General features: G+C 59.7%; 52 protein-coding genes and 2 pseudogenes (2 of these 54 running past the window's edge). 34 read left to right on the top strand and 20 right to left on the bottom strand.

The window, feature by feature from the left end:
- The 5 genes from B0E42_RS18355 to B0E42_RS18335 form a co-directional block, all read right to left on the bottom strand.
- Positions 1–1,702: the 5' portion of a GGDEF domain-containing protein gene (locus B0E42_RS18355; protein WP_077506983.1), read on the bottom strand. It extends 380 nt beyond the left edge of the window; only the first 1,702 of its 2,082 coding nucleotides appear in the window; it begins with the start codon at positions 1,700–1,702; its stop codon lies off the left edge, out of view.
- A complete protein-coding gene (locus B0E42_RS18350) occupies positions 1,699–2,577 on the bottom strand; it encodes an endonuclease/exonuclease/phosphatase family protein (protein ID WP_024617285.1) in 879 nt (292 codons plus the stop codon). The genes B0E42_RS18355 and B0E42_RS18350 overlap by 4 nt, the downstream gene beginning before the upstream one ends.
- Before the next feature lie 15 nt (positions 2,578–2,592).
- A complete protein-coding gene (locus tag B0E42_RS18345) occupies positions 2,593–3,234 on the bottom strand; it encodes a thiol:disulfide interchange protein DsbA/DsbL (protein ID WP_018602751.1) in 642 nt (213 codons plus the stop codon).
- A gap of 198 nt (positions 3,235–3,432) precedes the next feature.
- Positions 3,433–4,044, bottom strand: a complete 612-nt coding sequence (locus tag B0E42_RS18340) for a cytochrome c (RefSeq protein ID WP_014335820.1) — start codon at positions 4,042–4,044, stop codon at positions 3,433–3,435.
- Between the two features lie 46 nt (positions 4,045–4,090).
- Positions 4,091–4,381: a cytochrome c5 family protein gene (locus B0E42_RS18335; RefSeq protein WP_003196231.1), complete on the bottom strand. Its 291-nt coding sequence runs from the start codon at positions 4,379–4,381 to the stop codon at positions 4,091–4,093.
- 191 nt (positions 4,382–4,572) lie between these two features.
- Here B0E42_RS18335 and yihA point away from each other — a divergent pair, with 191 nt between their 5' ends.
- Positions 4,573–5,214 carry a ribosome biogenesis GTP-binding protein YihA/YsxC gene (gene yihA, locus B0E42_RS18330; protein WP_024617286.1) on the top strand — a complete coding sequence of 214 codons (642 nt, stop codon included), beginning with the start codon at positions 4,573–4,575 and terminating at the stop codon, positions 5,212–5,214.
- A 473-nt stretch (positions 5,215–5,687) separates the two neighbouring features.
- On the opposite strand, the gene polA is transcribed toward yihA, so the two are convergent.
- Positions 5,688–8,456 carry a DNA polymerase I gene (polA, locus tag B0E42_RS18325; protein WP_018602769.1) on the bottom strand — a complete coding sequence of 923 codons (2,769 nt, stop codon included), beginning with the start codon at positions 8,454–8,456 and terminating at the stop codon, positions 5,688–5,690.
- A 74-nt stretch (positions 8,457–8,530) separates the two neighbouring features.
- Between polA and B0E42_RS18320 the strand changes: the two genes are divergently transcribed.
- Both B0E42_RS18320 and B0E42_RS18315 read left to right on the top strand, forming a co-directional pair.
- Complete coding sequence (locus B0E42_RS18320) at positions 8,531–8,818, top strand: DUF2782 domain-containing protein (RefSeq protein WP_018602771.1); 288 nt, start codon at positions 8,531–8,533, stop codon at positions 8,816–8,818.
- Between the two features lie 59 nt (positions 8,819–8,877).
- Positions 8,878–9,828 carry a homoserine kinase gene (locus tag B0E42_RS18315; RefSeq protein ID WP_018602772.1) on the top strand — a complete coding sequence of 317 codons (951 nt, stop codon included), beginning with the start codon at positions 8,878–8,880 and terminating at the stop codon, positions 9,826–9,828.
- A gap of 138 nt (positions 9,829–9,966) precedes the next feature.
- Here B0E42_RS18315 and znuA read toward each other — a convergent pair whose 3' ends face one another.
- Positions 9,967–10,896: a zinc ABC transporter substrate-binding protein ZnuA gene (znuA, locus tag B0E42_RS18310; RefSeq protein WP_018602774.1), complete on the bottom strand. Its 930-nt coding sequence runs from the start codon at positions 10,894–10,896 to the stop codon at positions 9,967–9,969.
- 66 nt (positions 10,897–10,962) lie between these two features.
- Between znuA and zur the strand changes: the two genes are divergently transcribed.
- From zur to B0E42_RS18290, 4 genes are read left to right on the top strand one after another with little or no spacing between them, the layout of a single operon-like run.
- A complete protein-coding gene (gene zur / locus B0E42_RS18305) occupies positions 10,963–11,445 on the top strand; it encodes a zinc uptake transcriptional repressor Zur (protein WP_018602776.1) in 483 nt (160 codons plus the stop codon).
- The gene (znuC, locus tag B0E42_RS18300; protein ID WP_018602784.1) at positions 11,445–12,227 is read left to right on the top strand and encodes a zinc ABC transporter ATP-binding protein ZnuC; all 783 of its coding nucleotides are present in this window, start codon (positions 11,445–11,447) and stop codon (positions 12,225–12,227) included. Before zur ends, znuC begins: the two co-directional genes overlap by 1 nt.
- Positions 12,220–13,008: a zinc ABC transporter permease subunit ZnuB gene (znuB, locus tag B0E42_RS18295; RefSeq protein WP_003196213.1), complete on the top strand. Its 789-nt coding sequence runs from the start codon at positions 12,220–12,222 to the stop codon at positions 13,006–13,008. The genes znuC and znuB overlap by 8 nt, the downstream gene beginning before the upstream one ends.
- 37 nt (positions 13,009–13,045) lie before the next feature.
- Positions 13,046–13,759 (top strand): PA5502 family lipoprotein, encoded by a 714-nt coding sequence (locus tag B0E42_RS18290; protein WP_053184772.1) that lies wholly within the window; start codon positions 13,046–13,048, stop codon positions 13,757–13,759.
- 322 nt (positions 13,760–14,081) lie between these two features.
- On the opposite strand, the gene katE is transcribed toward B0E42_RS18290, so the two are convergent.
- Positions 14,082–16,298 (bottom strand): catalase HPII, encoded by a 2,217-nt coding sequence (gene katE, locus B0E42_RS18285; RefSeq protein WP_256578320.1) that lies wholly within the window; start codon positions 16,296–16,298, stop codon positions 14,082–14,084.
- A gap of 187 nt (positions 16,299–16,485) precedes the next feature.
- Between katE and B0E42_RS18280 the strand changes: the two genes are divergently transcribed.
- From B0E42_RS18280 to B0E42_RS18270, 3 genes are all read left to right on the top strand, one after another.
- Positions 16,486–17,493 (top strand): methionine ABC transporter ATP-binding protein, encoded by a 1,008-nt coding sequence (locus B0E42_RS18280; RefSeq protein ID WP_018602793.1) that lies wholly within the window; start codon positions 16,486–16,488, stop codon positions 17,491–17,493.
- Complete coding sequence (locus B0E42_RS18275) at positions 17,493–18,167, top strand: methionine ABC transporter permease (RefSeq protein ID WP_053184762.1); 675 nt, start codon at positions 17,493–17,495, stop codon at positions 18,165–18,167. Before B0E42_RS18280 ends, B0E42_RS18275 begins: the two co-directional genes overlap by 1 nt.
- Before the next feature lie 79 nt (positions 18,168–18,246).
- Positions 18,247–19,020, top strand: coding sequence for a MetQ/NlpA family ABC transporter substrate-binding protein (locus B0E42_RS18270; protein WP_053184759.1), 774 nt, complete (start codon positions 18,247–18,249; stop codon positions 19,018–19,020).
- Between the two features lie 102 nt (positions 19,021–19,122).
- On the opposite strand, the gene B0E42_RS18265 is transcribed toward B0E42_RS18270, so the two are convergent.
- Positions 19,123–19,482 carry a DUF6124 family protein gene (locus B0E42_RS18265; protein ID WP_053184756.1) on the bottom strand — a complete coding sequence of 120 codons (360 nt, stop codon included), beginning with the start codon at positions 19,480–19,482 and terminating at the stop codon, positions 19,123–19,125.
- Positions 19,483–21,113: 1,631 nt separating this feature from the next.
- Here B0E42_RS18265 and B0E42_RS18260 point away from each other — a divergent pair.
- From B0E42_RS18260 to B0E42_RS18245, 4 genes and pseudogenes are all read left to right on the top strand, one after another.
- Positions 21,114–21,488, top strand: coding sequence for a lysozyme inhibitor LprI family protein (locus B0E42_RS18260; RefSeq protein WP_033062452.1), 375 nt, complete (start codon positions 21,114–21,116; stop codon positions 21,486–21,488).
- 244 nt (positions 21,489–21,732) lie between these two features.
- Positions 21,733–22,857: a diguanylate cyclase gene (locus B0E42_RS18255; protein WP_077506981.1), complete on the top strand. Its 1,125-nt coding sequence runs from the start codon at positions 21,733–21,735 to the stop codon at positions 22,855–22,857.
- Positions 22,858–23,282: 425 nt separating this feature from the next.
- Positions 23,283–23,702 (top strand): organic hydroperoxide resistance protein, encoded by a 420-nt coding sequence (locus B0E42_RS18250; protein WP_003196182.1) that lies wholly within the window; start codon positions 23,283–23,285, stop codon positions 23,700–23,702.
- 33 nt (positions 23,703–23,735) lie between these two features.
- A pseudogene (locus B0E42_RS18245) lies at positions 23,736–24,020 on the top strand (hypothetical protein); the annotation flags it as partial.
- Positions 24,021–24,139: 119 nt separating this feature from the next.
- On the opposite strand, the gene B0E42_RS18240 reads toward B0E42_RS18245, so the two are convergent.
- The gene (locus B0E42_RS18240) at positions 24,140–24,928 is read right to left on the bottom strand and encodes an SDR family NAD(P)-dependent oxidoreductase (protein ID WP_077506979.1); all 789 of its coding nucleotides are present in this window, start codon (positions 24,926–24,928) and stop codon (positions 24,140–24,142) included.
- Between the two features lie 280 nt (positions 24,929–25,208).
- Here B0E42_RS18240 and B0E42_RS18235 point away from each other — a divergent pair, with 280 nt between their 5' ends.
- Positions 25,209–25,697: an ATP-binding protein gene (locus tag B0E42_RS18235; RefSeq protein WP_077506978.1), complete on the top strand. Its 489-nt coding sequence runs from the start codon at positions 25,209–25,211 to the stop codon at positions 25,695–25,697.
- The gene (locus B0E42_RS18230) at positions 25,690–26,115 is read left to right on the top strand and encodes a MarR family winged helix-turn-helix transcriptional regulator (RefSeq protein WP_018602820.1); all 426 of its coding nucleotides are present in this window, start codon (positions 25,690–25,692) and stop codon (positions 26,113–26,115) included. The genes B0E42_RS18235 and B0E42_RS18230 overlap by 8 nt, the downstream gene beginning before the upstream one ends.
- Before the next feature lie 254 nt (positions 26,116–26,369).
- Here the strand turns inward: B0E42_RS18230 and B0E42_RS18225 are convergent, their stop codons facing one another.
- From B0E42_RS18225 to B0E42_RS18210, 4 genes are all read right to left on the bottom strand, one after another.
- The gene (locus tag B0E42_RS18225; protein ID WP_014335797.1) at positions 26,370–26,723 is read right to left on the bottom strand and encodes a VOC family protein; all 354 of its coding nucleotides are present in this window, start codon (positions 26,721–26,723) and stop codon (positions 26,370–26,372) included.
- Positions 26,724–26,774: 51 nt separating this feature from the next.
- Complete coding sequence (locus B0E42_RS18220) at positions 26,775–27,824, bottom strand: FAD-binding oxidoreductase (protein ID WP_077506977.1); 1,050 nt, start codon at positions 27,822–27,824, stop codon at positions 26,775–26,777.
- Positions 27,825–28,685: 861 nt separating this feature from the next.
- Positions 28,686–29,573: a lysophospholipid acyltransferase gene (locus B0E42_RS18215; protein ID WP_014335795.1), complete on the bottom strand. Its 888-nt coding sequence runs from the start codon at positions 29,571–29,573 to the stop codon at positions 28,686–28,688.
- A gap of 43 nt (positions 29,574–29,616) precedes the next feature.
- Positions 29,617–30,174, bottom strand: coding sequence for a DNA-3-methyladenine glycosylase I (locus tag B0E42_RS18210; RefSeq protein ID WP_024616794.1), 558 nt, complete (start codon positions 30,172–30,174; stop codon positions 29,617–29,619).
- Between the two features lie 81 nt (positions 30,175–30,255).
- On the opposite strand from B0E42_RS18210, the gene glyQ reads away from it, so the two are divergent.
- The 4 genes from glyQ to B0E42_RS18190 all read left to right on the top strand — a co-directional run bounded on the left by glyQ (position 30,256) and on the right by B0E42_RS18190 (position 34,661).
- Complete coding sequence (gene glyQ, locus B0E42_RS18205; protein WP_003177094.1) at positions 30,256–31,209, top strand: glycine--tRNA ligase subunit alpha; 954 nt, start codon at positions 30,256–30,258, stop codon at positions 31,207–31,209.
- Complete coding sequence (gene glyS, locus B0E42_RS18200) at positions 31,206–33,257, top strand: glycine--tRNA ligase subunit beta (RefSeq protein ID WP_024616795.1); 2,052 nt, start codon at positions 31,206–31,208, stop codon at positions 33,255–33,257. Before glyQ ends, glyS begins: the two co-directional genes overlap by 4 nt.
- A 4-nt stretch (positions 33,258–33,261) precedes the next feature.
- The gene (gmhB, locus tag B0E42_RS18195) at positions 33,262–33,801 is read left to right on the top strand and encodes a D-glycero-beta-D-manno-heptose 1,7-bisphosphate 7-phosphatase (RefSeq protein WP_162843747.1); all 540 of its coding nucleotides are present in this window, start codon (positions 33,262–33,264) and stop codon (positions 33,799–33,801) included.
- A gap of 80 nt (positions 33,802–33,881) precedes the next feature.
- Entirely contained in the window at positions 33,882–34,661 is a 780-nt protein-coding gene (locus B0E42_RS18190) for a 1-acyl-sn-glycerol-3-phosphate acyltransferase (RefSeq protein WP_024616797.1), read from the top strand.
- A gap of 177 nt (positions 34,662–34,838) precedes the next feature.
- Here the strand turns inward: B0E42_RS18190 and B0E42_RS18185 are convergent, their stop codons facing one another.
- A complete protein-coding gene (locus B0E42_RS18185; RefSeq protein ID WP_077506976.1) occupies positions 34,839–36,356 on the bottom strand; it encodes a PAS domain-containing sensor histidine kinase in 1,518 nt (505 codons plus the stop codon).
- 223 nt (positions 36,357–36,579) lie between these two features.
- On the opposite strand from B0E42_RS18185, the gene B0E42_RS18180 reads away from it, so the two are divergent.
- Positions 36,580–37,314, top strand: a complete 735-nt coding sequence (locus B0E42_RS18180) for a response regulator transcription factor (protein ID WP_018613718.1) — start codon at positions 36,580–36,582, stop codon at positions 37,312–37,314.
- 52 nt (positions 37,315–37,366) lie between these two features.
- Here B0E42_RS18180 and gabP read toward each other — a convergent pair.
- The 5 genes and pseudogenes from gabP to dnaA form a co-directional block, all read right to left on the bottom strand.
- Positions 37,367–38,761: pseudogene (gene gabP / locus B0E42_RS18175) on the bottom strand (GABA permease).
- Positions 38,762–39,062: 301 nt separating this feature from the next.
- Positions 39,063–41,480, bottom strand: coding sequence for a DNA topoisomerase (ATP-hydrolyzing) subunit B (gyrB, locus tag B0E42_RS18170; protein ID WP_018613723.1), 2,418 nt, complete (start codon positions 41,478–41,480; stop codon positions 39,063–39,065).
- A gap of 5 nt (positions 41,481–41,485) precedes the next feature.
- The gene (gene recF / locus B0E42_RS18165) at positions 41,486–42,589 is read right to left on the bottom strand and encodes a DNA replication/repair protein RecF (RefSeq protein ID WP_003196148.1); all 1,104 of its coding nucleotides are present in this window, start codon (positions 42,587–42,589) and stop codon (positions 41,486–41,488) included.
- A gap of 26 nt (positions 42,590–42,615) precedes the next feature.
- Positions 42,616–43,719, bottom strand: a complete 1,104-nt coding sequence (gene dnaN, locus B0E42_RS18160; protein ID WP_003196145.1) for a DNA polymerase III subunit beta — start codon at positions 43,717–43,719, stop codon at positions 42,616–42,618.
- A gap of 39 nt (positions 43,720–43,758) precedes the next feature.
- The gene (dnaA, locus tag B0E42_RS18155; RefSeq protein WP_024616799.1) at positions 43,759–45,285 is read right to left on the bottom strand and encodes a chromosomal replication initiator protein DnaA; all 1,527 of its coding nucleotides are present in this window, start codon (positions 45,283–45,285) and stop codon (positions 43,759–43,761) included.
- A gap of 566 nt (positions 45,286–45,851) precedes the next feature.
- On the opposite strand from dnaA, the gene rpmH reads away from it, so the two are divergent.
- The 13 genes from rpmH to B0E42_RS18090 form a co-directional block, all read left to right on the top strand.
- On the top strand, positions 45,852–45,986 hold the full coding sequence (gene rpmH / locus B0E42_RS18150; protein ID WP_003213577.1) for a 50S ribosomal protein L34: 135 nt from the start codon (positions 45,852–45,854) through the stop codon (positions 45,984–45,986).
- A gap of 16 nt (positions 45,987–46,002) precedes the next feature.
- Positions 46,003–46,404 (top strand): ribonuclease P protein component, encoded by a 402-nt coding sequence (rnpA, locus tag B0E42_RS18145; RefSeq protein WP_003207107.1) that lies wholly within the window; start codon positions 46,003–46,005, stop codon positions 46,402–46,404.
- Complete coding sequence (yidD, locus tag B0E42_RS18140) at positions 46,397–46,642, top strand: membrane protein insertion efficiency factor YidD (RefSeq protein WP_010465488.1); 246 nt, start codon at positions 46,397–46,399, stop codon at positions 46,640–46,642. Before rnpA ends, yidD begins: the two co-directional genes overlap by 8 nt.
- 2 nt (positions 46,643–46,644) lie before the next feature.
- The gene (gene yidC / locus B0E42_RS18135) at positions 46,645–48,327 is read left to right on the top strand and encodes a membrane protein insertase YidC (protein ID WP_018613752.1); all 1,683 of its coding nucleotides are present in this window, start codon (positions 46,645–46,647) and stop codon (positions 48,325–48,327) included.
- Between the two features lie 79 nt (positions 48,328–48,406).
- Entirely contained in the window at positions 48,407–49,777 is a 1,371-nt protein-coding gene (gene mnmE / locus B0E42_RS18130) for a tRNA uridine-5-carboxymethylaminomethyl(34) synthesis GTPase MnmE (protein ID WP_053183265.1), read from the top strand.
- A 563-nt stretch (positions 49,778–50,340) separates the two neighbouring features.
- Positions 50,341–52,239: a tRNA uridine-5-carboxymethylaminomethyl(34) synthesis enzyme MnmG gene (gene mnmG, locus B0E42_RS18125; protein ID WP_077506975.1), complete on the top strand. Its 1,899-nt coding sequence runs from the start codon at positions 50,341–50,343 to the stop codon at positions 52,237–52,239.
- 5 nt (positions 52,240–52,244) lie between these two features.
- On the top strand, positions 52,245–52,880 hold the full coding sequence (gene rsmG / locus B0E42_RS18120; protein ID WP_174599585.1) for a 16S rRNA (guanine(527)-N(7))-methyltransferase RsmG: 636 nt from the start codon (positions 52,245–52,247) through the stop codon (positions 52,878–52,880).
- Between the two features lie 18 nt (positions 52,881–52,898).
- On the top strand, positions 52,899–53,696 hold the full coding sequence (locus B0E42_RS18115) for a ParA family protein (protein ID WP_077506974.1): 798 nt from the start codon (positions 52,899–52,901) through the stop codon (positions 53,694–53,696).
- A gap of 9 nt (positions 53,697–53,705) precedes the next feature.
- The gene (locus B0E42_RS18110; RefSeq protein WP_003187197.1) at positions 53,706–54,578 is read left to right on the top strand and encodes a ParB/RepB/Spo0J family partition protein; all 873 of its coding nucleotides are present in this window, start codon (positions 53,706–53,708) and stop codon (positions 54,576–54,578) included.
- Positions 54,579–54,726: 148 nt separating this feature from the next.
- Positions 54,727–55,134 carry a F0F1 ATP synthase subunit I gene (locus B0E42_RS18105; RefSeq protein WP_014340990.1) on the top strand — a complete coding sequence of 136 codons (408 nt, stop codon included), beginning with the start codon at positions 54,727–54,729 and terminating at the stop codon, positions 55,132–55,134.
- Between the two features lie 16 nt (positions 55,135–55,150).
- Entirely contained in the window at positions 55,151–56,020 is an 870-nt protein-coding gene (gene atpB, locus B0E42_RS18100) for a F0F1 ATP synthase subunit A (RefSeq protein WP_018613768.1), read from the top strand.
- Positions 56,021–56,151: 131 nt separating this feature from the next.
- Complete coding sequence (gene atpE / locus B0E42_RS18095; RefSeq protein WP_003097235.1) at positions 56,152–56,409, top strand: F0F1 ATP synthase subunit C; 258 nt, start codon at positions 56,152–56,154, stop codon at positions 56,407–56,409.
- Between the two features lie 58 nt (positions 56,410–56,467).
- Positions 56,468–56,532, top strand: partial view of a F0F1 ATP synthase subunit B gene (locus B0E42_RS18090; RefSeq protein ID WP_003187193.1) — the 5' portion only. 406 nt of this gene lie beyond the right edge of the window; only the first 65 of its 471 coding nucleotides appear in the window; its start codon is at positions 56,468–56,470; its stop codon lies beyond the right edge, outside the window.

Here is a 56,532-nt window from a genome sequence, read left to right as displayed (position 1 = left end):
CCAGCAGCATGCTGTTGCCGTGCCGTTGCCACTGGACGACTTCATGCTCGAGACGTTCGGACCAGGCGGCGCGGTTCGGCAGCCCGGTGAGCGGATCGACCAACGCTTTTTGCCGCTGCTCCTCGAGGTTCTCCCGCACGACCTGGGCGTCCTGCTCCATCAGCGCGACGCGATCGGCCAGGCTTTTCAGGCGAGCCGAGACTTCCTGCTCGCGTTGATCACGTTGCTGGCGGTGTTGGTCCATCGTGCCGAGCAAGCCCTCGAGATGATTCTCGAGCACCTGCTTGAGGCCTTCCAGGTCATCGGCTTGTTGCACGCTGCTTTGCAGGCCGTCCACCTGTTCGCGAATCTGGGTGTCCATTTCCCGGGAGGCCGACAGGTTATCCGCGTGGTCTTCACTGGCGGCCTGCAGGCTGCTCTGGAATGACTCAAGCCGATCGTTGAGGCGCTGCAGGTACGCTTCGAACTCATGCTGGCCGGTGTCGGTGATGGCCAACATCAGTACCGCCAGATCATCGAGGATCGGCAGCAATTCGTACCAGTTCAAGCCATTTCGCAACCGCTCACGCATGGCTTCGGCTTGTGGCCGATGGCGCTCGGGCAAGGTCAGGTCGCCCAACAGGCCCAACAACGTGTCTTCGATATGCTTGGCGACCGAGCTGTACGACGGCTCCGGCGAGTCGGGCAGGGCGTACTGGGCGTCAGCCCCATCGATGGCTTCCAGAGGCTCGGCGGGCTCCGCTGGGGGGAGCGAGGGATCGGGCAGGGCCTGTGCAGGCTCCTCGGGCATCAGTTCGTCGGGATTCTCGAGCGGCGGTGCCGCTACCGGGAGTTCGTCCGCGACCAAGGCTTGCAGCGGCGCAGGCTCGGTGGCTTCGTCCGGTTCGCTGATCGGTTGAACCACTTCGGCTACAGGTGTTGGAGCGGGCGTCGGGTCTGGCTCGATCTTCGGCGCAGTCATGGCAACCGGTTCGGGCGTCATCTCCAACGTGGGTGCTTGCTCCGCGACCGATGGCTGCGGTGCTGGTGCTGGTGCTGGTGCTGGTGCTGGTGCTGGTGCTGGTGCGACAGATTCTGCGTCCGTTGCCGGCGCCACGGCTCTGGGCAAGGCCGTTTCTGACGTCGATGCCACACTGGCCTGGGCAGGCTCGTGGGGCTGGGGCGTCGCTTCCTCATGGCCTTGGCCGCCAAACAGCCGTTGCAGAAGGCCGGGGCGACTCGGTTCGACAGGGGCATCCAGGGCATTGAGTGCCTTGCCTTGCAAGCCGCTCAATTCGCTGAGCAGCAGCGGAATCTCCCGAGCCTGGCCGGCCCGATCCTCCAGTTGCTTGGCAAACTTCTTCAGCGGCCGGCTGACTTCCTTGGGCAGCGGCAGGCTCTGCAACTGGGCAACCAGGGCCGTCAACGCGGCGCTCGTCTGCTCGACCCGGGTCTCGCGGCGCTGCTCGGAATCGAGTACGGCTTTCTCCAGGCGCGGCAGCAGGGCGGCGAGGCCGGCATCCATGTCATCGGTGCGCACCACCTCGCGCATCTCTTTCATGCATTGATCGACAGCCCTGTCAGTGCCCTCAGCGGCCAGGGTGCTGCGCACCAGGCCACGACGCAGCAAGTCGAGCCGAGCCTCCCAACGGCGCTCAAGCTTTTCCTGCTGTTCGATACTCTTGAGGTACTTCTCTCTCCAGCGTTCGGCGTCGTCGCTCATTCATCGGATCCGCGAGGGGCAGGACTCAGCGCGGGGAATGCATCGGCCGTGAGCGAACCTGGCAAACGAATTTCTACCGCGACTGGCAGGTGATCGGAAATGGGTTGGGCCAGCACCTCGACGCGTTCGAGGGTCAGGGTCGGGCTCAACAGGATATGGTCCAGGCAGCGCTGGGGGCGCCAGCTGGGGAATGTCGCTTCCAGTTGTGGCGCAAGCAGACCGAGATCGCGCAGGGGCGACGTCTGCAGCAAATCGCTGGCATGGGTGTTCATGTCGCCCATCAGCACCTGGTGTTTGTAGCCGCCGATCAACTCGCGAATGTACGCCAGCTGCATCGTCCGGGTACGCGCCCCGAGCGCCAGGTGCATCATGACCACGACCAGCGCCTCGGGACCTTCGCCGAAACGCGCGAGGATCGCCCCGCGGCCCTTCGGCCCGGGCAGCGGATGGTCTTCGATCGCCCACGGGCGCAAGCGACTCAACACACCATTGCTGTGCTGGCCGAGGCGTCCAAGGTTGCGATTGAGTTGCTGGTACCAGTAGGGAAAGGCGCCCAATTGGGCCAGGTGTTCCACCTGATTGACGTAGCCTGAGCGCAAGCTCCCGCCGTCGGCCTCTTGCAGCGCCACCAGGTCGAAGTCCTTGAGCAGGTCGCCGATTTTCTGCAGGTTACCGGCACGCCCGGTGTGCGGCAGCAAATGTTGCCAGCCGCGGGTCAGGTAATGCCGGTAGCGCTCGGTGCTGATGCCCACCTGGATATTGAAGCTGAGCAGCCGCAAGCGGCTATCGCCAGGCAGGCCCGTGGACGTGACATGATGCTCGTTGACCCGCGGTTCATGCAGGCCAACGATGCGTTCGGTGCTCCAGCGGGCCATGGGCGGAGGCCGCGCTTAGTTGGCAGCAGCCTTGGTGGCCGCTCGCTCTTTGGCGATCAGCTGGTCGGCCAGTTGCAGCGCTTCATTTGCGCCACCGGCAGAACCGATATCAAAGCGATACTTGCCGTTGACGATCATGGTCGGTACGCCCGTGATCTCGTATTTCTTCGCCAGCTCGCGGGCCTTCTTGATCTGGCCCTGGATGGCGAAGGAATCGAAGGTGGCGAGGAACTTGTCCTTATCGACGCCCTGGGTGGCGAGGAAGTCCGCCATCTCATCTTTCTTGACCAGCTTCTTGCCTTCTTTCTGGATCGCGTTGAATACCGCCGCGTGAACCTTGTGCTCGACGCCCATGGCTTCGAGGGTCAGGAACATCTGGCCGTGGGCGTCCCATGGGCCACCGAACATGGCAGGGATGCGCACGAAGTTAACGTCCGAAGGCAGTTTCTCGACCCATGGGTTGATGACCGGCTCGAAAGCGTAGCAATGCGGGCAGCCGTACCAGAACAGCTCCACGACTTCGATCTTGCCAGGTGCCGCCACCGGAACGGGGTTGGTCAATTCGACATAGGGGGCGGCGGGCTTTTCAGCCGCTTGGGCAGTCACGCCGAACAGGCTGGCGGCGACGAGCGCGGCGCTGATGATCAGATTACGCATGCTTTACTCCTGGACAATGAGGGGGCCTCGCGAGACCTGTTTCTAAGACAGGCCGTGGCGGGTTCAAGTTCTCTAGTGTAACGGCAGCGGCCACAAAAAAGGGCGGCCAAAGCCACCCTTTTGATGCTCGCATCGACAGATTAATCGAGCGTTAACGTTGCAAGCGGTGTATCCCCTTGCAACGCCCGCCCAACGGCCTTAGTGCAGGCCCTGGATGTAGCTCGAGACTGCCGCGATATCTTCGTCACTCAGCTTCTTGGCGATGCTCTGCATCGGCTTGGTGTCGCCATCATTGGTCCGGCCGCCTTCTTCCTTGCGGAAGTCGGTCAGTTGCTTGCCGACGTACTGGGCATGCTGGCCGCCCAGGTGAGGGAAGCCGGCCGCGGCGTTGCCCTTGCCGTCAGGCGAATGGCAACCGGTGCAGGATGGCAGGCCCTTGGCCAGGTCACCCCCACGGAACAGCGCTTCACCCCGGGCCACGAGTTTCGGATCGGCGGCGCCGACGCTGCCTTTCTGGCTGGCGAAATACGCCGAGATATCCGCCAGGTCCTGATCGCTCAGGTTGGTCAGCAGGCCGGTCATTTCCAGCACCGTGCGCTTGCCGGACTTGATGTCTTGCAGTTGCTTGTTCAGGTAACGCTCGCCCTGGCCCGCCAGTTTCGGAAAGTTGGGCGCCATGCTATTGCCATCCGGGCCGTGGCAGGCTCCGCATACGGCCGCCTTCGCCTGACCGGCAGCGGCATCGCCAGCGGCGTGGGCTACGCCGGATATCCCCAAGGTCAACAGCAGACTCACGATCAGTTTGTTCATCAGCTAATCCAACTACGGCTAAGGGTTAAAGAGTTATGGACCGGGTTCACTCGCTCATCCACTGGATGATGGCTCGGTAATCCTCGGCACTGCAGTCCATGCACAAACCACGCGGCGGCATCGCCTTGAAACCCTGGGTCACGTGTTGCACCAGCGTCTCCATACCTTTCGCCAACCTCGGCGTCCAAGCTTCCTGATCACCCTTGCGGGGCGCCATGGGGAGTTGGCCGGAATGACAGGCACCACAAACACGGTTGTACACAGCTTCCGGATCCTGTGTAGCCTGAGCGCTGTAAAGCGGCATCAAGACACCGGCAGCTAGCAGCCATTTCGTCATAAAACGACCTTTTCAGGGTTGGGAACGAGCTGCGTTCTAATGCGCAATTTCGGTCGGTCGCTCCCGTGAACTTCATCCTACGCTGGGACAAAGCGCACACAAAATCTGCGGCATTATATACTGGCGTCACTGAAACGGAAACGACACAGCTTGCCGCGTCCATTCCCGACGCCGCCCACATCGGAAATCCCATGCAACTGAAGAACCCCATTCTCGGCCTGTGCCAACAGTCCACCTTCATGCTCAGCGCCGCCAAAGTCGATCAATGCCCAGACGACGAAGGCTTCGAAGTGGCTTTTGCCGGGCGCTCCAATGCCGGCAAATCCAGCGCGCTGAACACCTTGACCCATGCGAGCCTGGCACGCACCTCGAAAACCCCGGGCCGCACGCAGCTCTTGAACTTCTTCAAGCTAGACGATGAACGGCGTTTGGTCGACCTGCCCGGCTACGGCTACGCCAAGGTACCGATCCCGCTCAAGCAACACTGGCAACGCCACTTGGAAGCCTACCTGGGCAGCCGCGAGAGTTTGAAAGGCCTGATCCTGATGATGGACATCCGCCATCCGATGACCGACTTCGACCTGTTGATGCTCGATTGGGCGGTCGCCAGCGGCATGCCGATGCACATCCTGTTGACCAAGGCCGACAAGCTCACCTACGGCGCGGCCAAAAATACCCTGCTCAAAGTGCAGTCGGAAATTCGCAAAGGCTGGGGCGACGCGATCACCATCCAGCTGTTCTCCGCGCCCAAGCGCATGGGCCTGGAAGACGCCTACACGGTGCTGGCCGACTGGATGGAATTGGCGGACAAGGGCAGCGAAGAGGCCGAGTAAGCCAAATCGCAGGCAAAAAAAACCCCGGACTTCTTATGGGGAGGGGGAAGTTCGGGGTCCAAGTTCCGGACCGCTAGGGCGGGGTCCAGATATCTGCCAACACTTAACACAACATAGGAGCATTGAAGGGCTTCACCAGCCATTCAAAATCTCTGAGTGGCAATTCATGGGTTTAGTTCAGATTATTTTTGGAAATAACCGTAGGAATTTTCCGAGCTAATGAGGCCGCACCTGGGTTTTCGGTGACTCAATGGGGCATGGGGTGTCTGGGCTGACGCCATCGCGAGCAAGCTCGCTCCCACAGTGGGTCGGTGTTGAACTCGATATCCGGCTCGACACAAAACCCGTGTGGGAGCGAGCTTGCTCGCGATGACAATCTTCCATTCCCCGCAGCTCTACCAGCCAACACCAGCCCCTGTGGCGAGGGAGCAAGCTCCCTCGCCACAAAAGCCCGAAGCCTCAGGACGAAAGGATCAGTGCGCCTCGTCCCAGTTATTACCCACGCCCACTTCCACCAGCAGCGGCACGTCCAGGGTGGCGGCGGCGCTCATGTGCTGGCGGATTTCCTCACGGACTTGATCGACCAGGTCTTCACGCACTTCCAGCACCAGTTCGTCGTGTACCTGCAGGATGACCTTCGCATCCAGCCCGGACGCCGTCAGCCAGCGATCCACAGCCACCATGGCTTTCTTGATGATGTCGGCCGCCGTGCCCTGCATCGGCGCGTTGATGGCGGTGCGCTCGGCGCCTTTGCGCAGGGCCGGGTTTTTCGCGTTGATGTCGGGCAGGTACAGCCGGCGACCGAAAATGGTTTCGACAAAACCTTGCTCGGCCGCCTGGGCGCGGGTGCGCTCCATGTACGCCAGCACACCCGGGTAGCGGGCGAAGTAGCGGTCGATATAAGCCTGGGACTGTTTGCGATCGACGCCGATCTGCTTGGCCAGGCCGAACGCGCTCATGCCGTAGATCAAGCCGAAGTTGATCGCCTTGGCGCTGCGGCGCTGGTCCAGGGTGACGGCTTCCAGCTCAACGCCGAAAACCTCGGCCGCGGTGGCCCGGTGCACGTCCAGGTTATGGCGAAACGCATAGAGCAAGCCTTCGTCCTTGGCCAGGTGCGCCATGATCCGCAGTTCGATCTGCGAGTAGTCCGCCGCCAGCAGCTTGTAGCCTTTCGGCGCGACGAACGCCTGGCGGATGCGTCGGCCTTCGGCCGTGCGGATCGGAATGTTCTGCAGGTTCGGATCGATGGACGACAGGCGCCCGGTCGCGGCGACGGCTTGCTGATAATTGGTATGGACGCGGCCCGTGCGGCTGTTGATCTGTTCCGGCAGGCGATCGGTGTAGGTGCTCTTGAGCTTGCTCAGCGAGCGGTACTGCATCAGCACCTTGGGCAGCGGGTAATCCTGCTCCGCCAGCTCGGCGAGCACCGCTTCGGCGGTAGACGCCTGGCCCTTGGCGGTTTTGCTGAGCACCGGCAAGCCGAGCTTTTCGTACAGGATCACGCCCAATTGCTTCGGCGAGCCCAGGTTGAATTCCTCGCCGGCGATGGCAAACGCCTCACGCTCCAGCGCCACCAGTTTCTCGCCCAACTCGACACTTTGTACGCCCAGCAGGTTGGCATCGACCAGCGCACCCTGGCGCTCGATGCGCGCCAGGACCGGCATCAGCGGCATTTCGATGTCGTTGAGCACCGTGCCCAGGCTTGGCGTGGCGGCCAGCTTTTCCTGCAGTGCCTGATGCAGGCGGAAGGTCACGTCGGCGTCTTCGGCGGCGTAAGGACCCGCCAGTTCCAGGGATATCTGGTCGAAGGTCAGCTGCTTGACCCCTTTGCCCGCGATGTCCTGGAAATCGGTCTTGCTCTGGCCCAGGTACTTGAGCGCCAGACTGTCCATGTCGTGGCGGGTCGCGGTGGAGTCCAGCACGTAGGATTCAAGCATGGTGTCGAAGGCGACGCCCTGGACCAGGATGCCGTTGTTCTGATCGCCACCGATGGCGCAGTTGGCCAGGATGTTGGTTTCGAACTTGGCGTGCTGGCCGACCTTGAGCTTGTTCGGGTTTTCCAGCAGCGGCTTGAGTGCCTTGAGCACTGTGTCGCGGTCCAGTTGCTCCGGCACGCCCATGTAGGAATGGGTCAGCGGGATGTAGGCCGCCTCGAAAGGGGCCACGGCGAACGACAAGCCGACGAGTTGCGAATGCTGGGCATCGCCGCCATTGGTTTCGGTGACGAAGGCAAACAGCGGTGCTTTGTCCAGTTTGGCCAGCCACGCGTCGAAGCGCGCCTGATCGAGGATGACCTCGTACTTGGCCTCGGCAGCGCCGGGCTGTTCTTCGGCAACGTCGACGATCTCCTGGCCGGCACGCTTGGCGTCCCGCTGGTTGTCTTCGAACCAGCTCTTGAACTCCAGCAGCGTGTACAGCTCAGCCAGTTTCTCGTGATCGGGCGTGCCCATTTGCAAGTCGTCGAGGCCGACATCCAGCGGTACGTCGGTCTTGATGGTCGCCAGCTCGTAGGAAAGCAACGCCATTTCCTTGTGCTCTTCGAGCTTGGCGGCCAGGGTCTTGGCGCCACGGATCGGCAAGGTGGCGACGATGTCCAGTTGCGCATACAGCTCGGTCAGGCCGCCATTGACGCCCACCAGCAGGCCGGAAGCGGTCTTCGGTCCGATCCCCGGAACGCCTGGGATGTTGTCGGACGAATCGCCCATCAATGCCAGGTAATCGATGATCTGCTCGGGAGCGACGCCAAACTTCTCCTTCACGCCAGCCACGTCCAGGGCGCTACCGGTCATGGTATTGACCAAGGTAATGTGCCCGTCGACCAATTGCGCCATGTCCTTGTCGCCGGTGGAGATCACCACCGGACGGTCGGCCGCCGCGCTGCTGCGGGCCAGGGTGCCAATCACGTCATCGGCTTCGACGTTGTCCACGCACAGCAGCGGGAACCCCAGGGCCTTGACGCTGGCATGCAGCGGCTCGATCTGCACGCGCATGTCGTCGGGCATGCTCGGGCGGTTGGCCTTGTATTCGGCGTACAGCTCATCGCGAAACGTCCCACCCTTGGCGTCGAAGACCACGGCGAACGGACTGTCCGGATACTGCTTGCGCAGGCTCTTGAGCATGTTCAGCACGCCCTTGACCGCACCGGTCGGCAGGCCCTTGGACGTGGTCAGCGGTGGCAGCGCATGAAAGGCGCGGTACAGATAAGAAGAACCGTCCACCAGGACGAGGGGAGCTTGGCTCATGAGCAGGATCAACCTTTTCGGCGGGTCCGGGGCTAGAATAGCGGGACCGTTGACGACAAAGGGACAAGGTTATCATGCGTACACTCAATCGCCTGTTACTGGCTGGCTTGTTTGCAATCACCCCGCTGGCCGTCATGGCGGCGGACGACGCACCTTCGGCAGACCCGGACGTCACCATCCGCACCGAAGGCGATAAAACCATTCAGGAGTATCGGCAAAACGGATTTTTGTACGCGATCAAGGTCACGCCCAAGAATGGCAAGCCTTATTTCCTGGTGCGTGCCGACGGTACCGATGCAAACTTCATCCGCTCGGACCAGCCGGATATGCTGATCCCTTCGTGGAAAATCTTTGAGTGGTAGTACCACTCTGCACTTCAACCGGCGCCCGCTGAAGGGCGCCCGTACTGGCAGTTTTAACCATGTCTGTGTTCACGCCCCTGGCTCGGCCCGAGCTGGAAACCTTTCTCGCCCCTTATGGGCTTGGCCGCCTGCTTGATTTCCAGGGGATCGCCGCCGGCAGCGAAAACACCAATTTCTTTATCAGCCTGGAGCAGGGCGAATTCGTCCTGACCCTGGTCGAGCGCGGTCCGGTGCAGGAAATGCCGTTCTTCATCGAACTGCTGGACGTGCTGCATGACGCCGACCTGCCGGTGCCTTACGCCTTGCGCACCACCGACGGCGTCGCGCTGCGGGAACTGGCGGGCAAGCCGGCGCTGTTGCAACCGCGCCTGGCCGGCAAGCACATCAAGCAGGCCAACGCCCAGCACTGCGCCCAGGTCGGCGAGTTGCTGGCGCATCTGCACTTGGCTACCCGCGACAACATGATCAAGCGCAAGACCGATCGCGGCCTGGACTGGATGCAGGAGGAGGGCGCCCAGCTGCTTTCGCACCTCGACGCCGAACCGCGTCGGCTGCTCGAGGCGGCGCTGGATGAAATCTCGTTGCAGAAGGTCGGCATCCTGGCGCTGCCGCGCGCCAACATCCACGCCGATCTGTTCCGCGACAATGCGATGTTCGAAGGCACGCACCTGACCGGGCTGATCGACTTCTACAACGCCTGCTCCGGGCCGATGCTGTATGACGTCGCCATTGCCTTGAACGACTGGTGCTCGGACGACGACGGCGTGCTCGATGGCGCCAGGGCGCGGGCGCTGTTGGGTGCCTATGCGGCACTGCGACCGTTTACCGCCGCCGAGGCGCAACTGTGGCCGACCATGCTGCGCGTGGCGTGCGTGCGGTTCTGGCTGTCGCGGTTGATCGCCGCTGAATCCTTTGCCGGGCAGGATGTGTTGATCCACGATCCGATGGAGTTCCAGCAGCGCTTGGCGCAGCGGCAGACGGTTCACACAGTGTTGCCTTTCGCCCTCTAAACAGCATCGCGGGCAAGCCTTGCTCCCACAGCAGTAAGCGACTTTTCCTGTGGGAGCAAGGCTTGCCCGCGATGAAGGCGATGAAATCTTTCAGAAATCGAATCGCCTATGTCGCGAGCAAGCTTTGCTCCCACAGGGCTATAGCGACTCCAGGCACCCCGCCAGATCATTGCCCAATTTCTCCAACAACTGCTCATACCCCTGCGCCGTCGCCGGGGTATAGCCGCCCAGCGCATCGAGCTCCGCCAACTTCACCGGCAACCCGGCCACCAGGGTTTCGGCCAGGCGCGGGCGCAGGGGCGGTTCGCTGAAGACGCAGGTCTTGCCCACCGCCTGCAAGCGCGTGCGCATCGCCGCCACATGCTGGGCACCGGGCTGGACTTCGGCGGCCACGGCGAACACCCCGGCGTGCTTGAGGCCGTAGTGGTCTTCGAAATAGTCGAACGCCTCGTGGAACACAAAATACGGCTTGCCTGCGACCCCGGCCAGACGCGCCTTGAGGCGTGCGTCCAAGGCATCGAGACGCTGGTTGAAGCCCTTGAGGTTGCTTTGATAGCGGGCCGCATTGGCCGGATCCGCCGCACTCAGGTCAGCCGCCATCTTGGCGGCGATCACCCGCGCATTGAGCGGCGAGAGCCACAGGTGGGCATCCACGGTGCCGGGGCGATGGTCGTGATCGTGTTCATCGGCGTCATGGTCATCATCTTCGTGGGACGCGCTGTCCTGGGCGAAGTGACGCAACTTGAGCCCGGGCAAATCCTGGATGGCGACGGAGGGCTGCTTGCGACCGTTGAGCACCCGCGGCAGAAAGCCTTCCATATCGGGGCCGATCCAATACAGCAGGTCCACCGACTGCACCTTGCGTACATCCGATGGCCGCAACGCATAGTGATGCGGCGAAGCCCCTGGCGGCAGCAACACCTCTGGAACGGCCACGCCGTCCTGCACGGCGGCGGCAATCAGTTGCAACGGCTTGATGCTGGTGAGCACCTTGACGTCGGCCTGGGCCGAGCTGATCAGTAGAAAACTTGCGACAAAAGCGACAAAGAGCGAAAAAAATCGGGACACGATGACCACTCGTAGAGGCGAGAACGGGTAACATAATAACGTCTCTCACTAAACTCGTCGCTGCCCATGCCTATTACCCCCCTTGCCAGTCGCCCCCACGATCACTCCCACTGCGTGCACAGCGCGCTGTCCGAGGCCGACGCCATCTGCGCGCGCCAAGGGTTGCGCCTGACCGCCCTGCGTCGGCGCGTGCTGGAATTGGTCTGGCAAAGCCACAAGCCACTGGGCGCCTACGACATCCTCGCGGTGCTCAGCGAGCAGGACGGCCGCCGTGCCGCGCCGCCAACGGTCTACCGGGCGCTGGATTTCCTCTTGGAAAACGGCCTGGTGCATCGCATTTCGTCGCTGAACGCCTTCGTCGGCTGCAACCACCCGGAGCACGCCCACCAAGGCCAGTTCCTGATCTGCCGCGAATGCCACGCCGCCATCGAGCTGGAACAGAAGTCCATCAGCGATGCCATCATCGCCAGCGCCAAGGACGTCGGCTTCGTGGTCGACACCCAGACCGTCGAAGTGGTCGGTCTCTGCTCCGGCTGCCAGGGGGCCTGATGAGCAATGCGTTGATCCGCCTCGAACAGGTGGCCGTGACGTTCGCCGGGCAGAGCGTGCTGGACAACATCCACCTGAGCGTCGAGCCGGGGCAGATCGTGACCTTGATCGGCCCCAACGGCGCCGGCAAGACCACCCTGGTGCGCGCCGTGCTGGGTTTACTCAAGCCCGACAGCGGCAGTGTCTGGCGCAAGCCCAGGTTGCGCGTCGGCTACATGCCGCAAAAACTCCACGTCGACCCGACGCTGCCACTGTCGGTGCTGCGCTTCCTGCGCCTGGTGCCAGGCGTGGACCGCGCACGCGCCTTGGCCGCACTCAAAGAAGTCGGCGCCGAACAGGTGATCGACAGCCCGGTGCAAAGCGTGTCCGGTGGCGAGATGCAGCGCGTATTGCTCGCTCGCGCCCTGCTGCGTGAGCCTGAGCTGCTGGTGCTCGACGAGCCGGTGCAAGGGGTCGATGTGGCGGGGCAGGCCGAGCTGTACAGCCTGATCACGCGCCTGCGCGACCGCCACGGCTGCGGCGTGCTGATGGTCTCCCACGACTTGCACCTGGTGATGAGCACCACCGACCAGGTGGTCTGCCTCAATCGCCATGTCTGCTGTTCCGGGCATCCCGAGCAAGTCAGTGGCGATCCGGCCTTCGTCGAGCTGTTCGGAAAAAACGCACAAAGCCTGGCGATTTATCACCACCACCATGACCACGCCCATGACCTGCATGGTTCGGTGGTCAGTGCCCCTTCTGCTTCCAATCATGTTCATGGAGATGGCTGCAAGCATGGCTGATTTTCTGTTGTACGCCCTGCTCGCAGGCTTGGCACTCGCCCTGGTAGCCGGCCCCCTGGGTTCGTTCGTGGTCTGGCGGCGCATGGCCTATTTCGGCGACACCTTGTCCCACGCAGCGTTGCTCGGCGTGGCCTTGGGGTTTCTGCTGGACGTCAGCCCGGCGGTGGCGGTGACCGTTGGCTGCCTGTTGCTGGCGGTGGTGCTGGTGACCTTGCAACACCGCCAACCGCTGGCGTCCGACACGCTGCTGGGTATTTTGGCGCCGAGCACCCTGTCCCTCGGGCTGGTGGTACTAAGCTTCATGCATGACGTGCGGATTGACCTGATGGCCTATCTGTTCGGCGACCTGTTGGCGATCAGTCCGACGGACCTGTCGTGGATCCTCGGCGGTAGCGCCGCGGTGCTGCTGTTGCTGGTGGCGCTCTGGCGGCCCTTGCTGGCCGTCACCGTGCACGAGGAACTGGCCCGGGTCGAAGGCCTGCCCGTACTGGGCTTGCGGCTGGCGCTGATGCTGCTGATTGCGGTGGTCATCGCGGTGGCGATGAAAATCGTCGGGGTGTTGCTGATTACTTCATTGCTGATCATCCCGGCGGCTGCGGCACAGCGTCACGCCCGCTCACCCGAGCAGATGGCCCTGGGCGCGAGCCTGCTGGGCATGCTCGCAGTGTGTGGCGGCCTGGCACTTTCCTGGTTCAAGGACACCCCGGCCGGCCCGTCGATCGTGGTCAGCGCCGCCGCGCTGTTTCTGCTGAGTTTTGTCCTGCCTCGTCGAGGGGTGTAGACTTGCTCGCTTTTTGCGCAAATAGAGAGTCGCAGGAATGAAGCCGTTCGCCTCCCGTTATCTGCTCCTTGTCGCATTTTCCCTGCTGCTGGGCGCCTGCCAGAGTACACCGCCGGTCATCCAGGCCCCCGATACGCGGGGCCCGGCCATCGCGCAGCTCGAGCAAAGCCTTGCCAGCAATGAGCTGGCCACCGCCGAAGACCAGTTGGCCGCCTTGCAAGCCCAGTCGCCCGAAGACCGGTCGCTGGAACCCTATCAGCGGCAACTGGCCGAGGCGTATTTGCGCCGCAGCCAGATCGACCTGCAAAAAGGCGATGTAAACGCCGCCGCCACCGCCCTGAGCCGTGCCCGAGCGTTGATGCCCAAGGCCCCGGCCCTCACTGGCGAGGTCAACAGCGCCATTGCCGAAGCGCGCAAGGCCGACCTGGAAAAAGCCGAGGCCGACCTCAAGGCCGCCGAAGCCAAACCGGTCGCCAAAGTGATCGACCCGAGCGCCCCCAGCACCACGGTTGCGCTCAACCTCGCCGATATACAGCAAATGCGTCGACAACTGGATGCCATCGCCGCCGACGTGGTGAATTATCAGTGTGACGTCAGCATCCAGGCGCCGCGTACTGATGATTATCCTTGGTTGGCGACGTTGCTGAGCAAGCGGGTCAAGAAACTTGATCCGGGGTTTGATTTGAAACTGCAGAAGCAGATTTTGCGCAGTGTGTCGGCGCAGATGGTGCTGACACCTCGCAAACCCTAAAAGCATCGCGGGCAAGCCTTGCTCCCACAGGGCAATTCCCATAGGTCAATGTGTTCTCTGTGAGATCTGACCCTGTGAGAATTGACCCTGTGAGAGCTAACACCTGTGAGAGTTGATCCTGTGAGAGCTAACACCTGTGAGAGTTGATCCTGTGAGAGCTAACACCTGTGAGAGTTGATCCTGTGAGAGTTGATCCTGTGAGAGCTAACACCTGTGAGAGTTGATCCTGTGAGAGCTAACACCTGTGAGAGTTGATCCTGTGGAGCTGATCTGTGGGAGCAAGGCTTGCCCGCGATAGCGCCCTACCAGACAACAAATCTCTTTAGGCCGGAACCGCCTTGGCCTTTGGCTCCCGCGCCCAAACCCGATGCTGAGCAATCGCGTCAAAAAACGCCTTGAACTTGCTGGCATCCACATCCGCAATCAACCCCGCATCCACCTCCAGCTTCAACTCCACCAACAACTGCCGGGCCTCACCATGAAGCCCAATGGCTTTCAGATGCTTGTAGGCCTCCAGCACGTAATGCAACGCCACGCCGTCGCGACTCAAGGCCTTGATCGACTCCGCCCCACCCGGCACGAACACCGCGTCAAAGGCAATCGACGGCAACCCTTCCATGGACGCATCCACCGCCAGCGTTTTCCCATTGGCCGTGGTCACCGGTGCGGAGGTCGGCCCCAGCACTTTGGCGTGGGCGCCCTCGGTCTTCAGGGCTTTCTTGAGCGCATCGATGATCGCGCCATCGACACCGTTAGCCACCAACACTGCCACTTTTCGCGTCTTGATGTCGCCGGACAGCAGGTTCGCCTGGCTCAAGGCCGGAGATTGCTCCAACGATGGCGTTGGCACATCGACGGTGCCAGCGGTGGGCGCCGGCAACCCGAGGTTTTTCGCCACTCGCCCGGCCAGCTCCAGGTCGATATTGGCGAGGATCTCATTGACCTGCCGCGCCCGGATGAACTCACGCTCCACCTTGCCCAGCTCGAAGCTGTAGGCAGCAATGATGTGCTCCTGCTCATGAGGGCTCATGCTCTTATAGAACAACCGCGCCTGGGAGAAATGATCACCGAACGAATCGCTGCGTTGGCGGATCTTGTAGGCGTCGATGCGCTCTGGGTAACTTTCGAAGCCGCCATCTTCCGGGCCGGGCAGGGTTTCCTTCGGCCAGCCGCCGTCGATGGAGTTCGGCTCGTAGGACGCACGCCCCTTGTCGATGGTGGTGCGGTGCATCGCATCGCGCTGGCCGTTGTGTACCGGCGTGATCGCCCGGTTGATCGGCAGCTCATGAAAATTCGGCCCACCGAGTCGGCTGATCTGCGTATCGGTGTAGGAAAACAGCCGCCCTTGCAGCAACGGGTCGTTGGAAAAATCGATGCCCGGCACGATATGCCCGGGGCAGAACGCAACTTGCTCGACCTCGGCGAAGAAATTGTCCGGGTTGCGGTTCAGCACCATCTTGCCCAAGGGCGTGATGGGCACCAGCTCCTCAGGGATGATCTTGGTCGGGTCGAGCAGGTCGAAGTCGAATTTGTGCTCGTCTTCCTCGGCGACAACCTGCACGCCGAATTCCCATTCCGGGTAGTCGCCCATCTCGATCGATTCCCAGAGATCGCGACGGTGGTAGTCCGTATCTTTACCCGCCAGTTTCTGGGCTTCGTCCCACACCAACGAGCAGGTGCCGACGGTAGGGCGCCAGTGGAATTTGACGAAGCTGCTTTTGCCTTCGGCGTTGATCATGCGGAAGGTGTGCACACCAAAACCCTGCATCGCACGTAGGCTTTTTGGAATGGCCCGGTCAGACATTGCCCAGATCACCATGTGAGCCGATTCCGGCACCAGCGAGACAAAATCCCAGAACGTGTCGTGGGCCGAGCCGCCTGTAGGAATTTCGTTATGGGGCTCGGGTTTTACCGCGTGGACAAAGTCCGGAAACTTCACCGCGTCCTGAATGAAAAACACCGGCATGTTGTTGCCCACCAGGTCGAAGTTGCCTTCGTCGGTGAAGAACTTCACCGCAAAGCCACGCACGTCCCGCACGGTGTCGCCGGAGCCGCGTGGGCCTTGCACAGTGGAAAAACGCACGAACACCGGGGTTTTCTTGCTCGGATCTTGTAGGAAACCGGCCTTGGTCAATGCCGAATGCGCGTCATAGCTCTGAAAATAACCATGGGCGCCGGTCCCACGGGCGTGGACGATGCGTTCCGGGATACGCTCATGGTCAAAGTGCGTGATTTTTTCACGCATGATGAAGTCTTCCAGCAACGAAGGGCCGCGGGGGCCGGCGCGCAGGGTGTTCTGGTTATCGGCGATCTTCACGCCCTGGTTGGTACGCAACGCCTGTTCGGTGGCGTCGGAGCGAAACTGTTCCAGGCTCTCGAGCTTGGCGTTGGTGTTGCCGCGATCCAGCGTGTCGGTCCCGGCCAGTTGGCTCTTGTTGACCGTGGGCTTTTTGGTACTCATCAGACATGACTCCTCTTTGCAATCCCCGCCATGGCCGGGACTCTTGAGTTCGATACCGCAGGTTCGGCACCTGGGCATTTTCGAGTGGCCTAATGAGTGACCGACGCCGTTTGGCCGTGTTCCTTTTTTATGGCCTTTGATCGCGTTATTGCCAAATGACAGGTCTGATCGCAAATAAATGCTAAGAACCTCTATACGGACAGGCTAAAATGCGCGCCCGGCTAACCGCTGATCCTTTTCCAACGCGCCCCACAAGGTTCGCTACGTGATCGAGTTTCAAGACGTCCATAAAACCTACCGAGTCGCCGGTAGGGATATCCCCGCCCTGCATCCGACCAGTCTGACGATTGAGAACGGTCAGGTCTTCGGCCTGATTGGCCATTCCGGTGCGGGAAAAAGTACCCTGCTGCGCCTGATCAATCGCCTGGAAGATTCCACGGGCGGCAAGATCATCGTCGACGGCGAGGAAGTCACCGCCCTGGACGCCAGCGGCCTGCGCCGCTTCCGCCAGCAAGTCGGGATGATTTTCCAGCACTTCAACCTGCTGGCGTCCAAGACCGTGGCCGACAACGTGGCGCTGCCACTGACGCTGGCCGGCGAATTGTCCCGCAGCGAAATCGACCAGCGCGTCGCCGAGTTGCTGGCGCGGGTGGGCCTGTCCGACCACGCCCGCAAATACCCGGCGCAACTGTCCGGCGGCCAGAAGCAGCGCGTCGGCATCGCCCGCGCCCTGGCGACCAAACCCAAGATCCTGCTGTGCGACGAGGCCACCAGCGCCCTCGACCCACAGACCACCGCCTCGGTGCTGCAACTGCTGGCGGAGATCAACCGCGAACTGAAGCTGACCATCGTGCTGATCACCCATGAAATGGACGTGATCCGCCGCGTTTGCGATCAAGTGGCCGTGATGGACGCCGGCGTGATCGTCGAGCAAGGCCCGGTGGCCCAAGTGTTCCTGCACCCCAAGCACCCGACTACCAAGCGTTTCGTCCAGGAAGACGAGCAGATCGACGAAAGCGAACAGCGCGACGATTTCGCTCACGTCCCCGGGCGCATCGTGCGTCTGACGTTCCAGGGCGACGCGACCTACGCGCCGTTGCTCGGCACCATCGCCCGGGAAACCGGCGTGGACTACAGCATCCTGGCCGGTCGTATCGACCGCATCAAAGACACCCCCTACGGGCAACTGACCCTCGCCATCACCGGCGGTGACATGGAGGCGGCGTTTGCCCGCTTCACCGCGGCCGATGTCCACATGGAGGTGCTGCGCTAATGGAACTGTTGAATTCGTTCTTCTCCAACATCGACTGGCTGGAAATCTGGCTGGCGACGGGCGACACCTTCCTGATGCTGTTCGGTTCGCTGCTGTTCACCGTGCTGCTCGGCTTGCCCCTGGGCGTGTTGCTGTTCCTGTGCAGCCCGCGCCAGTTGCTCGAAGCCCGCGGCGTTTATGCGCTGCTGTCGCTGATCGTGAACATCCTGCGTTCGCTGCCGTTCATCATCCTGTTGATCGTGATGATCCCGTTCACGGTATTGATTACTGGCACCTCGTTGGGCGTAGCCGGAGCGATCCCGCCACTGGTGGTCGGAGCCACACCGTTCTTCGCCCGCCTGGTGGAAACCGCCCTGCGCGAAGTCGACCGCGGCATCATCGAAGCGACCCAAGCCATGGGCGCAACGACGCGGCAGATCATCGTCAACGCCTTGCTGCCGGAAGCCCGCCCAGGCATTTTTGCAGCGATTACGGTGACAGCGATTACGCTGGTGTCCTACACGGCCATGGCCGGGGTGGTCGGCGCCGGTGGTTTGGGCGACTTGGCAATCCGCTTCGGCTACCAACGCTTCCAGACCGACGTCATGGTGGTCACGGTGGTGTTGCTGCTGGTGCTGGTGCAGGCCCTGCAAACCGTGGGCGACAAGTTGGTTGTGCATTTCTCTAGAAAATAAGGCCTCGCGGCCAATAAACCATGAGCCGGCCATTCGCTGGCAGGCGCCAAGAGCAGGCGCCTCAAAAGGAGTTAGCTGAATGAAGAAACTACTGGTTGCCTTCGCTGCCGCCGCAGCGTTTTCCGCCCACGCCGCCGACACCCTGACCGTCGCGGCCACCCCGGTCCCGCACGCGGAAATCCTCGAATTCGTCAAACCGGCATTGGCCAAAGAAGGCGTGGACCTCAAGGTCAAAGTCTTCACCGACTACATCCAGCCGAACGTACAAGTTGCGGAAAAGCGCCTGGACGCCAACTTCTTCCAGCACCAGCCGTACCTGGATGAGTTCAACAAGGCCAAGGGCACGCACCTGGTGAGCGTGGCCGGTGTGCACCTGGAACCACTGGGCGCGTACTCCAGCAAGTACAAGGCACTGACAGAACTGCCGGGCGGCGCCAACGTGGTGATCCCGAATGACGCTACCAACGGCGGTCGTGCGCTGTTGTTGCTGGCTAAGGCTGGGGTGATCAAGTTGAAGGATTCGAACAACATCCTGTCGACTACCAAGGACATCACCGAGAACCCGAAGGATTTGAAATTCCGTGAGCTGGAAGCGGCGACCATTCCGCGGGTGCTGACCCAGGTGGACCTGGCGTTGATCAATACCAACTATGCGTTGGAGGCGAAGCTTGATCCTTCCAAGGATGCGTTGGTGATTGAAGGGAGTGATTCGCCTTATGTGAACATCCTGGTGGCCCGTCCGGACGACAAGGACAGTGCGGCGATGAAGAAGCTGGTGGCTGCGTTGCACAGCCCGGAAGTGAAGGCTTTTATTCTTGAGAAGTACAAAGGCGCGGTTTTGCCGGCGTTTTGATCTGATCGGGTGGTGAAAAAAACGGGGCTGCGTGGGAATGCAGGCCCGTTTTTTTATGCTCGGAAATGTGCGGCGTCACGGAAAGGCCCGCAAGATCACGGGCTAACGCGGATCAACGTTATCCAACACCCGATTCGCCAGCAATGAACTCAATTCGATCAATTGCTGGATGCCGAGAAGGATGTGACGACGCGGACCTTCCAGGTCGAAAGCCAGGTTGCTGACCATCGCGTCGGCTGCCGCCAGGGTTTCGCTTAGGTTGGCGAGGAGGGATTCGTTGTCGGCGTTTTTTGCGACGGTGAAAAGTTGGCCCGGTTGGGACCCATTTTCGGACTTTTCCGGTTTTGGTAGCAGGTAGTAATCCAAGGCGCGATTGGTGGCTTCGTCGTGTTTCTTGGCTTTGGATTTGGTTCGCGGGGAAGCTTGGTCCGCCTCTGGCGGATTCGGTGTAGGTTTAATCATGTGCTTAAGTCCTATAGGTGAAGCCGCAACCCTCTAGCTACTAAACAAGGGGTGGCAGCTGTACGCAGGTTAGTAGACCGGGGACTTAGCAAGCCGGCGCGCCCGAGAGCGCCCTGCGCACAACCGCCATCAAATACAGGCATGGAGATACCTGACTGATAGAGCTTTGCACCTTACTAAATACCTCGGGCTACTAAACCCGACCACTGATGGGCAGTGGCAGGGAAACGATAGAACCCAGGGACAAGGCGCACAAGCGGGCGGATTCTGGCGTAGTTGTAGGCAATGGCGCAAGGATGTGTAGCTTGAGGGAAGGACCACGCCAGCGGAATAAACAGGGCTTATTTTGGCCCGTAAATTGGGGCTAGACGGGTTTGCGGTTAGGGTTTGAAGTGGATGATGCGGCTTAGTCTGTAGGCATTTTTCGGGGAGGGTGGGGGGCTGCTTTGCTGCCCAGCGGGAGCAAGCTCTCATGGAACAAATTGCAACCATGTGATTTTTAAGGCTGGAAATACATGTCGATCGTTCCCACGCTCCTGCGTGGGAATGTCGCCAGGGACGCTCCGCGTTCCGCTTCTGGAAGGTGACGCAGAGCGTCACGGGATGCATTCCCACGCAGAGCGTGGGAACGATCAAAAACGCAAGCACTTGATTTTCTATAACAAATTCCAGGTCAAGGCTGCACGGTAGCGAGAATGTTCAATTTCCACTGAAAATGTGGTTGCCCAGAATCCATGGCCAACTATCAGACCGCCTTCGCGAGCAGGCTCGCTCCCACAATTGGACCGAAGTACGACCGGAAGAGCCAGGTCGGCTACTAGGCCGCCTCGGCGTGGACGTTGATCTCGGCGCCCCGTTAACCACGATGGCCGAACGCAGGCATTGCGCAGTGGGCACCTCGGCATGGATGCCGAGGTAGCCGCGCTGGGCCATGGATGGCCCTTCGCGGCGGCCCACGGAGCAATGCCGGAGTGAGGGCATGCCGAGCCTAAGCGAGGCACCAAGTGGTGGGGCAAAGCGCTTTTGGTTACTTTTGGCGCTCTTCCAAAAGTGACCCGCCGTCAGGGCGGAACCCTAAGTGGCCGTTACCGCAGCGATGGATATGTACTCGGCCATAATCCTGGCCAGCTGTCAGACTGACTTCGTGAGCAAGCTCCTACCCAAAAACTCAGATATCTGATCTTCTAAATAGATTCCAAGGCGCAGGTTACACAGTGGCGAAAGGGTTCACTCTCCTATACGTGGTCACAGCATGCTATGCCAACAACGACTCCACGCCGATACCGTGTGGGCCGCTCTCTCTCTCGGGTGCGAACACGCCAGTGATCACTGCGGCCTCTGTCCTGCGCGCACCTCCTATCTGAGGCCGAATAATTGTTTGCTGCGCGACAGCGCAGCGTCGAAGACGCGGCGGGGGCTCCCTCGACACATTTGACCGGCTTGGGGATTCGGCGAGGGCGGCGGGAACGACCCAGCCTTTTTCAGCAATCACTTGCTCCCGAACCCCTATCAGCATTTGCCCATTGTTCGGGCCGAATGAACCCTAGGATCTGCTTCATTGTTCTACAACCCCCATGATAAATTCCCGCCGCGACCTCTAATGAATAGAGGGCATTCAGGGAGTGAAATGAATGATCAAGTCTTTGTTGGTTGGGGCATTGCTGGCAATGGCATCAGCATCGGCATCTGCGATGAGTTGCGATAACCCTAGAAACGCCTATGACAGAACCTATTGCGCGTCGCTGAAAATGGTCCAGTCGGATCAGGACATCAATGATCAATACAAGAAGACGATGAGTGCGCTGAACCCGGATCAAAAGAAAAAAGTGAAAGCCGCTCAAATCCAGTGGATCAAAAATCGTGACAGCGCCTGTTCCAACGATGGCCTGCTCTACCTGGACTGTGCCAACGAGAAGACCGAGGCACGTATCGTCATACTCAAAGCTGTCGAGCGCGAGTGCCGTGCTGCCGGTTGCGACGACGCCAAGCTGTCGCAAGTCGAGTAACCCGTAAACAACTTGCCCTCGCTGAAAAACCCGACGTAACGCGTCGGGTTTTTCTTTGGCGGGTTCACCCGCTACCACGGCTCGACGCTTCGCAGCCCAGCGGGAGCAAGCTCCCTCGCCACAGGGGGGTTGTGTTCCTGCATAGCGTTTGGGGATAAATCCCCTCGTCACAGTAATTCAGTTGTTTACGGTAATGGCAGGGTGCCACAATCGTTTTTTGTCGCGTCATAACCAGGTGGTTCAAATGGATGGCCCAAGATTGCGCAATGGCCAGGATTTTGTAATAGCCGAGCAGGTGCGCACTGACCGATTGCAGCAACTGTTTCGCCAATCCGTTTCTGCGGTTTTTGGTAGTTACCTGGCTGCCATCATGCTGAGTTGGCTGTGTTGGGATCGTTTTGAGCACGGCGCTATTTTTTGGTGGATGGTCATCCTGACCGCATCGACGCTGTTGCGTATCGCGATGTTCATTACCTATTTCCGCAGCGACGAAAGTCAGCGCACGCCTCAACAGTGGGAGCGCAAATACTGGGTCACGCTGGTGCTATCCGCCAGCATCTGGGGCGGCGGGGCGTTCGTTCTCATGCCGGCGGACGATCTGTTGTCACAGGCGTTGGTCATGCTCTTTACGGTCGGCATGTCCGTCAGCGCGGTGTCCTGCTACTCGGCTTACCGCGATATGACACTGGTCTCCATTGGCGTGGTGTTGTTGCCGTGCACGATCTGGCTGCTGTTTCAACCGTCCCCGATTCAAGTCGGCATGGCCCTTTCGATTCTGGTGTTCACGGCATTTGCGGCCCGCGCCACGCACAAAATGTCCCAGGCACTGGAAATCGCCTTTCGACTCACCCGTGAAATGGAACAGGCCAACAGCATTTCAACCCGCGCCGCTCAAACCGATGAACTGACCGGCCTGAAGAGTCGACGGGCGTTTTTCGAGCATGCCCAGCAGCTTTACAACGAATGTAAGGCCAAGCGGCAAGGCTTGTGCGCGGTCATGTTGGACATGGATCACTTCAAGCACATCAACGACACCTACGGCCATCAGGTCGGCGATCAGGTTTTGCGCCAGATGGGAGCGGTCATCAGTTCGTCGTTTCGGGCAACGGATATCCACGGTCGGCTCGGTGGTGAAGAGTTCGCCATTCTGCTCCCGGACACGTCCATTGGGGTTGCCACCCAGATTGCAGAACTGCTCGTCGATACGATTGCAGGTTTGATGATCGAGCCTGTCCACTGCATATCAGCCAGCCTCGGCGTGGCATCGACGGAGGCCTGCAACAAGGATCTTCACAGCTTGATGAACGATGCGGATAAAGCCCTGTATCGGGCGAAGGCGCTGGGGCGTAATCGAGTGGCTGTTGCTTAGTCGGGTTGGCTTTGCATCATCAGTCGGAATTTGATCGTTCCCACGCTCTGCGTCACTTTCCCAAAGCGGAACGCGGAGCGTCCCAGGCGGCATTCCCACGCAGAGCGTGGGGACGATCGAAACCCATCATTCTGCTTATGAATTTCCCTCTCTTTGAAGCCCTGCAATTGCGCTGTTCCTGCTGATCCCCTCTAGCACCTCCTTCCCCTTGGCTCACCTCGCGGCTCACGCGGGGCTGGCGACATTGCCAATGTCTAAAAATAAATTTCCTTTTATATCAATATGTTAATTCGTAATCGATAAATTTTTCAAAATTTATCTTGCGCGCAAATTATTCATCCGTTAACTTTATCGCAACTGGTTAGCGCGCAAATATTTAGCGCAAACCAATCTCGATCAAACCCATCAGCAATAGAGGAAACACCATGAACGTTCTCTACACCGCAGTCGCAACCTCCACCGGTGGCCGTGATGGCCGTGCTGTTTCCAGCGACAAGATTCTCGACGTGAAACTGGCCACTCCAAAAGCCTTGGGCGGTGCCGGTGGTGAAGCCACCAACCCTGAGCAGTTGTTCGCTGCCGGCTACTCCGCCTGCTTCATTGGCGCATTGAAGTTTGTCGCCAGCCAAAGCAAACGCAGCATTCCTGCTGACGCTTCGATCACGGCACATGTCGGTATCGGCCAGATCCCTGGCGGTTTTGGCCTGGACATCGACCTGCACATCAACCTGCCAGGTCTGGATCAAGCCGATGCTCAAGCGCTGGTCGACGCCGCTCACCAGGTTTGCCCGTACTCCAACGCGACACGCGGCAACGTCGACGTCCGTTTGCACGTCACCGTCTAACTCACTTCATCTACGAATAAAAAGGATCAGGACATGAAAACGCTCAACAAAACTCTCATCGGCTCGCTTCTGGCACTGTCCCTCGGCAATGCGTTCGCGACTTCCTTCGTTCAACCTACGTTCGCTGAGGGTGGTTCGGATCGCCTGATCGAAAGCCGTGTGGCCGAAGGCGGCTCCGATCGACTCATCGAAAACCGCGTAGCTGAAGGCGGCTCGGATCGCCTGATGGAAAACCGCGTGACCGAAGGCGGCTCGGATCGCCTGATGGAAAACCGCATCGCTGAAGGTGGCTCGGATCGGCTGCAAAACAGAGTGAGCTGAACAATCCCTTCACCGCTCCGAAAACCGGTCGAATCAACCCATGTTGCTTCCAAAAGAAAAAACGCCGCTTATCTCTCATGAGGAAGCGGCGTTTTTTTGCAACATGTCCCAGGATCCTAAACGATGCTATCCACCACCCCACCATCAACACGAAGCGCCGCTCCGGTGGTGGCCGAGGCCTGTTCCGAGCTGGCGTAGATGATCATGTTGGCGACTTCCTCGACGCGTGCCGCGCGCTGGATGATCGAGGTGCTGCGGTGCTGGTTGACGAAATCTGCCGCGACCTTTTCCAGGCTGTCCCCGGTGCGCTCGACGTCTGCCTGCAGCATCTGGGCAACGCCTTCGGAAAGCGTCGGCCCAGGCAGCACCGAGTTCACCGTCACGCCGGTGCCGGCGAGGCGTTTGGCCAGGCCGCGAGCGATTGAGAGTTGGGCGGTTTTGGTGAAGCCGTAGTGGATCATGTCGGCGGGAATGTTCACGCCCGATTCCGACGAGACAAACACAATCCGCCCCCAGCCGCGCTCGACCATGCCCGGGGCGTAGGCCCTGGAAACACGCACGCCGGACATCACGTTGGTTTCGAAGAAGCGCTGCCATTCGCTGTCCGGCGTTTCGAAGAAGTCTTCCAGTTTGAAAATGCCCAGGTTGTTGATGACGATATCGAAGCGTGGGTATTTGGCGATCAGTGCCTGGCAGCCCGGCGCGTTGCTGAGATCGCCCACAAAGCCGTCGGCCCTTGAGGCGAGGTCGCCCAAGCGTTGCAACGCGTCCTCCACGCTGCTCTCGCTGCGACCGTTGATGACCACGTGGGCGCCGGATTCGAGGAAGCCTTTGGCTGTGGCAAAACCGATACCGCTGGTGGAGCCGGTGACTAAGACGTGGCGTCCGGTGAAGTCGATTTTCATGGCAGGGACTCCTTGATTAATGGACCTGGGGGACTGTGCGATATTCCTGGCTGGACGGTGGTTCGGCGGGTTTAGGGGGCGGTTGTCGAGGGGCTGGAATGGTCATTCACCCAGCGTTTTCGATATCGCAGGGGGGTAATCATGGACGCGGTTGAGGGTTTTCGCCTCTTTGTGAGCATTGCTGAGACAGATGGTCTGAAAATACTAATCGCCAGGCTTGACGCGCCCACTTAATTTCCAGATGCTGTAGTAGTCAAGTATCTGGAAGGCAGGCGTTGAAATGAATTCTGTGCATATTGTTTTTGGTCCTCTTGGCGCGGGCAAGTCGACGCTAGCTCGAAAGCTGAGCGCCAAATTGACCGGCGTCCGCTTCTCTATCGATGAATGGATGTTCAGGCTTTATGGCCCAGATTTACCCCAGCCTATGAACTTGGCGTGGGTTTTAACGCGCGTACAGCGGTGTGAGGCGCAGATGTGGGAGATGTGTTTACAGGTCCTGGATTCGGGTCGCGACGTTGTGCTTGATCAAGGCTTCATGACCGAAGCTGATCGCACGCGAGTTCGTCTGTTGGCCGGCCAATCCGGATATCAGGTGTCCAGCTATTTCATCTACGCAGATCTCCAACTGCGGCGCGAGCGGGTCATGCGCCGGAACACTGAAAAAGGAGAGACCTATGCCTTTGAGGTGACGGGTCCCATGTTCGATGCCATGGAGGCGCGATTTGAACGTCCCTCCCCAAAAGAGCTGGAGCAGTGCTGCCATGTCTGACAACAAACCTAATTCAGATGCCGCCAACGGCTCAATGCTTGATCTATGTATTCGCCTGTCACGCGCATACACCTCGGCATCGCGGCGCGTTGACGCCAAGCTCTCCGCCGTTCATGGCCTGAGCTTCAGCGACTTCATGATCCTGTATCACCTAAAACATGCGCACAACTCGCGACTGCGGCGCGCTGATCTGGCTGAGTGCATGGGGCTGACTGCATCGGCAGTCACCAAATCCCTGCTACCACTTGAAAAAATAGGCTTGGTTTCTCGCCAAAGCGACCCACGAGATGCGCGTGTGGGATACGCCTGTTTAACCCCAACTGGCTATCAAGTTTTTGCCGATGCAGAGGTCTCTGCCGAGATCGCTTGCCAGGGCGTCTACGAGGCGTTGCTGGGGGAGTGGAGCAAGCGCGATTAGTTGTTTGTGGGTGGGGAGAAGGGTGGCGGTGGGGGAATAAACAGAGCGTTGTGTTGCCCTGGGACTCGGAGCAGGACTTACTTCTGCTCAGCGGATAGGCGTAGTAAAGCGGTTGATGCGGTTTGTCTGTAGGAATGATGGGGGCTGCTTCAGCCCAGCGGGAGCAAGCTCCCTCGCCACAATGGATGACCTCGCCCCATTTTGCTTAGTTGAACCGACATGGAGAGGGAGGCTTGTTTGCGTTCAATCAGCTATCAGGAAGCCGACCACACCGCCAGCTCATAGCCATCCGGATCGATAAAGTGGAAACGTCGGCCACCCGGGAACGCGAACACTTCACGGCTGATGGTCGCTCCTGTGGCCTTGAGCCTGAGTTGGGTGGCCTCAAGGTCATCCGCGTACAAGATGATCAACGGGCCGCCCGGGCGCACCGGTTCACCGGTCGTGAAGCCACCGGTCAGGCGACCGTCGCTGAATTCGGTATAGGTCGGGCCGTAGTCGACGAAGCTCCAGCCGAATACACCACCATAGAAGGCTTTGCTTCGGGCGATGTCGTTGACATTGAACTCGATGTTATCGATCTGGCGGTCTTTACCTCGAATGCCCATTGTCGCTTCCTTGGCTGATTTTGGAATAGGCGAGCTTAGGCCATTCAATCCTCAATGCGCTTGGAAAAATCGATCCGGACGGCAGGGGGCGAGGGCGGAGGACGCCTCGTTGTCGATGATTTCTTCAGCGGCAAGCCGACCCACAATCGCCGCCAGGGTAACGCCGGGGTGCATGACGCACACGTATACGCCGCCAACCTGCGGAAGATAACCAATGATGGGGATGTCATCGGCAGGCATTGGTCTGTATCCGACACGAGCCGATTGCAGATCCAGGGAGACAACGCCGTGGAGTTCGCTTTTGATGGCGTTGGCGGTGCGCAGCGCGATCTCCGATGGTTGGTTTTCCAAGGCGTCGTCCAGGTAGTCTTCGGCCGCCAACAACGCCCCCTCCGGGGTTTGCCTCACTTCCATTTCAGGGCTGGAGATGAGGGTGCGCACCAGGTTGGGTGGCGAGCTGTAGCGGATGAAAATTGCCGGGGAGGCGTCTATGGGCAGGCAGACTTCAAGCAGGTTGGTCAGCTTCGTGATGCCTGTACCGGCTGCCAATACGACGATATCGGCTTCGATGACGCCCGCGGCGGTTTCAACGCCCCGCACACTGGACCCCTGAGTTTTAAAACCGAGAACCGGCGTTTGAGTGAGCACTTTCGCGCCATTCGCTTGAGCACCGGCGATCAGCGCATGGGTTGCTGCTACGGCGTCCAGTGCTCCTTCATCGGCTGCATACGAAGCCTGTTGAGGAGGGCTCTTGAGGTTTGGCTCAAGTTCACGGATCTGTGATTGGGATATTCGGCTTGCCGACGCTTTTGAACTCGGGCCGTAAGATAGGGCGCCAGTCCATTGGATTTTCAGGTCGGGCAGCTGTGTTTCGAGTCGGCGGTATTCCTGGATGGCAGCACCGCGCAATGGCGCAATGGGATCGGGTTCGCCATGGGAGGTGTTGATCCAGGCGAATGAGCTGCCGGTCACGCCTGACGCGATGCCTTCGGCCTCGACTACCGTGACTTTCGCGCCTTGGGTCGCCAGATGGTAGGCCAGGGATGCGCCTACGATGCCGGCACCGATGACGATGACGCGTTTGCCTGGAGCGCTATCCATTCGGCCTCCGTTGGGTTTGCCTGGGGGAATACGTTAGCCCGGTCGGGGCTGCTGCGCAGCCCAGCGGGAGCAAGCTCCCTCGCCACTGGAGGGTCGGGTCAGTTAGTTAGGCGGCGGCTGTCAGGGCGCTATCGCGAGCAAGCTCGCTCCCACAGGGGTTGGGGATGGATGCGATGTCTGTGAGCAAACCCGAAAAAACTGTGGGAGCTGAGCTTGCTCGCGATAACGGTGGATCTGCCTGCATCGATGTTGAATGTGCCGCCGCCATCGCGAGCAAGCTCGGCTCCCACAGGGATTGGGGATGGATGCGATGTCTGTGAGCAAACCCGAAAAAACTGTGGGAGCTGAGCTTGCTCGCGATAACGGTGGATCTGCTTGCATCGATGTTGAATGTGCCGCCGCCATCGCGAGCAAGCTCGGCTCCCACAGGGATTGGGGATGGATGCGATGTCTGTGAGCAAACCCGAAAAAACTGTGGGAGCTGAGCTTGCTCGCGATGGCGGTGGGTCTGCTTGCATCGATGTTGAATGTGCCGCCGCCATCGCGAGCAAGCTCGGCCACAGGGGTTGGGGATGGATGCGATGTCTGTGAACAGACCCGAAAAAACTGTGGGAGCTGAGCTTGCTCGCGATGGCGGTGGATCTGCTTGCATCGATGTTGAATGTGTCGCCGCCATCGCGAGCAAGCTCGGCTCACACAGGGGTTGGGGATGGATGCGATGTCTGTGAGCAAACCCGAAAAAAACTGTGGGAGCTGAGCTTGCTCGCGATAGCGGTGGGCCTGCTTGCATCGATGTTGAATGTGCCGCCGCCATCGCGAGCAGGCTCGGCTCCCACAGGGATTGGGGATGGCAACAGGCCTTCAGTACCACCGTGCCTCACCCGGCGGGCGTTTCTTGAAGCGTTTCATGCTCCACATGTATTGGCTCGGGTAGGCCCGCACGTAGCGTTCCACCACTTGGCTCATGGCGGCGCACGAAGTTTCGGTGTCGGTGCTGTACATCGCCTCCGGGGCGGCTTCGAGGATGACTTTGTAGCCCGAGCCGTCCGGCAGGCGCAGGGCGTGGAGGAAGACGCCAACCGCTTTGCCGCCAGCGAGCATGTTGGGTACGAACTTGCTGGTCAGGGCCTGGGTGGCGAAGAAGGGCACAAAGATGCCGGCGGATTCAGACGGCTCCGGGTCGGCGGGGATGCCCACCTGGCCGCCTTTGCGCACTTCCTTGATGACGCTGAGGATGCCTTCCTTGGTCGACGCCGCGACTTTATTGCCCAACTGCACGCGTTGCTTTTGCAGCAATTCATCCACCGCCTTGAGCTTGGGCGGACGGTAGAAAATGATCGGTTTGCACTGGCTGCAATAGAAGTGGTTGAGCACTTCCCAGTTGCCCAGGTGGCTGGTGATGCCCACCACGCCTTTGCCGGAGGCCAGCGCTTCTTTCAGCACCTCCAGGCCTTCGACTTCGCGCACCAGCTCGATGGAGCGTTGGGCCGGCCAGATCCAGGCACAGGCGCTTTCGGTCAGGGATTTGCCGATGTCCTTGAGACTCTGGCCCACCAGGCGTTCGCGCTCGGCCGGGTCCATCTCGGGAAAACATTTGGCGAGGTTGATCCGCACCACGTCGCGGGAACGGTTGGGAAATTTCCACATGAGCCAGCCAATGGCCGAGCCCACCGCCTGCACCGCGCCCCAGGGCAGCAGCGCAAACAACCGCAGAGCGCCAACCAGCAAGGCGCCTTTCAACTTATCCACAGGTCACTCCTGAATGTATGGGCCGTGTTGCGAGCCGGCTATTCTAACCGCCGTTTACCAACTCGGCGTAGCGGTCGCAGTCTAGGGTGTGGTCCATGACCATGCCCGAGGCCTGCATCAAGGCATAGCAAATGGTCGGGCCGACGAAGGTGAACCCGGCTTTTTTCAAGCCTTTGCTCATCGCCAGTGCCTCGGGCGTGATGGCCGGCACTTCGGTGCGGTCCTTGAAATGATTGATGATGGGTTTGTCGCCCACGAACGACCAGAGGAACGCCACCGGGTCTTCCAGCGCCAGCCAGGCCTGGGCATTGCGGCGGGCGGCCTTGAGCTTTAGGCGGTTGCGGATGATGCCGGGGTCGAGCATCAGTTCATCGATTTCGGCGTCGCTCATCTGCGCTACCCGCTGCACATCGAAGCCGTACAGCACCTCCCGGTAGCGCTCGCGTTTGCGCAAAACGGTGATCCAGGACAACCCGGCCTGGAACCCTTCGAGCAAAAGCAACTCGAACAAACCCTGCGCATCGCGCAGCGGCGTGCCCCACTCCTGATCGTGATATGCCATGTACAAAGGATCTTCGGAACACCAAAAGCAGCGTGGCATAAGGCTCCAGGGGGCGTGCGCACGAACGAATCGGGTATACTCCCGCTCTTTAAATCGCAGCCCAAGAAACAGGTGAATTTCGTGAGCCAGCCTACGCCAGCCGTGCGTACCTTCCAAGACTTGATCCTCGCCCTCCAGCAATACTGGGCCGAGCAAGGTTGCGTGGTACTTCAGCCCTACGATATGGAAGTAGGCGCCGGCACTTTCCACACCGCCACGTTTCTGCGTGCCATCGGCCCGGAAACCTGGAACGCCGCTTATGTGCAGCCCAGCCGCCGCCCGACTGACGGCCGCTACGGCGAAAACCCGAACCGTCTGCAGCACTACTACCAGTTCCAGGTCGTGCTGAAGCCGAACCCGGAAAACTTCCAGGAGCTGTACCTGGGCTCGCTCAAGCACGTGGGCCTCGACCCGCTGGTTCACGACATTCGCTTCGTCGAAGACAACTGGGAATCGCCAACCCTGGGCGCCTGGGGCCTGGGCTGGGAAGTCTGGCTCAACGGCATGGAGGTGACCCAGTTCACCTACTTCCAGCAGGCGGGCGGCATCGAGTGCTACCCGGTCACCGGCGAAATCACCTACGGCCTGGAACGCCTGGCCATGTACCTGCAGGGTGTGGACTCGGTCTACGACCTGGTGTGGGCCGACGGCCCGTTCGGCAAAGTGACCTACGGCGACGTGTTCCACCAGAACGAAGTGGAACAGTCGACCTACAACTTCGAACACGCCAACGTCGAGAAGCTGTTCGAACTGTTCGATTTCTACGAAAGCGAAGCCAAGCGCCTGATCGAGCTGGACCAGCCGCTGCCGTTGCCGAGCTATGAAATGGTGTTGAAGGCGTCCCATACCTTCAACCTGCTGGATGCACGCCGGGCGATTTCCGTGACCGCGCGCCAGCAATACATCCTGCGTGTACGCACCCTGGCGCGTTCCGTTGCGCAAGCCTACCTGCTGGCCCGTGCCAAGCTGGGCTTCCCGATGGCGACCCCGGACCTGCGTGATGAAGTGTTGGCTAAGCTGGAGGCTGCACAATGAGTGCTCAAGATTTTCTGGTTGAACTGGGCACCGAAGAACTGCCACCCAAAGCCCTGAACACCCTGGCCGATGCGTTCCTGGCCGGTATCGACAAAGGCCTGCAAGCCGCCGGCCTGGGCTACGAAGCCAAACAGGTGTACGCCGCGCCGCGCCGCCTGGCCGTGCTGATCACCGCCCTGGCGACCCAGCAGCCAGACCGCAGCATCAACCTCGACGGCCCGCCACGCCAGGCCGCGTTCGATGCCGACGGCAACCCGACCCAAGCTGCCCTGGGCTTCGCCAAGAAGTGCGGCGTGGACCTGAGCGAAATCGACCAGAGCGGCCCGAAGCTGCGCTACAGCCAGAGCATCAAGGGCAAGCCGACTGCCAGCCTGTTGCCGACCATCGTCGAAGACTCCCTCAATGACTTGCCGATCCCCAAGCGCATGCGCTGGGCCGCGCGCAAGGAAGAGTTCGTGCGTCCGACCCAATGGCTGGTGATGTTGCTCGGTGACCAGGTCATCGATTGCACGATCCTGGCCCAGAAGGCCGGTCGCGATTCCCGCGGTCACCGCTTCCATCATCCACAGAGCGTGCGCATCACCTCGCCGGCCAACTACCTGGCCGACCTGCGTGCCGCCTACGTGCTGGCCGACGCCAACGAGCGCCGCGAGTTGATCAGCAAACGCACCGAAGAGCTGGCCACCCTGCAGGAAGGCACCGCCATCGTGCCGGCCAGCCTGCTGGACGAAGTGACCGCGTTGGTGGAATGGCCGGTGCCGCTGGTGTGCTCGTTCGAGGAACGTTTCCTTGAAGTGCCGCAGGAAGCGCTGATCACCACCATGCAGGACAACCAGAAGTACTTCTGCCTGCTGGACGCCGAAGGCAAGTTGCTGCCGCGCTTCATCACGGTCGCCAACATCGAAAGCAAGGACCCGCAGCAGATCATCGCCGGTAACGAAAAAGTCGTTCGCCCGCGCCTGACCGATGCCGAGTTCTTCTTCAAGCAAGACAAGAAGCAGCCGCTGGAAAGCTTCAACGAGCGCCTGCGCAACGTGGTGTTCCAGGAAAAACTCGGCAGCGTCTACGACAAGGCCGAGCGCGTGTCGAAACTGGCAGCGTTCATCGCCCCACGCATCGGCGGCGACGCCCAGCGCGCGGCCCGTGCCGGCATCCTGTCCAAGTGCGACCTGTCCACCGAAATGGTCGGTGAGTTCCCGGAGATGCAAGGCGTCGCCGGTTACTACTACGCCCTCAACGATGGCGAGCCGCAAGACGTGGCCCTGGCACTGAACGAGCAGTACATGCCCCGCGGTGCCGGCGCCGAACTGCCGACCACCCTGACCGGTGCGGCCGTGGCGATCGCTGACAAGCTCGACACCCTGGTCGGCATCTTCGGTATCGGCATGCTGCCCACCGGCAGCAAAGACCCATATGCCTTGCGTCGTGCGGCGCTGGGCGTGTTGCGGATCCTGATCGACAAGCAGCTGGACCTGGACCTGAACGACGCCGTGGCGTTCGCCGTCAATGCGTTCGGCAGCAAGGTCAAGGCTGCCGGCCTGGCCGATGCGGTGCTGGAGTTCATCTTCGACCGCCTGCGGGCGCGTTATGAAGACGAAGGTGTCGAGGTCGCGACCTACCTGTCGGTGCGTGCCCTGAAACCAGGTTCGGCCCTGGACTTCGACCAGCGTGTACAAGCGGTGCAGGCGTTCCGCAAATTGCCGGAAGCGGCAGCGCTGGCGTCGGTGAACAAGCGCGTGTCGAACCTGCTGAGCAAGGCCGAGCCCTCCGTCAAAGCCGTTGAAGCACGTTACTTTGATAATGCCGCCGAGTTTTCGCTCAACTCGGCGATTCAACAGGCGTATGCGTCGGTGCAACCGCTCATGGAAAAACGCGATTATGCCGAGGCCCTGGCGCGCCTGGCGGCCCTGCGCGAGCCGGTCGATGCGTTCTTTGAAGCCGTGATGGTGAATGCGGACAACGAAGACGTTCGCAAGAATCGTTATGCATTGCTGGCACGCCTGCGCAGCCTGTTCCTCAATATTGCCGATATTTCCGTGCTGGGTTGAGGAGCTGCTGTTGAAACTGCTGATTCTCGATCGGGACGGGGTGATCAATCACGACTCCGACGCTTACATCAAATCGGTGGAGGAGTGGTTGCCACTGCCCGGTTCGATCGAAGCCATCGCGCAGTTGAGCAAGGCCGGCTGGACGGTGGCGGTTGCCACCAACCAGTCGGGCATTGCCCGCGGTTACTATGACCTCGCCGTCCTGGACGCCATGCATGAGCGCTTGCGCGCCCTGGTGGCGGAGCAGGGCGGGGAAGTCGGGCTGATCGTCTATTGCCCGCACGGGCCGGACGAAGGTTGCGATTGCCGCAAGCCCAAGCCGGGCATGTTGAAAACCATTGCCGCGCATTACGGCGTGGCGCTGGCGGGTGTGTGGTTCGTCGGCGACAGCCTCGGTGACCTGGAGGCGGCCAAGGCCGTCGATTGTCAGCCAGTTTTGGTAAAGACCGGGAAAGGCGAAAAGACTCTGGGCAAGACCCTACCGGTGGGCACCTTGATTTTTGACGACTTGGCGGCGATTGCCGCTGAACTTATCCACAATTAGAGCTCCCACGACAACCTGATCAAGGATTGTTCGGGAAGCGCTTGAACAGGCGGGCATTGCCCGCAACGGTAAATGCCGCTATGTCGATATTGCAGGCCATCAGAGCCTTTCTCTTTTACCTGCTGTTGGGCACCAGTTCCTTGCTGTGGTGCTCCTTGAGTTTCTTTATCGCGCCTTTCTTGCCGTTCAAGGCGCGCTACCGTTTCATCAATGTGTACTGGTGCCGCTGCGCACTGTGGTTGAGCAAGGTGTTCCTGGGCATCAGCTATGAAGTCAAAGGTGCCGAAAACGTGCCTGACCGGCCCTGCGTGATCCAGTCCAACCACCAGAGTACCTGGGAGACGTTCTTTCTCTCGGCCTATTTCGAGCCATTGAGCCAGGTTCTCAAGCGTGAACTGCTGTTCGTACCGTTCTTTGGCTGGGCCATGGCGATGCTGCGCCCGATCGCCATCGATCGCGACAATCCCAAGGTGGCCCTCAAACAGGTCGCGAAGAAGGGCGACGAACTGCTCAAGGATAACGTTTGGGTGCTGATCTTCCCCGAGGGCACCCGTGTTCCTTATGGAACCGTCGGCAAATTCTCCCGCAGCGGTTCGGCATTGGCCGTGAACGCCGATCTGCCCGTGCTGCCGATTGCACACAATGCCGGCAAATTCTGGCCCAAGGCTGGCTGGATCAGGACACCAGGCGTCATCACTGTGGTGATCGGCGCGCCGATGTATGCCGAAGGCACTGGACCCCGCGCCATCGCCGAGCTCAATGACCGTGTACAAGCCTGGAATGAACAGACACAACGGGAAATGGGCTCGCTGCCTCCGACCCCGACAACACCGGCTGCCACCGACCAGCTCGCTGTTTGAGATCTGTGGATAACCTGTGTACCGTTTTTTCTAAATCCGTTGCTTTTATGCTGTAGGTCTATGTTTTTTATACATATTTCCTAAACACATAAAACCCGCCTTCAGGTGCATAAGTTTTTTATAGCACCAAAAGATCGCAGCCTTCGGCAGCTCCTACAGCCTAAGGCTGCGATCTTTTCAATCTTCCATTAACGGGAAACGCAGGCTGAACGTCGTGCCTTTACCCACCACGCTACGGCACTCGATTTTCCCCTCGTGATGGTCAACCACGGCCTTGACCATCGACAGCCCCAAGCCAATTCCATCGACCCCGTGAGCCGAGGAAAACCGTCGGTACTGACTGAACAGGTCGGGTAGTTCTTCGGCGCTGATGCCTTTGCCCTGGTCGGCGACATTGCAGATCAACCAGCCCGGGGTGCAATGGACCTGCAGCGAAATGCAGGCGTCGGGCGCACTGTACTTGATGGCGTTTTCCAGCAGATTGAACAGGGCACGGGTCAGCAACGGTTGATCCGCCCTCAGCATCGCCTCTTCATCCTCTATTTCATGAATCAACTGGATGCGTTTTGCCTGGGCGATGGGCAGCGCCTGGTCGAGCACATCCAGCACCAGCATGGCGAACAGCGTCGGCTGGAATTGATACGCCTCGGATTCGGCCTTGGCCAATTGCACGAAGCCCTCGGTCAGGTCCAGGGCGCGACGTACCTGGCGCTCGATCTGGTCGAACAGCGGATTATCACCTCCTCCCTGGTACCGCTGCACATCGAGCAGCGCAAGGATCGCCGAGTGCGGGGCGCGCAAATCATGGGAGAGGAAACGCAGCATGACGCTGCGCTGTTCTTCAGCCTCACGTTCGGCACTCAGGTCCGTGAGGCTCAACAACCAGCCAATCGGCGCATCGCCATCAACCGGCAATAACGCCGCCCGTTCCAGACGCAAGCTGCGCTCGCGAATGTCGCGAAACTCCACCAAGGGCAATGTGGATAACCGATGATGCGCCCCATGCTCCAACCCTGGATAACCCAATTGCCCGAGATGCTCCAGCACGTCGCCGCCCGCCAGACCATGGCCGAACAGCTCGCGCGCCTTGCGATTGCCAAGCAACAGTTTGCCCTGGGGATCACTGATCATGGTCGCCACCGGCAGGTACTCCAGGCCGTCGGCAATGAAGCGCCGGGTGTCGCGGGTGCGACTCATGGCTTGTTCCAGGGCCATGATCTGGCCCTGCAAACGGTCGCTGCCGGTGTAGGAGGCGCGGCGACGTTCCGGGAAGACCTTGGGTTCCGCGTCCAGGCGGGCCAGCTCCCAGCCGAAATAGGCCAGCACCACGCTCAGGCGCCGCCAATTCCAGATCAGGTAGCCGAACATGATGCCCAGCACACTTGCCATGGGCGACCACCACCAGCCTCGCGCGCCCAGCACGGCACTGATCAACAGGGCCAGGCTCATGCCGCCCACTGTTGTCCACAGGGCCAGGCGCGGGCGCAACAGCAACAGGCCCAATACACAGGCCACCAGACACACCGACAACAACACAGCGCCTGGATGGTTACCCGTCGATTGGCTGCTCAATGACAGCAAGGCCGTCAGCGGCAACAACAACAAACTTATCCACAACCACTCCCGCACCAACTGACGAAACAACTGCTGGACCTGGGTTGGCTCACGACTTTCACGGCGACGCTGGTTACTCATAGGCCTCCTGGCCAACCTCAAGGACTGGGGATTTCTTTACGGGCTTGCAAAGCCCATGACTATAACGGGACTCGATGGGTGATGCGCTGCTGCCTTTCCCTCTGTGCCGCGAGCCGGTATTGTCGCAGCCAGCGACAGGACAATGACAACGAATCAGCCACCGGCTGCGTTTCATTGCCACCTGAAGATGTCCGTTACTCTCGAGATCAAGGAATCGCATTCCATGCGTGTCGCCATACTGGACGATGAACCGGCCGAGCTGCGCCGGGTAGAACAGACCCTGCAACAAATCCCCGGCAGGGGCGAGCAAGCCTGGACCCTGCACAGCTTTGAGCGAGGCGAGGACTTGTTGCGGCAACTGCGCCGGGAAACCTTCGACCTGTTGATCCTCGACTGGCAACTGCCGGACATCAGCGGGCTTTCATTGCTGCGCTGGACCCGCGAGCACATGGATTCGCCACCGGCCGCCATCATGCTGACCAGCCGCGACGGCGAGCACGACATCGTCCAGGCCCTCAACGCCGGTGCCGACGACTATGTGAGCAAACCCTTTCGGCCCAACGAGCTCAAGGCCCGGGTCACCGCTGTGCTGCGCCGTCACAACCTGCAACGCGCGCCCGCCAGCGACGTGCTGGTGTTCAACGACCTGGCGTTCGACGACGCCGAGCTGACCATTACCCGCGCCGGCATACCCATCAGCCTGACCGAGCGAGAATACCGCCTGGCCCGGTGCCTGTTCGCCAACCTGGGCCGGCCACTGTCTCGGGAGTATTTCTACGAACGCTTCTGGACCCACGAGGAAATGACCTCGTCCCGCCCGCTCGATACCCACATCTATCGCCTGCGCAACAAGCTCGGGCTGACGGCGGATCGGGGTTGGCAATTACTGACGATTTATGGGTATGGGTATCGGTTGGAGAATGTGGCGGCGGGAAGTGAGGCGTCTGTCGCGAGTTAGGTATTTGATTACATCCGTGGCGAGGGGATTTATCCCCTCGCCACAATGGATATCAGCCGATCGTCTGTACCAGGCTTCCTGCCTTTGCGATCCGGCGGCGCTGTATCAGCAATCCGGACACCACCACCAAAACACTCAGCAGCCCCGTCGCCAGGATCTCTACACGATGGGCTTCCTGGAACAGCATGATGGTCAAGGCCCCGACGATGAAGACAATCACCGCGTAAGTCAGGCCGGGGAACAGCCACATGCTGAAGGCGACTTTTTCACCACGCGCCATGCGTTGCTTGCGCATGCGCAGCTGCGAAACCGCGATGACCAGATACACCAGCAATGCAATGGCACCGGAGCTGGCCAGCAGGAAATCAAACACCGCAGCCGGCGCCACGTAGTTGGCGAATACCGCCAAAAAGGCCGCACCGGTCGACAGCATCACCGCCCAGTAAGGTGTACCGCTCTTGTTGGTGCGCTGGGAAACGGCCGGCGCATCACCACGCTTGCCCAACGAGAACATCATCCGTGAAGCCGTATACAGCGCCGAGTTCAGGCAGCTCGTGACCGCTACCAGGACGACGATATCGACGATCAGTTTGGCATTGGGGATGCCCATGCGCTCCAGCACCGTCTGGTAGGAACCGACGCTGGCCAGGAGCGGATCGTTCCACGGCACCAGGGCGACAACGATGAAGATGGACACAAGATAGAACAAGCCAATCCGCCAAATGACCGAGTTGGTCGCCTTGGAAATCTGCTGGCCAGGGTTCTTCGATTCGGCCGCCGCGATGGTCACGATCTCGGTGCCCATGAACGAAAACATGGTGGTCAGGATTGCCCCCAACACCGCGCCCATACCGTTGGGCAGGAAGCCCTAGGTGTCGAACAGGTGTGAAACACCGCTGACCTGGCTGGTGGGCAGCACGCCGAAGATCGCCATCACACCCAGGCCAATGAAGCCGATGATCGCCACCACCTTGACCAGGGCGAACCAGAATTCAAATTCCCCGTAATTCTTCACGCTGAACAGGTTGGTGACCGTCAACAGCAGGGTAATGACCAGCGTGAAGGCCCAGATTGCAACGTCCGGGAACCACGCATGAAGAATCGTTGCGGCAGCGTTGGCCTCCAGCGGAATCACCAGAACCCAGAACCACCAGTAGAGCCAGCCGATGGTGAAACCGGCCCAATGCCCAATCGCACGATCAGCATACGTCGAGAAGGAGCCAGTGTCCGGCGACGCCACCGCCATTTCGCCCAGCATCCGCATCACCAGCACCACCAGGGCACCCGCGGCAGCGTAAGCCAGCAGCACGGCTGGACCGGCCGCGGCGATAGCGTGGCCGGAGCCAACGAAAAGGCCAGCGCCGATGACGCCGGCGATGGATAGCATCGTCACATGCCGGGGTTTGAGCCCTTGCTCCAGATGATTGGAAGTTTGCGTACCGCTCATTGAGACTACCCTTGGTATTGGATTTATTCGTGTCACCTCGTACCCATCGCTCCCCTGTCAATTTAAAGAAACGATGTGTAATTTATTTAACACGCAAGTTCTGCGCCAGAAAATCTGAGGCCCCGTTATCCGGGGCTCTCACCCCGTACCTAACCCATTGAGCGTGAAGGCTTTGTGCCAAGGTGTTACCGAGTTACCCCCGTTTTTACCCACAGGCCTGAAAAAGGGTGCACGTTTTTAAAGCGTAAAAAAAAGCCAACGCATAAGCGTTGGCTTTTTTGGAGCGGTGCCGCTGAAGGGATCAGAAATCCAGGTTGGATACCGCCAACGCATTGCTCTCGATGAAGTCACGACGAGGCTCGACCGCATCACCCATCAGGGTGTTGAAGATCTGGTCCGCGCCAATGGCGTCTTCGATGGTGACTTTCAGCATCCGGCGCGAGCTTGGGTCCATGGTGGTTTCCCACAGCTGATCCGGGTTCATCTCACCCAGACCTTTGTATCGCTGGATGGTGTGGCGCTTGGTGCTTTCGGCCATCAGCCATTCAAGGGCTTCCTTGAACTCGGTCACGGCTTTCTTGCGTTCGCCACGTTGGATGTAGGCACCGTCGTCCAGCAGCGTGCTCAGTTGCGCGCCCAGGGATACGACGGTCTTGTAGTCGTTGCTGCCGAAGAAGTCGCGGTTGAAGGTGACATAGTTCGACAGGCCGTGGGAGATCAGCTCGACCTCCGGCAACCAGACGTTACGTTCACGGTCTTCACGCAGGCTGGCTTTGTAGACCAGGCCGGATTTCTCGACAGTGCGCAGGCGTACTTCGTACTGGGCCAGCCAATCCTGCATCGCTGCGTGATCGGACAGTTGCTCCAGGCTCACGGCTGGCAGGTAGATGAAGTGCTCGGTCAGTTCCTGTGGGTACAGGCGCGACAGGCGCTTGAGGGTCTTCATCACCAGGCGGAAGTCGTTGACCAGGCGCTCAAGGGCTTCACCGGAAATGCCTGGGGCATCTTCGTTCAGGTGCAGGCTCGCGTCTTCCAGGGCCGACTGCGTCATGTACTCTTCCATGGCGTCGTCGTCTTTGATGTATTGCTCTTGCTTGCCTTTCTTGACCTTGTACAGCGGCGGCTGGGCGATGTAGATATAGCCGCGCTCGATCAGCTCCGGCAACTGACGGAAGAAGAACGTCAGCAGCAGGGTACGGATGTGCGAACCGTCGACGTCAGCATCGGTCATGATGATGATGTTGTGATAGCGCAGCTTGTCGATGTTGTACTCTTCGCGGCCAATACCGCAGCCCAACGCCGTGATCAAGGTGCCGACTTCCTGGGAGGAAATCATCTTGTCGAAGCGCGCCTTCTCGACGTTGAGGATCTTGCCCTTGAGCGGCAGGATGGCCTGGGTACGGCGGTTGCGGCCCTGCTTGGCGGAACCGCCAGCAGAGTCACCTTCCACCAGGTACAGCTCGGACAGGGCAGGGTCCTTTTCCTGGCAGTCAGCCAGTTTGCCCGGCAGGCCGGCGATGTCCAGCGCGCCTTTGCGGCGGGTCATCTCACGGGCCTTGCGCGCAGCCTCACGGGCACGAGCGGCGTCGATCATCTTGCCGACCACAAGCTTGGCTTCGTTCGGGTTTTCCAGCAGGAAGTCGGAGAAGTACTTGCCCATTTCCTGTTCAACCGCGGTCTTCACTTCGGAAGACACCAACTTGTCCTTGGTCTGGGAGCTGAACTTCGGATCCGGCACCTTCACCGAGATGATCGCGGTCAGGCCTTCACGGGCATCGTCACCGGTGGTGGCGACTTTATGCTTCTTCGCCAGGCCTTCCTGTTCGATGTAGGTGTTCAGGTTGCGGGTCAGCGCCGAACGGAAGCCCACCAGGTGAGTACCGCCGTCGCGCTGCGGGATGTTGTTGGTGAAGCACAACAGGTTCTCATTGAAGCTGTCGTTCCACTGCAGGGCGATTTCCACGCCGATGCCGTCTTCACGCTGGACGTTGAAGTGGAACACCTGGTTGACCGGGGTCTTGTTGGTGTTCAGGTACTCAACGAACGCACGCAGGCCGCCTTCGTACTTGAACAGCTCTTCCTTGCCGCTGCGCTCGTCCTTGAGGACGATGCCGACACCGGAGTTGAGGAAGGACAGTTCACGAATCCGCTTGGCCAGGATGTCCCAGCTGAAGTGGATATTCTTGAAGGTTTCGCTCGAGGCCTTGAAGTGAATCTGGGTGCCGGTGCTTTCGCTGTCACCAACGATCGCCATCGGTGCCTGGGGCACACCGTGGATGTAGGTCTGTTCCCAGATCTTGCCGCTGCGGCGGACGGTCAGGACCAGTTGTTCGGACAGCGCGTTCACTACCGATACACCTACGCCGTGCAGACCGCCGGAGACCTTGTAGGAGTTGTCGTCGAACTTACCGCCTGCGTGGAGGACGGTCATGATGACCTCAGCGGCGGAAACGCCTTCCTCTTTATGCACGTCTACCGGGATGCCACGGCCGTTGTCGCGAACGGTGATGGACTCATCCGGGTGGATGATGATGCTGATGTCGTCGCAATGGCCGGCGAGGGCTTCGTCGATGGAGTTGTCGACCACCTCGAACACCATGTGGTGCAGGCCGCTACCATCGTCGGTGTCACCAATGTACATACCGGGACGTTTGCGTACGGCATCCAGGCCTTTCAGCACTTTAATGCTCGTTGAGTCGTACGTATTTTCTTCGCTCAATGCCTTCACTCCCGATGGTCGTGGGTCTGGGTGATACGGCCCTGTTCCACGTGGAACAGAGCGACTGGCGTTTCCGTCTGCCAGCCTTCCCTCAATAATTCGTGGTCTACACAGGTGATGAACACCTGGCAGCGTAAGTCTTCCAGCAAGCGGCACAGCGCGCGACGGTGGGCTTCGTCCAGCTCGGACGGCAAGTCATCCACCAGATAAATACACTGACCGCGGCGGGCCTGGCTGACCAGATGCCCCTGGGCGATACGCAAGGCACACACCACCAACTTCTGCTGCCCCCGGGACAAGATGTCCGCGGCGTTATGTGCGCCCAATCTGAGGCGCAAGTCAGCGCGTTGTGGTCCGGCCTGGGTATGGCCCATCTGCTGGTCCCGCTGCAGCGAGCCAGCCAACACGGTGCTCAGTTCCCGGTCCTTGTCCCAGCCTCGGTAATAGCTGAGCGTCAGGCCCTCAAGCTCAACCAGTTCGCTCAAGGTCTGCTCGAAGACCGGTTTCAAGGCTTTGATGTAAGCGCGGCGGTATTCATCGATTTCAGCGCTGGCCTGGCACAGTTCCCTGTCCCAAACCGCTTGCGAAACGGCGTCAAGTGTACCATGTCGCAGCCAAGAGTTTCGCTGGCGCAGCGCCTTCTGCAGGCGTTGCCAAGTCGTCATGAAGCGCGGTTCCACGTGGAACACGCCCCAGTCGAGAAATTGCCGGCGAATCTTCGGTGCGCCCTCCAGCAGACGGAAGCTGTCCGGGTTGATCAACTGCAACGGCAGGATCTCCGCCAGCTGTGCCGCGCTGCGGGCGTTCTGCCCATCGATGCGGATCTGGAACTCGCCTTGCCGGTCCCGCGAGATCCCCAGGGCGCTATGGCCGCCTTCAGCCAGTTCCACCTGGCCGAACACCGTGCACGCCAGTTGATCGTACTGGATGACCGGTAACAGGCGGGTGCTGCGAAACGAACGGGCAAGCCCGAGCAGGTGCACGGCTTCCAGGACGCTGGTTTTGCCGCTGCCGTTGGCGCCGTAAAGGATATTGATGCGGGGGGAAGGGGAGAAGGTCACCGGGTGCAGATTGCGCACCGCGGTGACCGAGACGCGACTTAAGGACATCTAGCTTCTGCTGGGCATGGGCATGATTACAGACGCATCGGCATGACAACGTAAGCCGAATCGTCGTTGTCGGACTCTTGCACCAGCGCACTGCTGTTGGAGTCAGACAGGATCAGACGCACTTGCTCGGTGGTCATCACGCCCAACACGTCGAGCAGGTAGCTGACGTTAAAGCCGATTTCCAGGGAGCCGCCGTTGTACTCAACGCCTACTTCTTCTTCCGCCTCTTCCTGCTCCGGGTTGTTCGCCTGGATCTTCAACTGACCATTGGCCAATTGCAGGCGGATGCCACGGTACTTCTCGTTGGACAGGATCGCGGTACGGCTGAACGCTTCGCGCAGCGCCTGGCGATCGCCCAGGACCAGTTTGTCGCCACCTTTTGGCAGCACGCGTTCGTAGTCAGGGAACTTGCCGTCCACCAGCTTCGACGTGAAGGTGAACTCGCCGGTGGTAGCGCGGATGTGGTGCTGGCCCAGTACGATGCTGACGTTGCCGTCCGGCTCGGTCAGCAGACGGGCCAGCTCCAGGATACCTTTGCGCGGCACGATCACCTGGTGGCGATCCGGCTGACCGATATCGGCCTGCATCGAGCACATGGCCAGGCGGTGCCCGTCGGTAGCGACGGCGCGGATGACGCCGGCAGACACTTCCAGGAGCATGCCGTTGAGGTAATACCGCACGTCTTGCTGGGCCATGGCGAAGCTGGTGCGTTCGATCAGGCGACGCAATTTGCTCTGGTCCAGGCTGCAGGTCAGCGAACCCGGGCCTTCTTCAACGGTCGGGAAATCGTTGGCTGGCAGCGTGGACAAGGTGAAACGGCTGCGACCGGCCTTGACCACGAGCTTCTGCTCATCGACCTTGATGTCGATCAGCGCGTCGTTGGGCAGGCTCTTGCAGATATCCATCAGCTTGCGCGCCGGCACGGTGATGGAACCCGGATCGGCCGGTTCTTCAAGTTGCACACGACCGACCAGCTCGACTTCCAGGTCGGTACCGGTCAGCGACAATTGCTGGCCTTCGACAACCAGCAGCACGTTGGAAAGTACCGGCAAGGTCTGGCGGCGTTCGACGACGCCTGCGACCAGTTGCAGGGGTTTCAACAGGGCTTCGCGTTGAATGGTGAAATGCATGGTCTAGTCCCTTGCCTTAATAAGCTGCGCTGGTGGTCATCAAGTGGTCAGTGTACGCAGCAGGTTCTTGTAGTCCTCGCGGATGTCCGCGTCGGATTCCTTAAGTTCGTTGATCTTGCGGCAGGCGTGCAACACCGTGGTGTGGTCGCGTCCGCCAAACACATCGCCGATTTCCGGCAGACTGTGGTTGGTCAGTTCCTTGGACAGGGCCATCGCCACCTGACGCGGACGTGCTACCGAACGCGAACGGCGTTTGGACAGCAGGTCGGAAATCTTGATTTTGTAGTATTCCGCAACGGTTCGCTGAATGTTATCCACAGAAACCAGTTTGTCCTGAAGCGCCAACAGGTCCTTCAAGGATTCGCGAATCAACTCGATGGTGATGTCGCGGCCCATGAAGTGCGAGTGAGCGATCACCCGCTTGAGGGCACCTTCGAGCTCACGCACGTTGGAGCGGATGCGCTGGGCGATGAAGAACGCGGCGTCGTGAGGCAGCTCGACCTTGGCCTGGTCGGCTTTCTTCATCAGGATCGCGACGCGGGTTTCCAGCTCCGGCGGCTCGACGGCCACCGTCAGGCCCCAGCCGAAACGCGATTTGAGGCGTTCTTCAAGGCCTTCGATTTCTTTCGGGTAGCGGTCACTGGTGAGAATGACCTGCTGCCCGCCTTCAAGCAATGCGTTGAAGGTGTGGAAAAACTCTTCCTGGGAACGTTCCTTACGGGCGAAGAACTGAATATCGTCGATCAACAAGGCGTCCACCGAACGGTAGAAACGCTTGAACTCGTTGATCGCGTTCAGTTGCAGCGCCTTGACCATGTCGGCCACGAAACGCTCGGAATGCAGGTACACGACCTTGGCATTCGGGTTCTTCTTTAATAGATGGTTGCCCACCGCATGCATCAAGTGGGTCTTACCCAAGCCGACGCCACCATAAAGGAAGAGTGGGTTGTAGCCATGCTTGGGGTTGTCCGCAACCTGCCAGGCCGCCGCGCGGGCCAGTTGGTTGGATTTACCTTCGACGAAATTCTCGAAGGTGAAGGTCCGGTTCAGGTAGCTGGTGTGCTTGAGCGCACCTTCGACCTGGACGGTGCGCTGTTCGGCACGCACCGGCGCCTGCTGGGAGCTGGCACCGGCCATCGGGTCGAAGCTGTCCCGGGAGGGCTCTTCGCTAACCTCGGCGACCTTTTGTGCGTTGCGTTTGCTCGGGGCGGGCGCGGGTGCCGGGGCAGCATGGTTGTTAACCGGTGCCGTTGCAGTCTGCTGGGCCTGTGACGCTGCGGCGGCCAGCGGCGCGTTGGGTGCGGCGCGCGGTGCCGAGCTGCGCTTGCTGCCTATTAATAAGGACAACGCAGGCGCCATGCCATTGCCATGCTCGTCGAGCAGTTCCATGACCCGGCCCAGGTACTTTTCGTTGACCCAGTCGAGAACGAAACGGTTCGGTGCATAGACACGCAACTCGTCGCCTTCGGCTTCGACCTGTAGTGGACGGATCCAAGTGTTGAATTGTTGGGCAGGCAGCTCATCGCGCAAAAGCTCTACGCACTGCTGCCAAAGTTCCACTGACACGGATATCCCCTAAGTTGAAAGCCGGTGAGGCAAAAACAAGCGGCCATTGTAGCGAGCAGACGGCCACTTATCCACATGCAGCTTGCTGATCGCCCATGATTTATCAATGCGTTAACCGCGAGAAAGACGACAGGCGGTCAGTGGATAAGCTCTGTGGATAACCGGGCCTGAGGTCGTTGCACAAGTGGGGGCGAAAGTCTGTGGGTAACCGCCCTGTGGATAACAGGGCATTCCACACACAGCTTATCCGACAGCGCAGCACAGGCTGACCACTGCTTTCCCGTGTAGTTGTCATTCTCTGTACATGGCGGATTACAAGGCCTGAGCATGGTTATCCACAGCAAGGTGGCTGCCTTGCTTTTATAAGCTTTACAGAAAAGCTTTAAATAATTCCCTTCTTTATTTCTATATCTAGGGCTGGGTGATGAATCCGCCGAAGCGCCCGGATATCTATTTAAAGGAAACGCTGGTTGGAAATTGACCTAGAGGCTTGCTTTCTCTAGAATCCCCGGTCTCTTAAAACGGGGGCCATTCCGGCCCGTTGTGGACGAACCAGGTAACACGACATGAAACGTACTTTCCAACCAAGCACTATCAAACGCGCTCGTACCCACGGTTTCCGTGCTCGCATGGCTACCAAGAACGGTCGTGCCGTCCTGTCGCGTCGTCGCGCCAAAGGTCGTGCGCGTCTGGCAGTTTGATAATCCGGCACTGGAGGTGAGTCAGGACTTCAGTCGGGAAAAGCGTCTGCTTACCCCCCGGCATTTCAAGGCAGTCTTTGACTCCCCTACCGGCAAGGTTCCGGGGAAAAATCTCCTGCTCCTTGCGCGCAGCAACGATCTCGATCACCCCCGACTAGGGCTGGTCATCGGGAAAAAGAGCGTCAAGCTCTCCGTTCAGCGCAATCGCCTCAAACGTCTGATGCGCGAATCGTTTCGCCTTAACCAGGATTCACTGGTTGGATGGGACATTGTTATCGTCGCGCGCAAAGGTTTGGGTGACGTAGAAAACCCCGAATTGATTCAGCATTTCGGCAAGCTCTGGAAGCGTCTGGCCCGCAACAAGCCAGTACCAGCAGTCAACACCGAAACTGTAGGGGTAGACAGTCCCGATGCGTAAACTGGCACTCGTTCCGATCCAGTTTTACCGCTATGCCATTAGTCCTTTGATGGCCAGTCACTGTCGTTTCTACCCCAGTTGTTCCTGCTACGCGTACGAAGCCATAGAAAATCATGGCCTACTGCGCGGTGGCTGGCTGACCTTTCGTCGTTTAGGTCGCTGTCATCCGTGGAATCCCGGCGGCTATGACCCGGTTCCGCCTATCCCTACCTCCCGTTCTTCTTCGATGGCCGAGTAATCATGGATATCAAACGCACGATCCTGATCGTCGCCCTGGCAATCGTGTCCTACGTCATGGTCCTTAAATGGAACCAGGACTATGGCCAGGCTGCCCTGCCGACTCAGAATGTTGCAGCCAGCAATACCGCACCGAGCCTGCCGGATGTCCCAGTTGGCAACAACGCTGCCAGCAATGACGACATCCCACGCGCGGCAAGCGATACCAGCGCTCCCGCCGAAGCCCCCGTGGTCGTAAGCAAAGATCTCATCCAGATCAAGACAGACGTGCTCGAGCTGGCAATCGATCCACAGGGTGGTGACGTCGCCCAGCTGAAGCTGCCGCTGTACCCGCGTCGCCAGGATCATCCGGAAATCCCGTTCCAGTTGTTCGACAACGGTAACGAGCGCACCTATCTGGCCCAAAGTGGCCTGATCGGTACCAACGGCCCGGATTCGAGCCCGGCCGGTCGCCCGGTCTATTCCGCCGAGAAGAAGACTTATCAACTGGCTGACGGTCAGGACCAACTGGTCGTTGACTTGAAGTTCAGCAAGGATGGCGTCAACTACATCAAGCGTTTCACCTTGAAACGTGGCCTGTATGACGTAACCGTCTCCTACCTGGTCGACAACCAGAGCGCCCAGCCTTGGTCCGGCGCGATGTTCGCGCAACTCAAGCGTGACGCCAGCGACGATCCTTCTTCCAGCACGGCCACCGGCACCGCGACTTACCTGGGCGCTGCCCTGTGGACAAGTTCGGAGCCGTACAAGAAAGTGTCCATGAAGGACATGGACAAGGGCCAGGTCAAGGAAACCGTCCAAGGTGGCTGGGTTGCCTGGCTGCAGCACTATTTTGTAACAGCCTGGATCCCGCAGAAGGGCGAAAGCAACCTCGTCCAGACGCGTAAAGACAGCAAAGGCAACTACATCGTCGGTTACACCGGTCCGGCATTGACCGCTGCGCCAGGTGCAAAAGTCGAGACCAGCGCCATTCTGTATGCCGGTCCAAAAAGCCAGGCTGTCTTGAAAGAGTTGTCCCCAGGTCTGGAACTGACCGTGGACTACGGTTTCCTGTGGTTCATTGCCCAGCCGATCTTCTGGCTGCTGCAACATATCCACAGCATCGTCGGTAACTGGGGCTGGTCGATCATTTTCCTGACCATGCTGATCAAGGGGATTTTCTTCCCGTTGTCGGCCGCCAGCTACAAGTCCATGGCGCGCATGCGCGCAGTGGCGCCGAAACTGGCCGCCCTGAAAGAACAACATGGCGATGACCGGCAGAAAATGTCCCAGGCCATGATGGAGCTGTACAAGAAAGAGAAGATCAACCCGCTGGGTGGATGCTTGCCGATTCTTGTGCAGATGCCTGTGTTCCTGGCGCTGTACTGGGTTCTGCTGGAAAGCGTGGAGATGCGTCAGGCACCGTTCATGCTGTGGATTACCGACCTGTCGATCAAGGATCCGTTCTTCATCCTGCCGATCATCATGGGCGCGACCATGTTCATCCAGCAGCAGCTGAACCCAACGCCTCCGGATCCGATGCAGGCGAAGGTCATGAAAATGATGCCAATCATCTTCACCTTCTTCTTCCTGTGGTTCCCGGCTGGCCTTGTGCTGTACTGGGTTGTGAACAACGTGCTGTCCATCACTCAGCAGTGGTACATCACGCGTAAGATCGAAGCGGCTGCGAAAAAAGCCGAGGCGTAACTTGCTCTGTGGATAACCACACAAAACGCCCCCTAGTGGGGCGTTTTGCTATCTGCCACTTTTGTCTGGATACCGGTTTATGAGCGCTCCGCGTGAAACCATCGCCGCCGTCGCCACCGCCCAAGGTCGCGGCGGTGTCGGCATCGTCCGTATTTCGGGGCCCTTGGCCAGTGTTGCGGCCAAGGCTATCAGCGGTCGCGAACTCAAGCCGCGGTTTGCTCATTACGGCCCGTTTTTCAGTGCTGACCAGCAGGTGCTCGACGAGGGGCTGGCCTTGTATTTCCCGGGGCCGAATTCGTTCACCGGCGAAGACGTACTGGAACTGCAAGGACACGGCGGCCCCATCGTGCTGGACATGCTGCTCAAGCGTTGCCTGGAACTGGGCTGTCGCCTGGCCAGGCCGGGTGAGTTCAGTGAACGGGCCTTCCTCAACGACAAGCTCGACCTGGCCCAGGCCGAAGCGATTGCCGATTTGATCGAAGCCAGTTCGGCACAAGCGGCACGCAACGCATTGCGTTCCTTGCAGGGTGCGTTTTCCCAACGTGTGCATAACCTCACCGAGCAATTGATCGGCCTGCGGATTTATGTCGAGGCCGCGATTGATTTCCCGGAAGAGGAAATCGATTTTCTTGCCGATGGCCACGTGCTGAGCCTGCTGGATAAAGTGCGCGATGAGTTATCCACAGTACTGCGCGAAGCCGGGCAGGGTGCCTTGCTGCGCGATGGGATGACCGTGGTGATCGCCGGACGCCCGAATGCCGGCAAGTCCAGCTTGTTGAATGCCCTGGCCGGTCGCGAAGCGGCGATCGTCACCGAGATCGCCGGCACCACCCGGGACATCCTGCGTGAACATATCCACATCGACGGCATGCCGCTGCACGTAGTGGATACCGCAGGTTTGCGCGACACCGATGACCAGGTGGAAAAAATCGGCGTGGAACGGGCTCTGAAGGCCATTGGTGAAGCCGACCGGGTATTGCTGGTGGTCGATGCCACCGCGCCGGAAGCGGACGATCCATTTGCCTTGTGGCCTGAATTCCTCGAGGTCCGCCCGGATCCCGCGAAAGTCACGCTGATTCGCAACAAGGCCGACCTGACCGGGGAAGCGATTGTCCTTGAGGTCAGCAACGACGGCCATGTGACCATCAGCCTGAGCGCGAAGTCAGCGGGTGAGGGCTTGGAACTGCTGCGCGAGCACCTCAAGGCCTGCATGGGCTACGAGCAGACGTCGGAAAGCAGCTTCAGCGCCCGCCGGCGGCATCTTGAAGCCCTGCGCCATGCCAGTGCCGCCCTGGAACACGGTCGCGCGCAGCTGACCTTGGCGGGGGCGGGTGAGTTGTTGGCCGAAGACCTGCGCCAGGCCCAACATTCCCTAGGGGAAATTACCGGCGCCTTCAGCTCCGATGACTTGCTGGGGCGGATCTTTTCCAGCTTCTGCATCGGTAAATAACCCCCACCTTTCTAGCCGGGTTTGCCCTCGAAGCTTCTCGAGTCCAACGCAAACCCGGTTTTTCCTCTCTTTTTTAAACTGATTGCCCTTCATGGCGGCTTGCCTGTGGACGCTGCGGCGGTCCATCGCGGCGGTTTTCTGTGGATTAAGCCCTGTGAATAACTGCCATTGAGGTCGGTTGATAAACCCCCTTCAAAACTGAAGATAACCGCCTCTGTGGATAACAGGCCCATTCATCCACAGGCTTACACCGGTTATCCAAGCCTCTCATTGCCACCTGACCACAGGGTTTTGAATCTCTGTACACATTGAAAATAAAGGCCTGTAGAACGTTATCCACAGATAGATGACTCAGTAAGAATAAACATAAAAACAAAGATTTTATAAATTTCTTTCTTTTTTATTTTTTTAACCGCGAGTTCTCCACAGCTGGTTAAATTTTGTGCAAAGGGTTCTTTAGAAAGGGCGAAGTCCCTATACTTGCCGACCTGGCTCGAAAAACGCCCAGGCCAGACTCAAACCTATTTCCGAATTACCTGAATAAAGCAGGCACGAGGTGCGTGGTGGATTTCCCTTCCCGTTTTGAAGTGATCGTCATCGGCGGCGGTCATGCCGGTACCGAGGCAGCACTTGCATCAGCACGCATGGGGGCAAAAACCCTGTTGCTGACGCATAACGTGGAAACCCTCGGAGCCATGAGCTGCAACCCTGCCATCGGTGGCATCGGCAAAAGCCACCTGGTCAAGGAAATCGATGCCCTAGGCGGCGCGATGGCCATGGCCACCGACAAGGGTGGTATCCAGTTTCGCGTGTTGAACAGCCGCAAAGGCCCGGCCGTACGCGCTACTCGCGCCCAGGCCGACCGCGTCCTGTACAAGGCCGCTGTCCGTGAAATCCTGGAAAACCAGCCGAACCTGTGGATATTTCAACAAGCGGCCGATGACCTGATCGTCGAGCAGGACCGAGTGCGCGGTGTCGTCACGCAAATGGGCCTGCGGTTCTTCGCCGATTCCGTGGTGTTGACCACCGGGACCTTCCTCGGCGGACTTATCCACATCGGTTTGCAGAATTTTTCCGGCGGCCGCGCCGGTGATCCGCCGTCGATTGCGCTGGCTCACCGTCTGCGTGAGTTGCCATTGCGTGTCGGGCGCCTGAAAACCGGTACGCCACCTCGCATCGACGGCAAGTCCGTGGATTTCTCGGTGATGACCGAGCAGCCTGGCGATACGCCGATCCCGGTGATGTCGTTCATGGGCAACAAGGAACAGCATCCACGGCAAGTCAGTTGCTGGATCACCCACACCAACGCCCGCACCCACGAAATCATCGCGGCGAACCTCGATCGTTCGCCGATGTATTCCGCTGCCGGTGAAATCGAAGGTGTCGGCCCGCGCTATTGCCCGTCGATTGAAGACAAGATCCATCGCTTTGCCGACAAGGAAAGCCATCAGGTGTTCATCGAACCCGAAGGTTTGACCACCCATGAGTTGTATCCGAACGGGATATCCACAAGTCTGCCGTTCGACGTGCAACTGCAGATCGTGCAATCGATCCGTGGCATGGAGAACGCGCACATCGTGCGTCCGGGTTATGCGATCGAGTACGACTACTTCGATCCGCGCGATTTGAAGTACAGCCTGGAAACCAAAGCTATCGGCGGTCTGTTCTTCGCCGGGCAGATCAACGGCACCACTGGCTACGAAGAAGCGGGTGCCCAGGGTTTGCTCGCCGGAGCCAACGCCGCACTGCTCGCCAAGGGCAAAGAAGCCTGGTGCCCGCGTCGCGATGAGGCGTACATCGGTGTGCTGGTGGATGACCTGATTACCCTGGGTACCCAGGAACCGTATCGGATGTTCACCTCCCGCGCCGAATACCGCCTGATCCTGCGTGAAGATAACGCCGACCTGCGCTTGACCGAGAAGGGGCGCGAACTGGGGTTGGTGGACGACCTGCGTTGGGCCGCGTTCTGCAAGAAGCGCGAGAGCATCGAGCTGGAAGAGCAGCGGCTGAAAAGCACCTGGGTTCGTCCCGGTACCGAGCAAGGCGATGCCATTGCGGCGAAATTCGGCACACCGCTGACCCACGAATACAATCTGCTGAACCTCTTGAGCCGTCCGGAAATCGACTATGTCGGGCTGGTGGAAGTGACCGGCCAGGGCGCGGAAGATCCGCAAGTGGCCGAACAGGTCGAGATCAAGACCAAGTACGCCGGTTACATCGACCGTCAGCAGGATGAAATCGCCCGCCTGCGTGCCAGCGAAGACACCAAGCTGCCTGTGGATATCGATTACACCGGTATTTCCGGGTTGTCGAAAGAAATCCAGAGCAAGCTCGGTGCGACCCGTCCAGAAACCCTGGGCCAGGCCTCGCGCATTCCCGGCGTCACGCCGGCAGCGATTTCGCTGTTGATGATTCATTTGAAAAAACGCGGCGCCGGCCGCCAGTTGGAGCAAAGCGCTTGAGTTCGATGGTCACCTCGCAACACGCTGAAGAGTTATCCACAGGTGCCCGTCAGCTCGGCGTCAGCCTGACCGAAGCCCAGCACGCGCAATTGCTGGGTTATCTGGCGTTGTTGATCAAATGGAACAAGGCCTACAACCTGACCGCCGTGCGCGATCCGGATGAAATGGTCTCGCGCCATTTGCTCGACAGCCTCAGTGTCATGTCCTTCATCGAAAACGGTCGTTGGCTGGACGTCGGCAGCGGCGGCGGCATGCCAGGAATCCCGCTGGCGATCCTGTTTCCCGACTCGCAAGTGACCTGCCTGGACAGCAACGGCAAGAAAACCCGCTTCCTGACCCAGGTCAAACTCGAACTCAAACTGGATAACCTGCAAGTTATCCACAGCCGCGTCGAAGCGTTCCAGCCTGCCGAGCCGTTCAACGGGATCATCTCCCGGGCGTTCAGCAGCATGGAGAACTTCAGCAACTGGACTCGCCACCTGGGCGACGCCGATACGCGCTGGCTGGCAATGAAGGGCGTTCATCCGGCCGATGAGCTGGTAGCATTGCCGGCAGACTTCCACCTCGATAGCGAACACGCCTTGGCCGTACCCGGTTGCCAAGGCCAACGCCATCTGCTGATACTGCGCCGCACGGCATGATTGGGAACACAAGCAAGAATGGCTAAGGTATTCGCGATAGCGAACCAGAAAGGTGGTGTGGGCAAGACCACCACCTGCATCAACCTCGCAGCATCCCTGGTCGCGACCAAGCGCCGGGTGCTGTTGATCGATCTCGATCCACAGGGCAACGCCACCATGGGTAGCGGTGTGGATAAGCATGGCCTGGAAAATTCCATCTACGACGTCCTGATCGGCGAATGCGATCTGGGCCAGGCCATGCACTTCTCCGAACACGGCGGTTATCAACTGCTGCCGGCCAACCGTGACCTGACGGCGGCCGAAGTGGTGCTGCTGGAAATGCAGATGAAGGAAAGCCGCCTGCGCAGCGCCTTGGCGCCGATCCGGGAAAACTACGATTACATCCTGATCGACTGCCCGCCGTCGCTGTCGATGCTGACCCTCAACGCCCTGGTGGCGGCCGATGGGGTCATTATCCCCATGCAGTGCGAATACTTCGCATTGGAAGGCTTGAGCGACCTTGTGGATAACATCAAGCGCATCGCCGAACTGCTGAACCCGAACCTGAAGGTCGAAGGCCTGTTGCGGACCATGTACGACCCGCGCCTGAGCCTGATGAACGATGTCTCGGCCCAGCTCAAGGAGCATTTCGGCGAGCAGCTCTACGACACGGTCATCCCACGTAACATCCGTCTGGCCGAAGCGCCGAGCTACGGCATGCCGGCCTTGGCCTACGACAAACAATCCCGTGGTGCGCTGGCTTACCTGGCCCTGGCGGGCGAGATGGTTCGCCGTCAGCGCCGCAATCCACGCACCGCTGCAGCCCAGCCAATTTAAGGAAACCCCATGGCCGTCAAGAAACGAGGTCTCGGACGTGGACTGGATGCACTGCTCAGCGGTCCGACGGTCAGCTCGCTGGAAGAACAGGCCGTACAGGCCGATCAGCGCGAGCTGCAGCATCTGCCCCTGGACCTGATCCAGCGCGGCAAATACCAGCCACGCCGGGACATGGACCCGCAGGCGCTGGAAGAACTGGCCCAGTCGATCAAGAGCCAGGGCGTGATGCAGCCGATCGTGGTCCGGCCGATTGCCAACGGACGCTTCGAGATCATCGCCGGCGAACGTCGCTGGCGCGCCAGCCAGCAGGCCGGCCAGGAAACCATCCCGGCAATGGTTCGCGATGTGCCGGATGAAACGGCCATCGCCATGGCGTTGATCGAAAACATCCAGCGTGAAGACCTCAACCCGATCGAGGAAGCGGTGGCCCTGCAGCGCTTGCAGCAGGAATTCCAGCTGACCCAGCAACAAGTTGCCGAGGCGGTGGGCAAGTCCCGCGTGACCGTGGCCAACCTGCTGCGCCTGATTGCGTTGCCGGAAGTCATCAAGACCATGCTGTCCCACGGCGACCTGGAAATGGGTCATGCCCGGGCATTGCTCGGGTTGCCGGAAAATCAACAGGTTGAAGGGGCGCGACATGTTGTCGCACGCGGCCTCACCGTGCGCCAAACCGAGGCACTGGTTCGTCAGTGGCTCAGTGGCAAACCGGCCCCCGTCGAGGCCCCAAAAACCGATCCGGATATCGCTCGCCTGGAACAACGCCTGGCAGAGCGCCTGGGCTCTGCGGTGCAGATTCGCCACGGAAAGAAGGGCAAGGGGCAATTGGTGATTGGTTACAACTCCCTTGATGAGCTGCAAGGTGTCCTTGCACACATTCGCTGAAACAATTGCTCTTGTAGCGCGCAGTCGGAAATCACTACCTGGCAGTTGAATAGGGGCAGAACCGCCCCTATACTCTGCGCGCATTTTGTCGGCACAAATTATGCCAAGTTATTGAATTATGGCGGCCGACTATTGGAGAGCAAAAGCGATGGAAACCCGCACGCCAAACCGCTTGCCGTTCCATCGTCTGGCAGTTTTCCCGGTTTTGATGGCTCAATTCACCGTCGTACTGATCGCCACATTGGCGCTCTGGCAATGGAAAGGAGTCGTCGCCGGATACTCAGGGCTTTGCGGAGGCCTGATAGCCTTGCTTCCCAATATTTACTTTGCTCACAGGGCCTTTCGGTTTTCCGGCGCCCGAGCAGCCCAGGCTATCGTCCGGTCTTTTTATGCCGGCGAGGCGGGGAAACTGATTTTGACGGCAGTGCTGTTTGCATTGACGTTCGCAGGTGTGAAGCCACTGGCGCCGCTGGCTGTATTCAGCGTCTTCGTGCTGACCCAACTGGTTAGCTGGTTCGCTCCCCTGCTAATGAGAACAAGACTTTCGAGACCTTAGGGCGTTTGAGGCAACCATGGCAGAGACAACCGCTTCGGGCTATATCCAGCACCACTTGCAGAACCTGACCTTCGGTCAGCTACCCAACGGCGGCTGGGGCTTTGCCCACACCGCAGCAGAAGCCAAGGAAATGGGCTTCTGGGCTTTCCACGTCGATACCCTCGGCTGGTCGGTCGCACTGGGCCTGATCTTCGTTCTTCTTTTCCGCATGGCGGCAAAGAAGGCGACCTCCGGTCAGCCTGGTGCACTGCAGAACTTCGTTGAAGTACTGGTCGAATTCGTCGATGGCAGCGTGAAAGACAGCTTCCATGGCCGTAGCCCGGTGATCGCACCGCTGGCACTGACCATCTTCGTCTGGGTGTTCCTGATGAACGCCGTCGACCTGGTACCGGTCGACTGGATTCCTCAGCTGGCCATCCTGATCTCCGGTGATGCACACATCCCATTCCGCGCTGTGTCGACCACCGACCCGAACGCGACCCTGGGCATGGCGCTCTCGGTTTTCGCACTGATCATTTTCTATAGCATCAAGGTCAAGGGCATCGGCGGCTTCATCGGCGAACTGACCCTGCACCCGTTCGGCAGCAAGAACATCCTCGTTCAGGCCCTGCTGATCCCGGTGAACTTCCTGCTGGAATTCGTAACCCTGATCGCCAAGCCGATTTCTCTGGCACTGCGTCTGTTCGGCAACATGTATGCCGGCGAACTGGTGTTCATCCTGATCGCTGTGATGTTCGGCAGCGGCCTGCTGTGGCTCAGCGGCCTGGGTGTAGTCCTGCAATGGGCGTGGGCTGTGTTCCACATCCTGATCATCACCCTGCAGGCGTTCATCTTCATGATGCTGACCATCGTCTACCTGTCGATGGCGCACGAAGAAAACCATTAAGACCAGTCTCGACTAGTCTGATGTCCTTCCCGGTCAAACGGGAAGGAGCCCGAACCGGGCTGAGAAACGATTTGTTTTACCGCTTTAATCTAAAAAACCTAAACCATACGACGTAAAAGTCGGGAGGAAAGATGGAAACTGTAGTTGGTCTAACCGCTATCGCTGTTGCACTGTTGATCGGCCTGGGCGCACTGGGTACCGCAATTGGTTTCGGCCTGTTGGGCGGCAAGTTCCTGGAAGGCGCAGCGCGTCAGCCAGAAATGGTTCCAATGCTGCAAGTCAAAATGTTCATCGTGGCCGGTCTGCTCGACGCCGTGACCATGATCGGTGTTGGTATCGCGCTGTTCTTCACCTTTGCGAACCCGTTCGTTGGTCAAATCGCTGGCTAATTACTCGGATGTCTCGAGTAGATTGGTGTGATGGACAACGTAACTGCGAGGTGTTGGCGTGAACATTAATGCGACCCTGATTGGCCAGTCCGTTGCGTTCCTGATTTTTGTACTGTTCTGCAT

Origin of the sequence: Pseudomonas sp. A25(2017), from assembly GCF_002001065.1 — a bacterium.
Classification (GTDB): Bacteria; Pseudomonadota; Gammaproteobacteria; order Pseudomonadales; family Pseudomonadaceae; genus Aquipseudomonas; species Aquipseudomonas kilonensis.
This window is presented reverse-complemented; position numbering and strand designations above follow the sequence as displayed.

Excerpts from the sequence above, each read along its gene's own strand:
- atpB (WP_018613768.1), top strand. The coding sequence starts at position 55,151 with ATGGCAGAGACAACCGCTTCGGGCTATATCCAGCACCACTTGCAGAAC.
- B0E42_RS18320 (WP_018602771.1), top strand. The coding sequence starts at position 8,531 with ATGCGTACACTCAATCGCCTGTTACTGGCTGGCTTGTTTGCAATCACC.
- polA (WP_018602769.1), bottom strand. The coding sequence starts at position 8,456 with ATGAGCCAAGCTCCCCTCGTCCTGGTGGACGGTTCTTCTTATCTGTAC.
- B0E42_RS18350 (WP_024617285.1), bottom strand. The coding sequence starts at position 2,577 with ATGGCCCGCTGGAGCACCGAACGCATCGTTGGCCTGCATGAACCGCGG.
- B0E42_RS18110 (WP_003187197.1), top strand. The coding sequence starts at position 53,706 with ATGGCCGTCAAGAAACGAGGTCTCGGACGTGGACTGGATGCACTGCTC.
- B0E42_RS18180 (WP_018613718.1), top strand. The coding sequence starts at position 36,580 with ATGCGTGTCGCCATACTGGACGATGAACCGGCCGAGCTGCGCCGGGTA.
- katE (WP_256578320.1), bottom strand. The coding sequence starts at position 16,298 with ATGCCCAGGTGCCGAACCTGCGGTATCGAACTCAAGAGTCCCGGCCAT.
- dnaN (WP_003196145.1), bottom strand. The coding sequence starts at position 43,719 with ATGCATTTCACCATTCAACGCGAAGCCCTGTTGAAACCCCTGCAACTG.
- B0E42_RS18230 (WP_018602820.1), top strand. The coding sequence starts at position 25,690 with ATGTCTGACAACAAACCTAATTCAGATGCCGCCAACGGCTCAATGCTT.
- B0E42_RS18255 (WP_077506981.1), top strand. The coding sequence starts at position 21,733 with ATGGATGGCCCAAGATTGCGCAATGGCCAGGATTTTGTAATAGCCGAG.
- rpmH (WP_003213577.1), top strand. The coding sequence starts at position 45,852 with ATGAAACGTACTTTCCAACCAAGCACTATCAAACGCGCTCGTACCCAC.
- recF (WP_003196148.1), bottom strand. The coding sequence starts at position 42,589 with ATGTCCTTAAGTCGCGTCTCGGTCACCGCGGTGCGCAATCTGCACCCG.
- B0E42_RS18250 (WP_003196182.1), top strand. The coding sequence starts at position 23,283 with ATGAACGTTCTCTACACCGCAGTCGCAACCTCCACCGGTGGCCGTGAT.
- glyS (WP_024616795.1), top strand. The coding sequence starts at position 31,206 with ATGAGTGCTCAAGATTTTCTGGTTGAACTGGGCACCGAAGAACTGCCA.
- atpE (WP_003097235.1), top strand. The coding sequence starts at position 56,152 with ATGGAAACTGTAGTTGGTCTAACCGCTATCGCTGTTGCACTGTTGATC.
- B0E42_RS18190 (WP_024616797.1), top strand. The coding sequence starts at position 33,882 with ATGTCGATATTGCAGGCCATCAGAGCCTTTCTCTTTTACCTGCTGTTG.
- B0E42_RS18270 (WP_053184759.1), top strand. The coding sequence starts at position 18,247 with ATGAAGAAACTACTGGTTGCCTTCGCTGCCGCCGCAGCGTTTTCCGCC.
- znuB (WP_003196213.1), top strand. The coding sequence starts at position 12,220 with ATGGCTGATTTTCTGTTGTACGCCCTGCTCGCAGGCTTGGCACTCGCC.
- yidD (WP_010465488.1), top strand. The coding sequence starts at position 46,397 with ATGCGTAAACTGGCACTCGTTCCGATCCAGTTTTACCGCTATGCCATT.
- mnmE (WP_053183265.1), top strand. The coding sequence starts at position 48,407 with ATGAGCGCTCCGCGTGAAACCATCGCCGCCGTCGCCACCGCCCAAGGT.
- B0E42_RS18185 (WP_077506976.1), bottom strand. The coding sequence starts at position 36,356 with ATGAGTAACCAGCGTCGCCGTGAAAGTCGTGAGCCAACCCAGGTCCAG.
- B0E42_RS18275 (WP_053184762.1), top strand. The coding sequence starts at position 17,493 with ATGGAACTGTTGAATTCGTTCTTCTCCAACATCGACTGGCTGGAAATC.
- B0E42_RS18220 (WP_077506977.1), bottom strand. The coding sequence starts at position 27,824 with ATGGATAGCGCTCCAGGCAAACGCGTCATCGTCATCGGTGCCGGCATC.
- zur (WP_018602776.1), top strand. The coding sequence starts at position 10,963 with ATGCCTATTACCCCCCTTGCCAGTCGCCCCCACGATCACTCCCACTGC.
- B0E42_RS18260 (WP_033062452.1), top strand. The coding sequence starts at position 21,114 with ATGATCAAGTCTTTGTTGGTTGGGGCATTGCTGGCAATGGCATCAGCA.
- yihA (WP_024617286.1), top strand. The coding sequence starts at position 4,573 with ATGCAACTGAAGAACCCCATTCTCGGCCTGTGCCAACAGTCCACCTTC.
- B0E42_RS18105 (WP_014340990.1), top strand. The coding sequence starts at position 54,727 with ATGGAAACCCGCACGCCAAACCGCTTGCCGTTCCATCGTCTGGCAGTT.
- znuC (WP_018602784.1), top strand. The coding sequence starts at position 11,445 with ATGAGCAATGCGTTGATCCGCCTCGAACAGGTGGCCGTGACGTTCGCC.
- B0E42_RS18225 (WP_014335797.1), bottom strand. The coding sequence starts at position 26,723 with ATGGGCATTCGAGGTAAAGACCGCCAGATCGATAACATCGAGTTCAAT.
- B0E42_RS18340 (WP_014335820.1), bottom strand. The coding sequence starts at position 4,044 with ATGAACAAACTGATCGTGAGTCTGCTGTTGACCTTGGGGATATCCGGC.
- B0E42_RS18315 (WP_018602772.1), top strand. The coding sequence starts at position 8,878 with ATGTCTGTGTTCACGCCCCTGGCTCGGCCCGAGCTGGAAACCTTTCTC.
- B0E42_RS18210 (WP_024616794.1), bottom strand. The coding sequence starts at position 30,174 with ATGCCACGCTGCTTTTGGTGTTCCGAAGATCCTTTGTACATGGCATAT.
- B0E42_RS18265 (WP_053184756.1), bottom strand. The coding sequence starts at position 19,482 with ATGATTAAACCTACACCGAATCCGCCAGAGGCGGACCAAGCTTCCCCG.
- B0E42_RS18235 (WP_077506978.1), top strand. The coding sequence starts at position 25,209 with ATGAATTCTGTGCATATTGTTTTTGGTCCTCTTGGCGCGGGCAAGTCG.
- B0E42_RS18290 (WP_053184772.1), top strand. The coding sequence starts at position 13,046 with ATGAAGCCGTTCGCCTCCCGTTATCTGCTCCTTGTCGCATTTTCCCTG.
- B0E42_RS18115 (WP_077506974.1), top strand. The coding sequence starts at position 52,899 with ATGGCTAAGGTATTCGCGATAGCGAACCAGAAAGGTGGTGTGGGCAAG.
- rsmG (WP_174599585.1), top strand. The coding sequence starts at position 52,245 with ATGGTCACCTCGCAACACGCTGAAGAGTTATCCACAGGTGCCCGTCAG.
- B0E42_RS18345 (WP_018602751.1), bottom strand. The coding sequence starts at position 3,234 with ATGCGTAATCTGATCATCAGCGCCGCGCTCGTCGCCGCCAGCCTGTTC.
- yidC (WP_018613752.1), top strand. The coding sequence starts at position 46,645 with ATGGATATCAAACGCACGATCCTGATCGTCGCCCTGGCAATCGTGTCC.
- B0E42_RS18335 (WP_003196231.1), bottom strand. The coding sequence starts at position 4,381 with ATGACGAAATGGCTGCTAGCTGCCGGTGTCTTGATGCCGCTTTACAGC.
- B0E42_RS18240 (WP_077506979.1), bottom strand. The coding sequence starts at position 24,928 with ATGAAAATCGACTTCACCGGACGCCACGTCTTAGTCACCGGCTCCACC.